This is a genomic window from Variovorax sp. 10N432, from assembly GCF_056394465.1.
Map to the genome: position 1 here is coordinate 1 of NZ_JBFTHX010000043.1, position 47,571 is coordinate 47,571.

General features: G+C 65.2%; 42 protein-coding genes and 2 pseudogenes. 28 read left to right on the top strand and 16 right to left on the bottom strand.

Going from position 1 to position 47,571, the window contains the following annotated elements; all coding sequences use genetic code 11:
* Positions 1–326, top strand: a 326-nt coding sequence (locus AC1DF3_RS31060) for a transposase (protein WP_478141928.1), incomplete at its 5' end; no start/stop codon positions are given.
* A gap of 136 nt (positions 327–462) precedes the next feature.
* Here AC1DF3_RS31060 and AC1DF3_RS31065 read toward each other — a convergent pair.
* Positions 463–933, bottom strand: coding sequence for a hypothetical protein (locus AC1DF3_RS31065; protein ID WP_478141929.1), 471 nt, complete (start codon positions 931–933; stop codon positions 463–465).
* Between the two features lie 193 nt (positions 934–1,126).
* Between AC1DF3_RS31065 and AC1DF3_RS31070 the strand changes: the two genes are divergently transcribed.
* Genes AC1DF3_RS31070 through fdhD form a run of 3 tightly spaced genes read left to right on the top strand, consistent with a single transcriptional unit; the run spans position 1,127 to position 4,709 of the window.
* Positions 1,127–1,573: a hypothetical protein gene (locus tag AC1DF3_RS31070; RefSeq protein WP_478141930.1), complete on the top strand. Its 447-nt coding sequence runs from the start codon at positions 1,127–1,129 to the stop codon at positions 1,571–1,573.
* A complete protein-coding gene (locus AC1DF3_RS31075; RefSeq protein WP_478141931.1) occupies positions 1,570–3,882 on the top strand; it encodes an FdhF/YdeP family oxidoreductase in 2,313 nt (770 codons plus the stop codon). Before AC1DF3_RS31070 ends, AC1DF3_RS31075 begins: the two co-directional genes overlap by 4 nt.
* A gap of 41 nt (positions 3,883–3,923) precedes the next feature.
* Positions 3,924–4,709, top strand: a complete 786-nt coding sequence (fdhD, locus tag AC1DF3_RS31080; RefSeq protein WP_478141965.1) for a formate dehydrogenase accessory sulfurtransferase FdhD — start codon at positions 3,924–3,926, stop codon at positions 4,707–4,709.
* A gap of 604 nt (positions 4,710–5,313) precedes the next feature.
* On the opposite strand, the gene AC1DF3_RS31085 is transcribed toward fdhD, so the two are convergent.
* From AC1DF3_RS31085 to AC1DF3_RS31095, 3 genes are all read right to left on the bottom strand, one after another.
* Positions 5,314–6,135 (bottom strand): alpha/beta fold hydrolase, encoded by an 822-nt coding sequence (locus AC1DF3_RS31085; protein ID WP_478141932.1) that lies wholly within the window; start codon positions 6,133–6,135, stop codon positions 5,314–5,316.
* A gap of 79 nt (positions 6,136–6,214) precedes the next feature.
* The gene (locus AC1DF3_RS31090) at positions 6,215–8,314 is read right to left on the bottom strand and encodes an ATP-binding protein (RefSeq protein ID WP_478141933.1); all 2,100 of its coding nucleotides are present in this window, start codon (positions 8,312–8,314) and stop codon (positions 6,215–6,217) included.
* 4 nt (positions 8,315–8,318) lie between these two features.
* Positions 8,319–8,678: a response regulator transcription factor gene (locus tag AC1DF3_RS31095; RefSeq protein WP_478141934.1), complete on the bottom strand. Its 360-nt coding sequence runs from the start codon at positions 8,676–8,678 to the stop codon at positions 8,319–8,321.
* Between the two features lie 160 nt (positions 8,679–8,838).
* On the opposite strand from AC1DF3_RS31095, the gene AC1DF3_RS31100 reads away from it, so the two are divergent.
* Positions 8,839–9,573, top strand: coding sequence for a response regulator (locus tag AC1DF3_RS31100; RefSeq protein ID WP_478141935.1), 735 nt, complete (start codon positions 8,839–8,841; stop codon positions 9,571–9,573).
* A gap of 38 nt (positions 9,574–9,611) precedes the next feature.
* Here the strand turns inward: AC1DF3_RS31100 and AC1DF3_RS31105 are convergent, their stop codons facing one another.
* The 6 genes and pseudogenes from AC1DF3_RS31105 to AC1DF3_RS31130 all read right to left on the bottom strand — a co-directional run.
* Positions 9,612–10,133 carry a Dps family protein gene (locus AC1DF3_RS31105; RefSeq protein ID WP_478141936.1) on the bottom strand — a complete coding sequence of 174 codons (522 nt, stop codon included), beginning with the start codon at positions 10,131–10,133 and terminating at the stop codon, positions 9,612–9,614.
* A 49-nt stretch (positions 10,134–10,182) separates the two neighbouring features.
* Positions 10,183–10,644, bottom strand: a complete 462-nt coding sequence (locus tag AC1DF3_RS31110; RefSeq protein WP_478141937.1) for a hypothetical protein — start codon at positions 10,642–10,644, stop codon at positions 10,183–10,185.
* A gap of 243 nt (positions 10,645–10,887) precedes the next feature.
* On the bottom strand, positions 10,888–11,196 hold the full coding sequence (locus AC1DF3_RS31115) for a UBP-type zinc finger domain-containing protein (RefSeq protein ID WP_478141938.1): 309 nt from the start codon (positions 11,194–11,196) through the stop codon (positions 10,888–10,890).
* Positions 11,197–11,206: 10 nt separating this feature from the next.
* A complete protein-coding gene (locus AC1DF3_RS31120) occupies positions 11,207–12,463 on the bottom strand; it encodes an NAD(P)/FAD-dependent oxidoreductase (protein ID WP_478141939.1) in 1,257 nt (418 codons plus the stop codon).
* A 20-nt stretch (positions 12,464–12,483) separates the two neighbouring features.
* Entirely contained in the window at positions 12,484–13,623 is a 1,140-nt protein-coding gene (locus AC1DF3_RS31125) for an FAD binding domain-containing protein (RefSeq protein WP_478141940.1), read from the bottom strand.
* Between the two features lie 176 nt (positions 13,624–13,799).
* Positions 13,800–14,417 (bottom strand): annotated as a pseudogene (locus AC1DF3_RS31130) (Bug family tripartite tricarboxylate transporter substrate binding protein); the annotation flags it as partial.
* Between the two features lie 340 nt (positions 14,418–14,757).
* Between AC1DF3_RS31130 and AC1DF3_RS31135 the strand changes: the two are divergent.
* Together AC1DF3_RS31135 and AC1DF3_RS31140 are read left to right on the top strand one after the other, a co-directional pair.
* Positions 14,758–16,446, top strand: a complete 1,689-nt coding sequence (locus AC1DF3_RS31135; RefSeq protein ID WP_478141966.1) for a flavin monoamine oxidase family protein — start codon at positions 14,758–14,760, stop codon at positions 16,444–16,446.
* Positions 16,443–17,255, top strand: coding sequence for a carbon-nitrogen hydrolase family protein (locus tag AC1DF3_RS31140; protein WP_478141941.1), 813 nt, complete (start codon positions 16,443–16,445; stop codon positions 17,253–17,255). Before AC1DF3_RS31135 ends, AC1DF3_RS31140 begins: the two co-directional genes overlap by 4 nt.
* Before the next feature lie 34 nt (positions 17,256–17,289).
* On the opposite strand, the gene AC1DF3_RS31145 is transcribed toward AC1DF3_RS31140, so the two are convergent.
* Genes AC1DF3_RS31145 through gabT form a run of 3 tightly spaced genes read right to left on the bottom strand, consistent with a single transcriptional unit; the run spans position 17,290 to position 20,451 of the window.
* Entirely contained in the window at positions 17,290–18,210 is a 921-nt protein-coding gene (locus AC1DF3_RS31145) for a helix-turn-helix domain-containing protein (RefSeq protein ID WP_478141942.1), read from the bottom strand.
* A 25-nt stretch (positions 18,211–18,235) separates the two neighbouring features.
* The gene (locus AC1DF3_RS31150; protein WP_478141943.1) at positions 18,236–19,165 is read right to left on the bottom strand and encodes a 2-hydroxyacid dehydrogenase; all 930 of its coding nucleotides are present in this window, start codon (positions 19,163–19,165) and stop codon (positions 18,236–18,238) included.
* Between the two features lie 5 nt (positions 19,166–19,170).
* Complete coding sequence (gene gabT, locus AC1DF3_RS31155; RefSeq protein WP_478141944.1) at positions 19,171–20,451, bottom strand: 4-aminobutyrate--2-oxoglutarate transaminase; 1,281 nt, start codon at positions 20,449–20,451, stop codon at positions 19,171–19,173.
* Between the two features lie 173 nt (positions 20,452–20,624).
* Here gabT and AC1DF3_RS31160 point away from each other — a divergent pair, with 173 nt between their 5' ends.
* From AC1DF3_RS31160 to AC1DF3_RS31220, 13 genes are all read left to right on the top strand, one after another.
* Positions 20,625–21,359 carry a helix-turn-helix domain-containing protein gene (locus tag AC1DF3_RS31160; protein ID WP_478141945.1) on the top strand — a complete coding sequence of 245 codons (735 nt, stop codon included), beginning with the start codon at positions 20,625–20,627 and terminating at the stop codon, positions 21,357–21,359.
* Positions 21,360–21,564: 205 nt separating this feature from the next.
* A complete protein-coding gene (locus tag AC1DF3_RS31165) occupies positions 21,565–22,125 on the top strand; it encodes a RidA family protein (RefSeq protein WP_478141946.1) in 561 nt (186 codons plus the stop codon).
* Positions 22,122–23,567 (top strand): amidase, encoded by a 1,446-nt coding sequence (locus tag AC1DF3_RS31170; protein ID WP_478141947.1) that lies wholly within the window; start codon positions 22,122–22,124, stop codon positions 23,565–23,567. The genes AC1DF3_RS31165 and AC1DF3_RS31170 overlap by 4 nt, the downstream gene beginning before the upstream one ends.
* 54 nt (positions 23,568–23,621) lie before the next feature.
* Entirely contained in the window at positions 23,622–25,253 is a 1,632-nt protein-coding gene (locus tag AC1DF3_RS31175) for an ABC transporter substrate-binding protein (protein WP_478141948.1), read from the top strand.
* Between the two features lie 40 nt (positions 25,254–25,293).
* Complete coding sequence (locus tag AC1DF3_RS31180; protein WP_478141949.1) at positions 25,294–26,235, top strand: ABC transporter permease; 942 nt, start codon at positions 25,294–25,296, stop codon at positions 26,233–26,235.
* A gap of 25 nt (positions 26,236–26,260) precedes the next feature.
* Positions 26,261–27,151: an ABC transporter permease gene (locus tag AC1DF3_RS31185; protein ID WP_478141950.1), complete on the top strand. Its 891-nt coding sequence runs from the start codon at positions 26,261–26,263 to the stop codon at positions 27,149–27,151.
* A gap of 4 nt (positions 27,152–27,155) precedes the next feature.
* Positions 27,156–28,862, top strand: a complete 1,707-nt coding sequence (locus AC1DF3_RS31190) for an ABC transporter ATP-binding protein (protein WP_478141951.1) — start codon at positions 27,156–27,158, stop codon at positions 28,860–28,862.
* Positions 28,859–29,629 (top strand): class II aldolase/adducin family protein, encoded by a 771-nt coding sequence (locus AC1DF3_RS31195; RefSeq protein WP_478141952.1) that lies wholly within the window; start codon positions 28,859–28,861, stop codon positions 29,627–29,629. Before AC1DF3_RS31190 ends, AC1DF3_RS31195 begins: the two co-directional genes overlap by 4 nt.
* Positions 29,630–29,800: 171 nt before the next feature.
* Positions 29,801–30,574, top strand: coding sequence for a helix-turn-helix transcriptional regulator (locus AC1DF3_RS31200; protein ID WP_478141953.1), 774 nt, complete (start codon positions 29,801–29,803; stop codon positions 30,572–30,574).
* A gap of 103 nt (positions 30,575–30,677) precedes the next feature.
* Entirely contained in the window at positions 30,678–31,691 is a 1,014-nt protein-coding gene (locus AC1DF3_RS31205) for a Bug family tripartite tricarboxylate transporter substrate binding protein (RefSeq protein WP_478141954.1), read from the top strand.
* Positions 31,684–32,628: a PhzF family phenazine biosynthesis protein gene (locus AC1DF3_RS31210; RefSeq protein ID WP_478141955.1), complete on the top strand. Its 945-nt coding sequence runs from the start codon at positions 31,684–31,686 to the stop codon at positions 32,626–32,628. Before AC1DF3_RS31205 ends, AC1DF3_RS31210 begins: the two co-directional genes overlap by 8 nt.
* A gap of 16 nt (positions 32,629–32,644) precedes the next feature.
* Complete coding sequence (locus tag AC1DF3_RS31215) at positions 32,645–34,756, top strand: ATP-binding protein (RefSeq protein WP_478141956.1); 2,112 nt, start codon at positions 32,645–32,647, stop codon at positions 34,754–34,756.
* Positions 34,757–35,165: 409 nt separating this feature from the next.
* Positions 35,166–35,393 carry a DUF1275 family protein gene (locus AC1DF3_RS31220; protein ID WP_478141967.1) on the top strand — a complete coding sequence of 76 codons (228 nt, stop codon included), beginning with the start codon at positions 35,166–35,168 and terminating at the stop codon, positions 35,391–35,393.
* Positions 35,394–35,565: 172 nt separating this feature from the next.
* On the opposite strand, the pseudogene AC1DF3_RS31225 reads toward AC1DF3_RS31220, so the two are convergent.
* Positions 35,566–36,701 (bottom strand): annotated as a pseudogene (locus AC1DF3_RS31225) (IS110 family RNA-guided transposase).
* Between AC1DF3_RS31225 and AC1DF3_RS31230 the strand changes: the two are divergent.
* Together AC1DF3_RS31230 and AC1DF3_RS31235 are read left to right on the top strand one after the other, a co-directional pair.
* Positions 36,691–37,305 carry a YoaK family protein gene (locus AC1DF3_RS31230; protein WP_478141957.1) on the top strand — a complete coding sequence of 205 codons (615 nt, stop codon included), beginning with the start codon at positions 36,691–36,693 and terminating at the stop codon, positions 37,303–37,305. The pseudogene AC1DF3_RS31225 and the gene AC1DF3_RS31230 sit on opposite strands and share 11 nt — an antisense overlap.
* Positions 37,306–37,427: 122 nt before the next feature.
* The gene (locus AC1DF3_RS31235) at positions 37,428–38,774 is read left to right on the top strand and encodes an Nramp family divalent metal transporter (RefSeq protein WP_478141968.1); all 1,347 of its coding nucleotides are present in this window, start codon (positions 37,428–37,430) and stop codon (positions 38,772–38,774) included.
* A 775-nt stretch (positions 38,775–39,549) separates the two neighbouring features.
* On the opposite strand, the gene AC1DF3_RS31240 is transcribed toward AC1DF3_RS31235, so the two are convergent.
* Positions 39,550–40,533, bottom strand: coding sequence for an IS5 family transposase (locus tag AC1DF3_RS31240; protein WP_478141958.1), 984 nt, complete (start codon positions 40,531–40,533; stop codon positions 39,550–39,552).
* A gap of 58 nt (positions 40,534–40,591) precedes the next feature.
* Here AC1DF3_RS31240 and AC1DF3_RS31245 point away from each other — a divergent pair, with 58 nt between their 5' ends.
* Positions 40,592–40,921: a hypothetical protein gene (locus tag AC1DF3_RS31245; RefSeq protein ID WP_478141959.1), complete on the top strand. Its 330-nt coding sequence runs from the start codon at positions 40,592–40,594 to the stop codon at positions 40,919–40,921.
* A gap of 101 nt (positions 40,922–41,022) precedes the next feature.
* On the opposite strand, the gene AC1DF3_RS31250 is transcribed toward AC1DF3_RS31245, so the two are convergent.
* Positions 41,023–41,961: a LysR family transcriptional regulator gene (locus AC1DF3_RS31250; protein WP_478141960.1), complete on the bottom strand. Its 939-nt coding sequence runs from the start codon at positions 41,959–41,961 to the stop codon at positions 41,023–41,025.
* Positions 41,962–42,074: 113 nt separating this feature from the next.
* Between AC1DF3_RS31250 and AC1DF3_RS31255 the strand changes: the two genes are divergently transcribed.
* The 5 genes from AC1DF3_RS31255 to AC1DF3_RS31275 all read left to right on the top strand — a co-directional run bounded on the left by AC1DF3_RS31255 (position 42,075) and on the right by AC1DF3_RS31275 (position 47,494).
* A complete protein-coding gene (locus AC1DF3_RS31255; RefSeq protein ID WP_478141969.1) occupies positions 42,075–43,511 on the top strand; it encodes an NAD-dependent succinate-semialdehyde dehydrogenase in 1,437 nt (478 codons plus the stop codon).
* 36 nt (positions 43,512–43,547) lie between these two features.
* Positions 43,548–44,537: a Bug family tripartite tricarboxylate transporter substrate binding protein gene (locus tag AC1DF3_RS31260; RefSeq protein WP_478141961.1), complete on the top strand. Its 990-nt coding sequence runs from the start codon at positions 43,548–43,550 to the stop codon at positions 44,535–44,537.
* Between the two features lie 13 nt (positions 44,538–44,550).
* Positions 44,551–45,549: an NAD(P)H-quinone oxidoreductase gene (locus AC1DF3_RS31265; RefSeq protein WP_478141962.1), complete on the top strand. Its 999-nt coding sequence runs from the start codon at positions 44,551–44,553 to the stop codon at positions 45,547–45,549.
* 826 nt (positions 45,550–46,375) lie between these two features.
* Positions 46,376–46,945: a hypothetical protein gene (locus tag AC1DF3_RS31270; RefSeq protein WP_478141963.1), complete on the top strand. Its 570-nt coding sequence runs from the start codon at positions 46,376–46,378 to the stop codon at positions 46,943–46,945.
* Between the two features lie 237 nt (positions 46,946–47,182).
* Positions 47,183–47,494: a carboxymuconolactone decarboxylase family protein gene (locus AC1DF3_RS31275; protein ID WP_478141964.1), complete on the top strand. Its 312-nt coding sequence runs from the start codon at positions 47,183–47,185 to the stop codon at positions 47,492–47,494.
* Positions 47,495–47,571: the final 77 nt, after the last annotated feature.

A 47,571-nucleotide genomic window follows, 5' to 3' on the forward strand; every position in this document is an offset into this window, starting at 1 on the left:
ATCGTCAACACCGAATCGTCAACACCGATCAAGGTAGCCAGTTCAGCAGCTGCGATTTTGTCGCCGAGGTGAAGCGCATAGGCGCGCGCCAGAGCATGGACGGCAAGGGCTGTTGGCGGGACAACGTCTTCGTCGAGCGGCTGTGGAAGAGCGTGAAATACGAGGACGTGTACCTGAAGGCCTACGACAGTGTCAGTGCCGCAAGGTTGAACTTGGCCGCTTACTTCGATTTCTACAACGCGCGGCGGCCCCATCAATCGCACGACGGATGCACTCCAGACATGGTCTACTTCGCCACGCTACCCGCAATGAAGGAGGCTGCCTGATGGGTCGAACCATGAGTACATGGCTCAACCAGGGCGCCTCCGGCGGCCTGGCAGGGGCCTGAAGATTGAAAGAATCAAACCGCAGCCAATCCACTTAACTCAGGTCGATGCGTGTTCAGACGACCGGAGCCGGCTCTCAGAACGGGTTGACGAGCATCTGTTCTTCACGCATCACGGCGGAGAACGCCAGGCTTCCGGTGCTGTCGTGTGCCCCATTGTCCGTGAACTTGGCAAAGTAGGCTCGAGCAGGGTCGATCGAATTCCTGCAGACCGCAACGAGGTGAACCCTCAGCTCGGGATCGTCGAGTGCAAATGGAAAGGGCTGGCTGCACTTGCGGTCCAGGAACAGTTCGCTGCGCCCCGACCTGATGTACCTTTCTGCGCCTCGGAGTTGGTCGAGCGATCCAAGAACTGACTGGCGCAACCATCGCCCCCAGTTGACCTTGATGTCGCCCGTGCTCGGGAACTTGATGTCCTTTTCAGAAAAGAGAATGACGTCTTTGCCGAACACGACGATGAGGTCGACTACCTCATGCTTTATGGTCCTCCCGCCCTTGACCATCCTTCGATGAACGGACGGGTAGGACCACAAGCCGAAGAACGCCATATCAGCGAGCTTCGTGAGCTCGCGCTCGCCTGGGGTGCTTGCCGCGTCGGTTCATGGGACTGATATGTTGCAGATGAAATGTTCGCACAGAAGGTTGATGCGAAGCAGAAATGCAGGGGGTGGACGATCAAGGCCAGCAAGACTTTTCAACCCTTCTACCTTTGCAGTGACCTCCGTGATTCACGTTCAAACCATGGATTCGATCCCCGCTCGCGAAACTGTTTCACCGTTCGCGACGTTGCTGTCACCGGCGCTGATCCTGATTCTGGCCGGCGGTGCTGGCGCCGTGGTGGCGGCGCTCTACTACAGCCAGCCGATGCTCGGCATCCTGGGGCCCGACATCGGGTCCTCGGCTCGGGCTGTCGGGCTGATGCCCACGCTCACGCAGATGGGCTACGTCCTGGGCATCATCTATCTCGCGCCGCTTGGCGACCGCTTCGACGGGCGCCGAATCGTCCTGCCCAATGCGGTGCTCTTCACGAGCATGTTCATCGGCATGGCGGTCGGCTCGGCACTGGGTGCCCTCTTGCTCGCGCGATGGGGGTGGATCGCGGTCACCGCGCTGTCCATGATCGCGGCCTCGGCCGCGCTGGCGCTGCGCTGCTGGCCGCAAACGAAGCCGGGGAGCCTGGCGTCATGAACGATTCGGGAATCCGCAAATACGAACACCCGGCCGGCGGCTGGGACGCGCTGGGTGCCGTCGCCAAGGCCATCCACGGCCAGATGAACACGATCTCGGGCACCCGCATCATGCTCCGGAACAACCAGCCCGACGGCTTCGATTGCCCGGGCTGCGCCTGGCCCGACCCGAAGCACACCTCGGCCTTCGAGTTCTGCGAGAACGGCGCCAAGGCGGTCACCTGGGAGGCGACGCGCAAGCGGGCGACGCCCGAGGTGTTCGAGCGCCACACCGTCACCGAACTGCTGGCCTGGAACGACCACGACATCGAGGATCTCGGTCGGCTCACGCACCCGATGGCCTACGACGCGGCCAGCGACCGCTACGTCGCGATCGGCTGGGACGAAGCGAACGCGCGGATCGCCGCCGTGCTGAAGGCACTGCCGGACCCCGGCATGGCGGAGTTCTACACCTCGGGCCGGGCGTCGAACGAGGCGGCGTTCCTCTACCAGCTCTTCGTGCGCGCCTACGGCACCAACAACTTTCCGGACTGCTCGAACATGTGCCATGAGGCGACCAGCGTCGGGCTGCCACTTTCGATCGGCATCGGCAAGGGCACGGTGTCGCTGGAAGACTTCGACCATGCCGACCTGATCATCTCGATGGGTCACAACCCGGGCACCAACCACCCGCGGATGATGACGACGCTGCATGCCGCGGCCGGGCGCGGGGCGCCGATCGTGGTCTTCAATCCGCTGCGCGAGCGAGCGCTGGAGCGCTTCGCGGCACCGCAGGATCCGATCGAGATGGCCAGCTTCGGTTCGACCGACATCGCCAGCGACTACCTCCAGGTGAAGGTGGGCGGCGATGCAGCGGCGCTCAAGGGCGTGATGAAGGGCGTGCTCGAGATCGATGCTGAGGATCTCGCCGCAGGCGGGCCCGGCGTGCTCGACCGCGCCTTCATCGCCGAGCACACGCAGGGCTTCGAGGCGCTGGTCGAGGACCTTCAGACGACCGCCTGGCATGAGGTGGAGCAGGCTTCGGGCCTGGACCGCGAGGCGCTGCGAAACGTGGCCCGCCTCTACTGCAATGCCAAGGCGGCGATCATCGTCTTCGGCATGGGGATCACGCAGCACCGCCTGGGCACCGACAACGTCCAGCAGATCTCCAACCTGCTGATGCTCCGGGGCAACTACGGCCGGCCCGGTGCCGGCATCTGCCCGGTACGGGGCCACTCCAACGTGCAGGGCAATCGCACCGTGGGCATCGACGAGAAGGCCCCGCTGGCGCTGCGCCAGGGCATCGAACGGGTCTACGGCTTCACGCCACCCGCCGAGCGCGGGCACGACGCCGCCGAGGCGATCGAGGCCATCGCGCAAGGACGATCGAAGTTCCTGATGTGCCTGGGCGGGAACCTCGCGGTGGCGATGGCCGACCCGACGCGGACCTTCGCGGCGATGCGCGGCCTGGAGCTGGGGGTGCACGTCGCCACCAAGCCCAATCGCTCGCACCTGCTGGTGGGCAGGCAGAGCATCCTGCTGCCTTGCCTCGGGCGCACCGAGCTCGACCTGCAGGCCGGCGGCGTGCAGTCGATCACGGTCGAGGATTCGATGTCGATGGTCCATGCGTCGACCGGCCGGCTGCCGCCGCCGTCGGACCAGGTGCGCTCCGAACCGGCGATCGTCGCCGGCATCGCGAAGGCGGTGCTCGCGGGCCGGCATGGCATCGACTGGGATGGCATGGTCACCGACTATGGCCGCATTCGCGACGGCATCGAGAGCGTGCTGGCCGGCTTCGAGGAGTACAACCTGCGGATCCGGCAGCCGGGCGGCTTCCGGCTGCCGATCGGGCCGGCCGAACGCCGCTGGCACACCGCGTCGGGCAAGGCGCAGTTCATTGTGATGCCCGGCGTCCGGGAAGATCCCCGCGCCGCGGGCGCCGGGGTGCTCACCCTGACCACGCTGCGCAGCCACGACCAGTACAACACGACGATCTATGGCTTCGACGACCGCTACCGCGGAATCTTCGGACGCCGGGACGTGGTCTTTCTGCATGCCGACGATCTGGCGGCGCAAGGCATCGCCGCCGGCGATCGCGTCGACCTCGAGGCGGTGCCCTTCGATGGCGAGGCAGCGGCGCCGGGGGCGGTGCTCAGGAACCTGACGGCGGTGGCGTACGACATCCCGAGGGGCTCGGCTGGCGCCTACTATCCCGAGGCCAACGTGCTGGTGGACCTGTCGCACCGCGACCCGCGGAGCGGAACGCCTTCCTACAAGTCGGTGCCGGTGCGGCTGCGGCCAGCGCGCCCGACGCCGGGATCGGTGTCATGAACGCGATCCCGCTTCCCCTGTCGCGTCACACCGTGCATGTGATGGGCCACGACGCCTGCCAGGACACGCTGGCCGCGGAGGTGCCGGTGTCGCTGGTCTTCAACGGCATCGCGCACGCGGTGATGATGGCCACGCCGCAGGACCTCGAGGCCTTCGCACTCGGCTTCGCGTTGAGCGAGGGCATCCTCGACGATGTCCGTGATTGCTTCGACATCGAAGTGCAGCAGGTGCCCGCATGCCGGGCCGGGCTGCCCGCCGAGGTCGACGCGATGCAGGTCGAGCTGACCGTTTCCGCGCGCAGCTTCGATCGGCTCAAGCGTCGCCGTCGCCACATGGCGGGGCAGACGGGCTGCGGTGTCTGCGGGGTCGAGAGCTTCGCGGGCCTCGATCTCGATCTCGCGCCGCGGGCGGCGCCGGGCTGGATCGACAGGGTGGATGCGCCGAGGGTGCTGCGTGCGCTCGATGCGCTGCCGGCGCGTCAGTTGCTGAATGCGCAGGCGGGCGCGATCCATGCGGCCGGCTGGGCGACCCTCGACGGCAGCCTGCTCGACGTGATGGAAGACGTGGGCCGGCACAACGCACTTGACAAACTGCTTGGCACGCTCGCCACGAGCGGGCGACTCATGCAGCCGGGCTTCGTCGTCATGACAAGCCGCGGCAGCCACGAGCTGGTGCGCAAATGCGCGCGCCTGGGCATCGCGGCGCTTTGCACCGTGTCGGCGCCGACCGCGATGGGCGTGCGGATGGCACATCTCGCTGGTGTTCGCCTGTGGGGCTTGTGCCGTGCGCCGCGTGCCGTGCTGTACGCCGCAGGCGTTCGGGCTTGAATAGGCAGACGTAGAGGAAAATCGGTCCGCCCTACAGAATCGTATCCTAGCAGAGGTCGAGCCCGACGCGATCAACACCGCCAGCCCCGACCTTCAGGGGGGGCACCCTTCGATGATTGACTGCGAGATGGCATGAAAGTGCGCCCTCGAATGCTACCTTGGCATCTTCGGGTGTAGGGACGGGCTAATCCGCTCAACCCGTTGTTGCCGCGCTGCTCCTTGTCTCAACGCCACCTGCCGCTGACAGCGCCTGACTGGACCGAACGCGTCGACGTGTCGAGCGAGGTGCTGTATGCGCCGTCCCAACCGCGTTTGTCCCGCACCGATGGCGTTGTCTGATCCACAGACCGACACGCCGAGAATGTCGCATTCGTCAGTCCGACGGTCGCCATCGATGGACACGCGAAGAGGATCATGGAGACAAGCACCCGAGCCTGGCAACCCGACGGTGGAGGACGGCGGCGAGTCCATGCATGCAAGCCCGTGCTGAGGGGCATCGCGATCTCGACGCCGCCTTGCAAGGTCGGCGGATGTCATCCCAGCCAGGGCCTCCACGATCGCCCCACGTGGAGCCCTCCGGGCCAGTGGTGTTGCGCCTGGGTGTTCAGCCCTGGATGAACGCCAGCAGGTCCGCGCTCACCTCGTTCTTGTGCGTCGTGCACATGCCGTGCGGCGCGCCGTTGTAAATCTTCAGCGTGGCGCCTTTCACCAGCTTGGCCGACAGCAGCGCCGAATCCGCGATCGGCACGATCTGGTCGTCGTCGCCGTGCAGGATCAGCGTCGGCACGTCGAACTTCTTCAGATCCTCGGTCAGGTCGGTCTCCGAGAAAGCCTTGACGCAGAAGTACGAGGCCGGCATGCCGGCGGCCATGCCCTGCAGCCAGAATGATTCGCGCACCCCTTCGGACACCTTCGCGCCGGGCCGGTTGTAGCCGTAGAAGGGCATGCTCAGGTCCTTCCAGAACTGCGAACGGTCGGCCAGCACGCCGGCGCGGATGCCGTCGAAGGCTTCGAGCGGGGTGCCGCCCGGATTGGCCTCGGTCTTGACCATCAGCGGCGGCACGGCGCCAATCAGCACCGCCTTGGCGACCCGTCCGGTGCCATGGCGTCCGATGTAGCGGGCAACCTCGCCGCCGCCGGTCGAGTGGCCGACATGGATCGCGTCCTTCAGGTCGAGCTGCTGCACCAGTGCCGCAAGGTCGTCGGCATAGGTGTCCATGTCGTTGCCCTGCCAGGGCTGGCTGGATCGACCGTGGCCGCGGCGATCGTGCGCGATGCAGCGAAAGCCCTGCGAGGCGAGCGCGAACATCTGGTCTTCGAAGGCGTCCGAGGACAGGGGCCAGCCATGGCTGAAGACGACCGGCTGGCCGCTGCCCCAGTCCTTGTAGAAGATCTCGGTGCCGTCGGTCGTGGTGATGCTGCTCATGAGAGTTCCTGTGGGTGAGTGGAGCCTCGACTGTCGGCCTCCCGCATTGCGCCAGCGTTGCAGTCCGCCGGGCCGTGTTTCACCTGCAACCGAGCGTCCGCGCCAGCGTCTCGGCCAGTTCCTGCAGGCCGAGCGGCTTGCGCAGGAGGGCGACCACGCCGGCGTCGCGCGCACGTTGCTCCAGGGCCGCGCCGACGTTGCCGCTGACCAGGATGACCGGCAATCCGGGGCGCAGTGCGAGCAGCCGCCGGGCCAGCTCGCTGCCCGGCAGGCCCGGCAGCATCTCGTCGGTGAGCACGGCATCGAATCGCTGCGGGTAGGCCACGAAGGCCTCGAGTGCGCGTTCGCTCGTGTCGAACCCGACCGGCTCGTAGCCGAGTTCGGCCAGCAGTTCCTCGGCCAGTTCGACCAGGGCGCGCTCGTCGTCGACCACCATCACGACCTGGCCGTCGCCGCGCGGCCAGGTCGGGTCCGGCCGCAGCGCCGGTGCTGCGGATTCGCCCGACACCGGCAGCCAGACCGTGACCTGCGTGCCTCGGCCGGGCTCGGTCGCGATGTCGATCGCGCCGCCCAGATCGGCCACGATGCCGTGCACCATCGAGAGCCCCAGCCCGGTGCCTTCGCCGACCTTCTTGGTCGTGAAGAAAGGATCGAAGGCGCGCTGGAGAACATCGGCCGACATGCCGTGCCCGGTGTCCGAAACCGTCAGCCGAACGCAGGGTCCGGCCGGGCGTTCGCCGTGCAGCGCAGGTCGGGCCGCCTCGGATTGCATTCGTTCGAGCCGTACCTCGATCCGGCCGGCATCGCCGATCGCCTGGGCGGCGTTGGTGCAGAGGTTCATGACCACCTGGTGCAACTGGGTGCCGTCCCCCAGCACGGCGGCGGTGCCGGCCTCCAGCCGCGCATCGATGCCGATCGCCTCCGGCAGGGTGGGACGCAGCATCGCGAGGGACTCCTCGACCACGGCCTGGATCGGGACCGGGACGCGCTCGGCGACTCCGCTGCGGCTGAAGTCCAGGATGCGGCGCACCAGCACGCGAGCCCGTGCGCCGCCCTGCATCACGCGGTCGATGTAGCGCCGCATGTCGCTGCCAGGTGCGGCATGCTGCTGGGCCATCTCGCCAAAGCCCAGGATCGCTCCGAGGATGTTGTTGAAGTCGTGCGCAATGCCGCCGGCCAGGGTGCCGAGCGACTCCAGCCGCTGGGCCTTCTGCAGCCGGGCCTGGAGCGCCGCCTTCTCGGCTTCGCCGGCCTCAAGGCGCCGCAACTGGCGCAGCAGGCCGGCGATGGTCAGCACCACCAGCGCCGTGAGCAGCAGTGTGCGGATGATGCCGCTGCGCATCTCGTCGTGCCAGGGACGCAGGGCGTGGTCCTCGTCGCGCGTCAGGGTCAGCGTGAGCGGCCGCTTGCCGACGCCCACTGCCGCCACCAGCTTGGCCCGGCCGTCGACCGGACTGACGGACCGATCGATCAACGGCGCCCCCTTGAAGGCCGTCAGCTCGGGGTAGCGCCGGTTGGCGTCCAGGCCGGCAGCCTCGGGCTGACGTACCACCAGCGTGCCATCGTCGAGCGTCAGGATCAGCGCGCCGCCTTCTCCCAGATCGATTGCCGAATAGGCGGCCTGCAACTCTTGCAGCGTGACGCTGGCGGTGACCACGCCGTCGAATGTGCCGCCGCGGGTGTTCAGCCGGCGCGACACCACCAGCGCCGGCTGCCGATCGGTCCGAGTGACCACTGGTTCGTTGATGAAGAGACCGCCCGCCGAGCGCTCGCGCTGGCTTTGGAAATAGGGGCGATCGGAGACATCGGCCAGCGCCTCCCCGGTGATCCGCGAGCGGTGGCGCTGCATGCCCTGGGCGTCGACCAGGGTCAGCACACTGACCTGCGACACCCCGACCACGCGCGACGCCAGCGCCGTGGCGACGGCGTCCGCGGGCAGGCCGCGGCCGGTGGTCTCCCACCATTCGCCGGTGTCGCGCAGCAGGACGTCGACGGCCTGCAGGGTCCTGGCGCCTTGCTCGGCCAGGGCCTTGGCCAAGTTGCCGAGTTCGCGCTCGTTGGCGATCGTGATCTGCTGGTGCAGCCGCCAGCCATCGTAGATCGCCGAGCTGGTGAAGGCGGCGATCAGGACCACGCCCGCAGCAATGATCCGCTGCCTCAGGCGCTCACCCGACGTCATGCGGCTAGAGGGCGGCCGCAACGGCGCCGACCAATTCTTCGCGGGTGCAGGGCTTGGCGAGCAGGCGGTCGACGCCCAGGGCCTGGGCGATGTCCGAATCGCGTCCCAAGCTGCGGCCCAGCCGGGTCGAGATACCGATCACGCACGCATGCGGATGGGCCGCATGCACGGCCTGCACCGTCTCGGCGGTCCCGGGGCCCGGCGCGCGTGGGTGCGGCAGATCGAGGATGACCAGGTCGACCTTGTCGTCGGGGGCGGGGTCGTGCCTCGGCAGCGAGCGGACCTCGTGTCCCTCGCTGGCCAGCCACTCGGAGATCAGCATGCGCATAGCGCTATCTTCCTCGATAACAATGATCTTCGACATCGATTCCGTCCTTGTCCTTTGACGGGGCGGCATGGCGCCCCTCTGGCTGCTATTGGCACCGATGCGGGTGCCTGCGTGATGTCAGAATCGGGGCGAACGATTTCACTTGTAATCCGGCGGTAGGCTCTCGTAGGATCGTTTGCACTACGCTCGAAGCGTCATGAACATTGCATCCCCCCACATCCTTGTCGTCGATGATGATCCGGCACTGCGCGAGCTGATGTCGGCTTACCTCTCGGAGAACGAATTCCAGGTGACTGCGGTGGCAAGCGGCGCCGAGATGAACGCGGTTCTCCAGGACCACGTGATCGACCTGGTTATGCTCGACCTGCGCCTGGGCCGCGAGGACGGAATGCAGCTGGCGCGCGGCCTGCGCGACACCAGCGAGGTGCCGGTCATCATCGTGACCGGCAAGCAGGACGAGGCCGATCGGGTGATGGGCCTGGAGATCGCCGCCGACGACTACGTCACCAAGCCTTTCAGCAACCGTGAGATGTTGGCGCGTATCCGAGCGGTGTTGCGGCGCTATCAGGCAAGGACCGATGCCGCCCCGACAGGCCGCAGCACCAAGCGCCGGGCCTTTCGCTTCGCGGGCTGGGAGCTCAACCTGCTGGCACGCCGGCTGACCTCGCCCGAGGGGCAGCGCGTCGAGCTCAGCAACGGCGAGTTCAACTTGCTATTGGCGCTGTGCGAGCAGCCCCAGCGCGTCCTGTCGCGCGACCAGCTGCTGGAGCTGTCGCGGCTGCATGGGGCGGAGGTCTACGACCGCTCGATCGACGTCCAGATCCTGCGGCTGCGGCGCAAGATCGAGGTCGATGCCTCGGCGCCGAAGATGATCCGCACCGAGCGCGGCGCCGGCTACGTGTTCGAACCGCAGGTGCAGGTGCTGCACTGAGCCGAGCCCTCGGCGAGGGCCCGTATCCCGCTTCCGGCTCAGGACTCGCGGCTGGTCTCGAACAGGAACCAGGCGCGCCGCTCGGCCTCGTCGATCCAGTTCTCCAGCAGGCTCGCCGTGGCGACGTCGCCGTGCGCGTCGCACATAGCATGGGCGGCGCGCATGTAGTCGGCCAGGCGCAGGTTGTCCTCGCGCAGCTCGGCCAGCATGTCGCTTGGAGTGACGAAGGGCGCATCGTTGTCCGACAGGCGCTGGTGGCGGGAGATGTCGCCGATCGAGCGCAGCGTGCTGCCGCCTAGCTTGCGGGCGCGCTCGGCCAGCGGGTCGGTTAGGGCGAAGATCTGGTCCGACTGCTCGTCGAGCATCAGGTGGTAGTCGCGAAAGTGCGGGCCGGACATGTGCCAATGGAAGTTCTTCGTCTTCAGGTACAGCGCGAAGCTGTCCGCCAGCAGGGCCGCGAGGCCGGCGCCGATGTCGCGCCGGGCCTCGGCGCCGAGGGCCGTCGGGGTGCGCAAGGGCGCCTGGCGGCGGGCGAGGGTGGATTCGAGCGTGGTGGTCATAGAGGTGGCCTCAGTGAGTTGCTTGAGGTTGCGGGAAGATTGCGTCGACTCAGTGCGCCGAGGCGACGCCGGCGCGAGCGCCTGGCTGCGCACGCATGGCGGAGAGCTCGAACGAGCCGCTGTCTTCTCCGTAGAGTGCATCCAACTGACCGCTCTTCTCGGCTGCGGCGAGTTCCGACTTGACCAGCGCGCGGGGCTCGGTCAGCGACTGGTGGCGCGACAAATAGAACGATCCGCTGTCGGAGCCGTCAAGCACCGCGAGGGTGCGGTCGGTGCGGGCCTGGGCCACCTCGGCCCTCACCCCGGTGCGCGGTTCGCTGGAATGGAACCGGGCCGACAGGTAGGCCGAACCGCTGTCTTCGCCGTCGAAGGCGGCGATCTGGCCACTGGCCTGGGCGGCACCGAGCTGGGCCTTCACCTGCGCGCGAGATAGGCTCTGGGCGGAGGCTCCGGTAGCCGACAGGGCGAGGGTTGCGGCCGCGAGGGCCATCATTGCGCTGAGCTTGGTCATGATTGTTCCTTTACACATCTGCGAGTGGAAGGGGCGCGGCCGACAGATGTGCATCGACGACCCCATGGTGAATCCCTCGACCGGACCGCCTTTGCTCTGCCTTGGCCTTGCGTTGCGATGTCCTGTCTCGGTGTCTCTACTGTCGGAGTCTGGCGTTGCCTGCCGATTGCGTGGCGTGCTGCATGGATTCGTTTGCAATGGCCGCTGTTTCAGACGCAATGGATGCAACCAAGGCCCATCGCATCAGAGGTATCTCGGGATGGGGCCGATCTGCGGCGTGGTGTCAGCGCCCAGGTCGAGGCCGACCCGATCGACGAAGCACCAGCCCCAGCCTTCCGGTGGGTCATAGCCCTCGATGATGGGATGCGCGGTGGCATGGAAATGCGCGCGCGCATGGCGGTTGGGCGACTCGTCGCAGCAGCCCACGTGGCCGCAGGTCCGGCACAGCCGGAGATGGACCCAGGTGCTGCCGGTCGCGAGGCATTCCTCGCAGCCCTTGGCGCTGGGTGTCACCTGCCGGATGCCTGCGGTGTGCGTGCATGGCTTGGTCATTTCGATGTCCTCATGAAGTGGAAAGATGCTGGTGGACGAAGGCTACCGCCATCGCGCCTTCGCCGACCGCGGACGCCACCCGCTTGACCGAACCGTGCCGCACGTCGCCGACCGCGAACGATCCCGGGACACTGGTTTCCAGATGGAAAGGCGGGCGATGAAGCTTCCAGTTCCGATAGTGGTCGGGCGTCACAAGCAAGTCGGGGCCGGTCACCAGGTAGCCCGCGGCATCGCGGACGATGGCTGTGTCGTGGGCCCAGTCGGTGTTGGGCGAGCCGCCGATGCAGACGAACACGCGCCGCGTGGGCAGTGCCTGCACTTGCCCCGTCGAGCGGTCGCGCACGGTGATGCCTTCCAGGAAGCGGTCGCCGGCCAGCGCGATCACTTCGCAACAGGTCACGACCCGGATCCCGGGCGAGTCGACGATCTTGCGCAGCAGGTAGTCCGACAAGGTGTCCGCAAGCCTTTCGCCGCGCACCAGCAGCACCACTTCGCGTGCGTACTGCGACAGGTTCATCGCCGCCTGGCCGGCCGAGTTGCCGCCGCCGACCACATAGACCGTCTCGCCTGCACACATCGGTGCCTCGCTCGATCCGGCGCCGTAGAACAGGCCGGCACCCAGCAAGCGCGCCTCGTCCGGAAGACCGAGGCGGCGCCACTCGATGCCCGTGGCGCAGATGTTGGCGCGGGCCGACAGCTGGCTGCCGTCGGCGAGGTCGACGCGGATGCCGTCGTCGACGAATATCGCGTGCGTTCCCTCGCGCAAGCGCAGGATCTCGGCACCGAAGCGCACCGCCTGCTGGCGCGCGCGCTCCGCGAGGTCGGCGCCGCTGATGCCGTGCGGAAAGCCGAGGTAGTTTTCGATCAGAGACGAACTGCCCGCCTGTCCGCCGATGGCCTGGCGCTCGACCAGCACGGTCTTCAGGCCTTCCGATGCGGCATACACCGCGGCGCTCAGACCGGCCGGCCCGGCGCCGTAGATCGATACGTCGTAGCGTGCCAGCCGCGGCCGGCTCACCCATCCGAGCCGCTGGGCGATCTCGGGCACGCTCGCCGACAGCAGGCGCGTGCCGTCGGGGAACTCGCACACGGGCAGGGCCGGATCGTCGAGCCCGCTGATGCCGGGGAGGCTGCGCGCCGACGCCTCATCGAGCTCGACCCAGTCGTAGGCGACCACGCTTCGGCTCAGGAAGTCGCGGATCTCGAAGGCCCGCGGCGAGTTCGGAGCCCCGAGCAGGCGAACCGCGGCCGAAGATGCCGGCGGCATGGGGGACGATGCCGGGCGCGTCATGAGATCCCCATGATCTGGTTGCCGATCGAAACGCCCCATGCGCCCATCGAGGCACCAGCGCTCAACTGCTCCGCTTCCCAGGCCGCGAGCCGGTTGTCGATTCGGCCGTTGCCTGGCGCCAAGGCTTTCGCGAGCGCCAGCGCGTTGGCTGCCGCCTTTGCCGTGCTGCCTGCGGTGTGCGGGCGCGGCATGAAGGCGGCGTCGCCGATCAGCACCGTGCGTCCGAACACCATGCGCGGGACCGCCAGGTCGAGAATGGCTTGAACGAAGGGTGCTTCGGTAGCGAGCACCAGTTCGCGCAGGCTCGGCGCCAGGAGTTGCCGCGCATCTCGGCGCAAGGCGGCGATCGGCGCATCCCTCGGTGCGTCGGGCGGCAAGGAAAACGCGTGTGCCACGCCGTCGCGATCCGTGAGCAGTTCGGCCAGCGGCGCGCCTGCCGGCACCTTGCGGTACCAGACCCAGTTCCAACGCCGGGCGCCTTCGGCCACGGACCCGTCTTCGCCGGGAACGCGGTATTCCAGCAAGAGATGGTCGCGCCCCTCCTGGAACACGAAGGCGCTGCCGAGTCTTGCGGCCGCAGCGCGACCCAGTGCCGCCTCGGGGACCAGGCCGCGCCAGGCCACATAGCCTGCATACGCCGGCTTGATTCCCGGCAGCAGTTGGCTGCGCACGGTGGAGCCCGCGCCGTCGGCGCCGATCAGCAGGTCGCCCCTCTCCATCCGGCCGCTCGCGAACAGCACCGTCACGCGCTCGCCCGATTCCTTGAAGCTCACCAGCCTCTCACCCGCGTGGATGCAGTGGGCCGGCAGCGCCTTTCGCATGGCGCCGTAGAGCATGTTCCACGAGGTCTGGGTCTGCGGCATGAAGGCACGGTGGACCACGCCGTCCTCGGCGTCCAGATAGATGCGGTCGCCCGATCGCACGCCCTGCGCGTCGGTGTGGCCGACGCCGGCGAAGCGGAAGGCGGCCAGCACATCGGGCTGCAGCACGATGCCGCCGCCGCGGCTGTCGAGTGCGTCCGGCGAGCGCTCGAAGACTGCGACATCCCAACCGACGGCGCGCAGGGTGGACGCCGCGAACAGGCCGCTCAGCGAGCCGCCGGCGATGATCGCGCGAGGGCGTTGCGGCGTGGTCATGTGGAAAGCCCGGCAGCGAGGGGTTGGAGGGCGTGCGGTGCGAGGTGGCGAGGCGACATCGGTGCTCCTTGTGTGCCGCGACTGGTGCGACGCTTCGACTGTCGGTGACCGGCGTTTCCGGCCGATTTCACGCGACGGGCGAGCCTTACAGATGCAAGAATCCGGCTCGCCGCGCGCTACTCCTTCATGCCTGCGAAGTCGACGATGCGCTTGTATTCCACGGCGTCCCTGGCCATCAACTGCGGCAGGTTCTCGTCGCCGCGGCCGACCACCACGCCGATGCGCTCGAGCTTCTGCCGGACCGTTGCGTCCTGCAGCGTCTCGCGCAGTGCGCGCTGCAGCCTGGCCAGCGTGTCGGGCGCCAGCCCGCGCGGCGCCATCAGCGCGTACCAGGCCACCAGGTCGTAGCCCTCGAGGGCCGGATGCTCGCCCAGCGCCGGAACGCCGGGCATCAGCGCGATGCGCCGGGCACTCGTCACCGCGATCGGGACGATGCGCCCGCCATCGATGAAGGGCTTGGCCGCGCCCGGTCCGAGGAATGCGAACTCGATCGCACCGCCCGCAAGGTCGCTGCCGATGTTGCCGGCACCGCGGTAGGGAACGTGGGTGATCGAGAGTCCGGCCTGCTTCTTCACGAGCTCGCCGGAGAAATGCAGCATCGATCCGATGCCCGAGGTGCCGTAGCTCAGCTGGCCGGGCTTCTGGCGGGCGACGGAGACGAACTGCGCCAGCGAGGTCACGCCGCTCTGCGTCGATGCGACCAGCACCAGGGGAATGCTGCCGACGTAGCCAACCGGCGACGTGGCCGAGACGCTCGATCACGTTCGCGGCGTGTTCGCCGCGCCCGCGGCCAGCAGTCTTGGCCCGCCCGATCAACATTCGGGGCCCGTTGGAGCCTGTGTCGGAACGGCCCCCAACATAGACTGGATTCAGTCGAGTTCGAGCGATAGAACGGCGTCCATCAGCCAATGCAATGCGTTGGCTGGGATGGACAGCGCTTGATCATCTTCGTACTGATCTTGGCTCGATCGCCAGCAACGCCATTGGTTCGGGCTCCCGAATCGACCTGAGCTGCAGCAGTTGATTTTCTCGGAACTGCCTACTCGCCACCCTTCTGCAAGATTCGCCTTGACCATGCCACTCCGCTCTACGGGCCCTTCAACGAACACCAACCATCGTCCAGTCACGGTCTTCGGCCCCGACTTCCCCTTCGCGTTCGACGAATGGGTCCGACACCCCGCCGGGTTGGGAGTGTTGCCGCCAGAGCATCATGGTGCCGAGGTCGCCATCGTAGGTGCCGGCATGGCTGGGATCGTGGCGGCCTATGAGCTGATGAAGCTCGGGCTCAAGCCGGTCATTTACGAGGCATCGAAGCTGGGCGGCCGCCTCCGCTCGCAGGCATTCGAAGGTGGCCAAGGCGTGATCGCCGAACTCGGCGGGATGCGCTTCCCGGTCTCAGGCACCACCTTCTACCAGTACGTCAAAGAGCTGGGCCTGGAGACGCGGCCGTTCCCGAATCCACTCACGCCAGCATCCGGAAGCACGGTGGTGGATCTCGAGGGGTTGACGCACTACGCGGAGAAGCTGTCAGATCTCCCGCCGATGTTCAGGCAGGTTGCGGATGCCTGGCGCGACGCGCTGCAGGACGGCGCGCAGTTCACCGAGATTCAGGACGCGATCCGCAAGCGGGATGTGCCGACCCTGAAGTCGCTCTGGAACCGACTGGTTCCATTGTGGGACGATCGCACGTTCTACGACTTCGTTGCCACCTCCAAGGCGTTCGCCAGCCTGTCGTTCCAGCACCGCGAGGTGTTCGGCCAGGTCGGATTCGGTACCGGTGGGTGGGACTCCGATTTCCCCAACTCGATGCTGGAGATCCTTCGCGTCGTGATGACGAACTGCGATGAAGACCAAAGACTGATCGTTGGCGGTGTGGAGCAGGTACCGCTTGGCCTCTGGCAACACGCGCCGAGCGAACTCGTCCATTGGCCCGCAGGAACCACGTTGGCCAGCCTGCACGGAGGAGCGCCGCGCGCGGGTGTGGAGGCCATTCGTCGGCGGCAGGACGGTCGCCTGGACGTGATCGATCGCTGGGGGGGGCAGCGGTCCTACGCTGCAGTCCTGGCCACATGCCAGAGCTGGCTCCTCACGACCCAGATCGAATGCGACGAATCCCTGTTCTCGCACAAGATGTGGATGGCGCTCGACCGGACGCGCTACATGCAGTCGAGCAAGACCTTCGTCATGGTCGATCGTCCCTTCTGGAAGGACAAGGATCCCGAAACGGGCCGCGATCTGATGAGCATGACACTCACGGATCGCCTCACGCGCGGAACCTACCTGTTCGACAATGGTCCCGACAAACCCGGCGTCATCTGCCTGTCCTACGCCTGGATGGGCGACGCACTGAAGATGTTGCCGCAGTCTTCGGAAAAGCGCGTCAAGCTCGCGCTGGGTGCCTTGAAAAAAATCTATCCGAAGGTGGACATCGCCAGCCACATCATCGGTGACCCGATCACGATTTCTTGGGAAGCCGACCCGCATTTCCTCGGCGCGTTCAAGGGCGCACTACCCGGCCACTACCGCTACAACCAGCGCATGTTCGCGCACTTCATGCAGGACGATATGCCGGACTCGGAGCGTGGGATTTTCATCGCAGGAGACGACGTCTCCTGGACGCCGGCATGGGTGGAAGGCGCCGTGCAAACCTCGCTCAACGCGGTGTGGGGCATTCTGCGGCACTTCGGCGGGCGTACCCACAGCTGCAACCCTGGCCCTGGTGACGTTTTCGGAGCCATCGGTCCGATGGTGCTGCCGGAATGAACGCGTTGTGTCTTGCGTTGCTCCAATGCGAGTCTGCACCGGGCGATGTCTCGATGAACCTGCAGAGGCTCGACCGGGCATGCCAGGAATCGGCCGCTGCAGGCGCGCATCTGATCGTCACGCCCGAGATGTTTCTGACCGGCTACAACATCGGGCGGTCCGCGGCCGCCGCTTTCGCGGAAGCGCCGGGTGGCGAACGCACGACGGCCGTGGGCGATCTTGCAAGGCGTCACAAGATCGCGATCGTCTTCGGCCACCCTGAGCGCGACGAAAGCGGTGGAGTCGGCAACATGGCAGTCTGCGTGGACGCCGATGGTCGGGTCGTGGGCCGCCATCAGAAGACACATCTGTTCGATGAACTCGATCGCCACATGTTCATCGCAGGCACACGCGGCGGGCGCCCATTCGATCTCCATGGCTGGAAGATCGGGATGCTGATCTGCTACGACGTCGAATTTCCTGAGAACGCACGCAGCCTCGCGCTGCAAGATGCGGACCTGATCGTCGTCCCGACGGCGAACATGAAGGGATACGATTTTGTCTCGCGGCACCTGGTGCCGACCCGCGCTTACGAGAACCAGCTGTTCATCGCCTATGCGAATTTCTGCGGACAGGAAGCCGGAATCGCCTACGACGGACTGAGCCTTGTGGTCGCACCCGATGGTACCCCGCTCGCGCAAGGTGACCGCACCCCATCGCTGGTGCTCGCGCGACTGGAGCGGGCCACCTTGGCCGCCGAGAGAAAGCGCCTTGGACATCTCGGGCTGTGCCGCGAGAAACGGGTCGGCGATCCGGATGTCGAGGACTGACGATCCGCAGCCTGGCGCCATGAGCCGCAGCCGTTCAGCCCTTGGCCGTCGGGCCCGATGCGAGCATCCGCCCGAGGCCTTCATTGCCGACGAGGGGCTGTGCCTGCTTGCGGACATCGGTGGGTGAGCGGCCATCGAGCCGGCGCATGGCATGGCTGAGCGCAGCGCCGCTGTCGAAGCCGACCCGGAACGCAATCTCGCTGATCGGCAGATCGGTTCCGCCCAGCAGCTCGCGCGCCGTCTGCAGTCGCACACGCTGCTGAAACTCCCCGACGGAAAGCCCGGTCGCAGCACGAAACAGCCGAGTGATGTGGCGCCGCGATGCACCGAAGCGCTCGCTCAGGGCGTCGAGGGGAATGTCTTCGTCCGCGTGCCGTGCGAGGTATTCCTTCAGTTCGGCCACCAGTGCCATGCCGTGCTCGGCCCTGGCGACGACCGAAAGCACCCGGCCGGAGATGACTTCCGCGACGCATTGAATGAGCAACGCGACCGCCAGCGAGCGGGCAAGCTTGGCGTGGCCATAGCTGCCGTCGTCGGCCCTGGTGGCAAGCTCCTGAAGCATACGGATGCTTGGCGTGCGCCGCATCAGCACCGCGGTACGTGTACGACGGTGAAATTCGGTCAAAGAGCCCACCTCGCTGTCGAGCCGGCTCAGCATCGAGCCCGTCACATAGAGGGCGACATGGTCGTTGACCCCCGTGCCGGCCTGGGTCATGTGGGCACGGTGGGGCGGTACGACGACGAAGCGGTCATGCGTCAGCCAGGTTCCTTCGCGGCGGTCCTCGTGCTGGAACTCCATCGTGCCGCGGCTCGGCAGGATGAACATCACGCAATCGTGCCAGTGCCAGGGCTGCGCATACGCACCGCTGCTGGCTTGCGCCGCATGCCCGTCGTCGGCGGCGATCTGCCAGCCTTCGACTGTTTCCTGGCAGAGTTGCTCAAAGGATCGCAGCATGGGCGAACGGATGCAGATGTGAGTCCTAGTAGCCGGCCGATCGTTCGACGACCCGCAGCAATGGCGCGCCCGACAGGAGTCGTTCGCAGTTCTCAGCGATCTGGTCCACGACATCCGGCAGCGGCATCACGGCGGCCATGTGGGGTGTGACCAGGATGCCGGGGTGGTCCCAGAGCACGTTGTCGGATGAAAGGGGCTCTTCGTTGAAGACATCCATCACGGCGCCTCCCAGTTGGCCGGAATCCAGGGCTGCAACGAGATCCTCCTCGTTGAGCTGCGGGCCTCGGCCGCACTGAATGAGCCTGGCGCCAGGCTTGAGGCGCGCGAACAGGCTGCGGTCGAGAATGCCCGTTGTTTCGCTCGTCAGCGGCAGCATGCACACCAGGATGTCCAACTCGCGCAGGAACGGGCCGAGGCCCGCGTCGCCTGCATGGACGTGCACCCCGTCGACGGGCTTGCCGGATCGCGACCAGCCCCGCACGTCATAGCCTCTGCGGTACAGGGTTGCGGCGATCTGCTGCCCGATCTGGCCCAGCCCCATGATGCCGACGGTCACCTGGCTCGCGCGTCGGTTCGGAGGACGTTGCCAGGTCTTCTCGCGTTGGCGGCGGGCTGCCAGATCGAACCCCCGGTGGTAGTAGAGGGTGCACCAAAGCACATATTCGTCCATCCGCCTCACCTGGTCGTCATCGAGCACCTTGCAGACGGGCACGTCGGGAAGTGTGGGGTCCGCGAGCAGGTGATCGACGCCGACGCCGATCGAGTGCGCCATGCGCACGGCGGGCAATTGGTGCCAGATGCCATGGGGCTGGTTCCAGCACACAGCCACCTGCGCTGCGCTCGCGGCCGCGTCCGTGGATTTGACGATCGACCAGTCCGGGAGCCGCTTCTCGAGCAACTCCTTGATCAACGCGCTGTTGTGCAGAAAAGGCCCTGCGAGTGCCAGCACGGGCATGGCCGTCAAGCCTCCAGCAGAGAGTCGGTGAGCAACGAAAGCCCTTCCTCGAATACCTCGTTCTCGATGGTCAAGGGAAACAGGAATCGAATCACGTTGCCATGGACGCCGCAGGTGAGCAACAGCAGTCCCTTGGCGAGGGCGAGGTCTTGAACACGCTTGACCAACTGAGGCAACGGCGCTCCGGCCTGGTCTCTGAATTCGATCCCGACCATGGCGCCCAGGCTGCGCACCTCCGAGATCGCAGGCACGCGGCCCCTGAGCGTGTCGAGCCTTTCGACGAGGCGCTTGCCGAGCACGTCGGCCCGATGGGGCAAGTCCTCTTGCGCCATGATGTCCAGGACGGCAAGCGCCGCTGCGACGGCCAGCGGATTGCCGGCGTAGGTTCCACCGAGGCCGCCGGGCGCTGCGGCGTCCATCAGCTCGGCGCGGCCTGTCAACGCGGACAGGGGAAATCCCCCCGCGAGGCTCTTGGCCATGGTCATCAGGTCGAAGTCGACGCCGTGATGCTCCAAGGCAAACATCTTGCCGGTGCGGCCGAAGCCCGTCTGCACCTCGTCGACGATCAGCAGGATGCCGTGGGCGTCGCAGAGCTCCCGGAGCTTGCGCAACAGCGCCGTCGGTGCCATGTAGAAGCCGCCTTCACCCTGCACGGGCTCCAGGATGATCGCCGCCACCCGCTGGGGATCGACGTCGGCGCTGAAGAGCCGCTGGATCGCCAGCAGGCTTTCCTCGACGCTCACGCCGAGCGCGTCGGAGGGATATGGGACATGCCACACGTCGGGGGGCATGGCTCCGAAGCCCGCCTTGTACGGATTGACCTTTCCGGTCAGTGCCATGCCCATCAGCGTGCGTCCATGAAAAGCCCCCGAGAAGGCGATGACGGCACTGCGCCCCGTCGCCGCCTTTGCGACCTTGATGGCGTTCTCCACGGCTTCCGCCCCGGTCGTGAACAACGCCGTCTTCTTCGTGAACGAACCAGGCGTCTTGACATTGAGTTTTTCACACAGCTCGACGTAGCTCTCGTAGGGCGTCACCTGAAAGCAGGTGTGGTGGAAGTCATCCAGCTGCCGCTGCACCGCGGCCAGCACGCGCGGGTGCCGATGACCCGTCGCCAGGACGGCAATGCCGCTGCCGAAATCAATGAGTCGCCGTCCGTTGACGTCCCAGATCTCTGCATTCTGGGCGCGCGCCGTGAACGATTGCGTTTGCACGCCGACGCCACGCGGACAGGCGGCCCGCCGGCGTTGTTCGAGCGCGATGTTCTTGTCGAGAGGCTTCAGCATGAAATGGTCCGGGGGTTGAGGTTGGGGCGCAAGCGCGCCGACTGCGAAGAAGCCGAATCTTTGCGTGCATATGAAAATTAGTCAATCAATTTTCACGCAAGTGAAAACATGAGGTCATTCTCACGGTCTCGGCGCACATCGAGTCCATGGAACCGACGAGGCACCAAGGTACGATGCCCCTGCTTCGCCGCACCGAGCACGCCGATCCCTCCATTCAACGACACATGAGAAAGCCCATCGCCCCAAGTACGCCGACCTCTTCGAGCCGCGCCGCGAAGGACGGCCGCATCGCGCGGTCCGCGGAGGCCGAGGCAGCCTTGCCCCCGACGCGCGAAGGTGCGGGTGCCGATTCGATGCAATGGCTCGGCCGCGAGATCAAGAGCCTGCGCAAAGCCAGGGGGCTGTCCTTGCAGAAGCTCGGCGACGCCTGTGGCAAGTCGGTCGGTTTTCTGAGCCAGGTGGAGCGTGGATTGAGCACGCCCTCCATCAGCGATCTGCAGCAGATCGCCGGCGCACTGGGCGTGCAGATCGGCTGGTTCTTTCCGGATGGCGTTGACGCCGAGCCCTCCGACGGTGGCGTCGTGGTCAGAAAGGCGCGGCGGCGTCGACTCGCGTTCGCGTCCGGGATTTCGGACTATCTCCTGTCGCCCAATCTCGATGGGCCGCTGGAGCTGCTGTGGTCGACCATGGAGCCTGGCGCGGAGAGTGGCCCTGGCTTCTACGACCATGTCGGACATGAAGGCGGCGTGGTCCTGAGTGGATCGCTCGATCTGTGGGTGGGTGAGCAACAATTCCAGCTTGCGGAAGGCGACAGCTTCAGCTTTCCGAGCAGCACGCCCCACCGCTATCGCAACCCTGGCAGCACGGTGACGGAATTGTTGTGGGTCGTGACGCCCCCGTCGTACTGACGCCCCACAACCGCTTGCGACCGCTGTTGCGGATGCTGCGCCGAACAACGCAGTGACTCGATTGGCAGTGCAGTCGTTCGAAGGGCTCTAAGGCCCGACTGAGTCCGCAGCATGTCAGCGGCCCCTGCTGTCGCAAACGGGTTGTTGGGGTGTCGCGTTTCGGTTGGCCCGAAGCGGGGTGCGCTCATAGCATGAAAGCTACTTCATGCTTAGAGAACCCACGGTGCCGCCCCAACTTGTGCAGTGTCCGAGCCATCACCCCACGCCCGAGCAGCGTTTGTGGGCAGCCGGCCATCGTTTGCCGCCCGCTCCACAGCCACGGGGCCACTACGCGCCCTTCCACCTGCGGCGCCTTCCGGACGGCAGCAGCCAGCTCACCGTCAGTGGCCAGACCTGCCGCGTCGAGGGCGTGGCAGTGGCCGGCACCTGTTCACCAGGGGATTCGCTGGAGCCCGCCCGGGCTGCCGCGGAAGTGGCGATGCTGAATGTATTGGCCGTTGTCGCCGCTGTATGCGCAGGCGCACTGCCGGCGCATCTCGACATCTCTCGCCTGCGCGGCTTCGTGCGGACCACCGCGGACTTCACGGCTCACAGCGCGGTGCTCGACGCCGCTTCGGACGTTCTGCGAACCGCCTGGCCCGATGCACCGCGGCCCGCACGGACCGCTGTCGGGGTAGCGAGTCTGCCCGATGGGGCCTTCATCGAAATCGAACTGGATGCCGTGTTGTCCATGGCGTCCAGGCCTGACCCAACGTTGGAATCATGAACGTTCACGAATACGAAAACCTCGACGGTCTGGCGCTGGCCGACCTGCTGCGGCGCGGCGAGGTCAGTCCCCTGGACCTCATGGACTGTGCGATCGGGTTGGCAGAGGCGCGCAATCCGGCGCTCAACGCCATCGTCTATCCGCGCTACGAGGAATCGCGAAGCATTGCGAGCCGCTGGGCGCTGCGCGGCCCCTTCGGCGGCATCCCGTTCCTGCTGAAGGATTCGGGCCTGGCCCATCGGCGTTTCCCGTCCAGCATTGGGTCTCGTCTGCTGAACGACACGACCTACGACTACAACGCCACGGTCGCGGACCGCTTCGAAGCGGCAGGCCTGATCCCCTTCGCGCGTACCACCGTGCCGGAGCTCTGCATGGCCGGCACGACCGAAGCCCTGCGCAACGGTGGAGCGACGCCCAACCCGTGGGACAGCACACGCTCAGCCGGTGGCTCCAGCGGCGGCGCGGCGTCCGCGGTGGCGGCGCGCATCGTGCCCGTGGCGCATGGCAGCGATGGCGGCGGTTCCATCCGCATACCGGCAGCGTGCTGCGGCGTGTTCGGCCTGAAGGCGTCGCGTGGACGTGTCACGGCGGGGCCCAGGCGCGGGGAGGGGTGGGCGGGCATGGCGTCGGACGGCGTGCTCAGCATGAGCGTGCGGGACACGGCGGCAGCGCTCGACATGATCGGGGGCTATGTGCCGGGAGCCCCCTACGCTGCGCCCCCGCAGGCGGGCGCCTACCTGGACGCGGTGCGCGAGTCGGATGTCCGTCCGCTGCGCGTCGGCATCCTGCGCCAGGGCTGGAACGGGATCGGCATTGCGCCGGAATGCAACGCCGCGGTGGACCACACGGCCGCGCTGCTCGGCGCACTGCGTCATGAAGTGTTCGAGGCCCGCCTGCCGGACATCGACTACGACGGCTTCGTCCAGGCGCACGGCAGCATCCTGGCCAGCAACATCGTGGTCTCGGTCGATGCACGCCTGAGGGCGCTTGGCCGCCCGCTGCGGGACGGCGATCTCGAGTCGGTGTTGCTCGATGGCTATCACGTCGGCCGAGGCCTGTCCGCTGCGGCGTATGTGGAGTCGGTGACCTGCCTGCACGCCGTGGGCCGCGCCTTCGCTGCCGCCATGAGCGACGTGGACGTGCTGCTCACGCCCACGCTGGCGCAGCTGCCGGCCAAGCTCGGTCATCTGGCGCTGCACTCCCCCGACGGGCTCGGCTTTCGTGCCTACCGCGAGCGTGCCGCCAGCTATTCCACCTTCCTGCCGGTGGTCAACGGCGCCGGCCTGCCGGCCGTCAGCCTCCCACTCTCGTCGACCGCACAGGGTCTGCCCGTGGCGACCCAGTTGATCGGGCATTTCGGGCGCGAGGACGTGCTGCTCACGCTCTCCGCCCAACTCGAGCGCCTGGCTCCCTGGTCTGGCAGGAAGCCCAGGTTCGCATGAGCGAGCGTGATCCCGTGCAGCTGTATCCCGACTTTTCAACCTGAAGGAACCGGTATGAACAACCTGATGATCAAGCTTGCCAGCATGGCTGCGCCCGCAAGCCTCGTGCCGGCCGTGCTGGCCCCGACACTGCTGGCCGCCGCTTTCGCCGCAGGTGCGCTGACGCCGTTGGCGAGCGCGCACGCCCAGACGACGGCCCGGATCGTCCTCCAGGCGCCATTGCGTGTGCTCGATCCCGTCTTCACCAATGCCTACATCACGCGCAACCACGCGTACATGGTCTACGAAACCCTGTTTGCCCTGGATGCCGCAGGCAAGCCTCAGCCCGCCATGGTGGAGAGCTGGAAGGAATCGCAAGACAAGCTCAGCTACACGCTGACTCTGCGCAAGGGCCTGAAGTTCCACGATGGCTCGCCCGTGACCGGCGAGGACGTCGTGGCCTCGCTCAAGCGCTGGTCCGACCGGGATGCCGTGGGCCAGCGCCTGATGGCGGTCACCGCGAAGATGGAGAGTCCGGATGCCTCCACCGTGGTGATCCAGCTCAAGCAGCCATTCGGACTGCTGTTCGAGGCCTTGGCCAAGCCGAACCTGCCAGCGCCGTTCATCATGCCCAAGCGCATCGCCTCGACCCCGGTCTCGCAGGCCATCACCGAGGTGGTCGGGTCGGGGCCCTACCGCTTTGTCGCTGCCAACTTTCAGCCCGGCGTGAAGGCCTCCTATGTGAAGTTCGCCGACTACGTTCCGCGCGCCGAGCCGTCCAGTGCCTTTGCGGGCGGCAAGGTCGCCATTGCCGACCGCATCGAGCTGATCAACATCCCCGATTCCCAGACAGCGATCAACGCCCTGCGCAACGGCGAGGTGGACTTCGTCGAGGACGTGCCACCGGATCTCATGCCGCAGCTCGAAGGTGCCAAGGGTGTTGCGCTCAAGGCGTACGGCAAGAGCACCAACATGTTCACGATGCGCATGAACTGGCTCCAGCCGCCGTTCAACAACGTGAAGGTGCGCCGCGCCGCGCTGGCTGCGCTCTACCAGACAGACTACCTCGACGCGCAGATCGGCGATGCCAAGCTGTACCAGCTGTGTGGGGCCGTGCTGTCCTGTGCGTCTCCGTATGCGTCAGAGGAGGGGGCCACTCAGACGAAGAAGCCTGATCTTGCACGCGCCAAGGCGCTGCTGAAGGAAAGTGGCTACGACGGCGCCAAGGTCGTGATCCTGCACCCGACGGACCTGGCTACCTTGGGGAGCCTGGCGTCGGTCACAGCGCAGGCCTTGAAGGAGATCGGCATGAATGTGGAGATCCAGTCGATGGACTGGGCCACGCTGCTGTCGCGCTACTCCAAGAAGGATCCCGTTGCGCAAGGGGGCTGGAGCATCTTCCAGACCGGCTTCGCCAGCCTCGATCTGATGAGCCCCCTGACCAATCCGAACCTGGACGGACGCGGAGAGACCGGCTATGTCGGCTGGGCCAAGAGCGACGAGATGGAGAAACTGCGCGGCCAGTTCGCTGAGGAGAGCGACGTCGCCAAGAAGAAGCAGATCGCCGTCGCGATCCAGAAGCTGAACTATGAGCAGGTCCTCTTCGTTCCGCTGGGGAGCTACTCCAAGTTCAAGGCCTACAACCCGGCCAAGCTGGAAGGCATGACCGACGCGCTGATTCCCCTGTTCTGGTCCGCCAAGAAGTAAGAGCGAAGGCCGCGATCAACCTACCAGGGCGAGAAAACGCATGCTCGAACTTGTACTCAAACGCTTGCTGGCCGCCATCCCAGTGATGCTCATCGTGGCCACGGTCGTCTTCCTGCTGTTGCGGCTGGCGCCGGGCGACCCCGCTCGCGTCATCGCCGGTGACATGGCGAGCGAGGAATCGATCGCCCAGATCCGCGCAGAGATGGGGCTCGACCAGTCCATTGCCACGCAGTACCTGCGATGGATGGGCGCGCTCGCCCAGGGGGATCTCGGCCACTCTATCCAGTCGAAGTTGCCGGTGACCGCGCTGATCAAGACGCGGCTGGGGCCCACGTTCGCGTTGGCCGCCTGGGCCATCGGATTGACCATCGCCCTGGCCATTCCGCTCGGGGTTCTTGCCGCCTGGCGTCACCGCAGCGTTGCTGACCGCGGCATCATGGCGGTCGCGGTGCTCGGGTTCTCCGTGCCGGTGTTCGTGGTCGGCTATGTGCTCATCCTGGTGTTCTCGGTCAAGCTGAACTGGTTGCCGGTGCAGGGCTACGCGCCGCTGGCGGACGGCCTGGTCGCGCATGTCTCGCACATGCTTCTGCCCATGTTGACGCTGTCCATGGTCTTCGTGGCACTGATCACGCGAATCACGCGTGCCAGCCTGCTCGACGTGCTCGGTGAGGACTTCGTGCGCACCGCACGCGCCAAGGGCGTGACGGAGCGCTACGTGCTATTCCGCCACGCATTGCGCAATGCGGCCATCCCGATCGTCACCATCGTGGGTGTGGCGCTCACCGCGCTGATCAGCGGTGTGGTGGTGACCGAAACCATCTTCAACATTGCCGGCGTCGGCCGCCTGATCGTCGATGCCGTGCTCGCGCGCGACTATCCCGTCGTGCAAGGCACGATCCTGTTCTTCTCGTTCATCTATGTCCTGGTCAACCTGTTGATCGACATGACCTACGTCATCCTCGATCCGCGGATCCGTTACTGAGCCGCGAACGCCCCGGAGCCACTCCATGTCATCGTCCACCGCCTCCTCCCTCTCGCTGGCCGCGCCACCCTCGCGGCTCCGCCAAGGCGCCAGCGCCATGGTCAAGGATCCCGTCATGCTGAGCTCCCTGGTGCTGCTGCTGGTGCTGGTCGCCATCTCGGTCGGCGCACCGCTGGTGGCCCAGCACGACCCGGCTGCGCTCACGCCGCGCGCGCGGCTCCAGCCATCGTCTTCGGTCTATTGGCTGGGTACGGACTCGCTGGGCCGCGACCTGCTGTCTCGGGTGCTCTACGGCGGGCGTTTGTCGATCACGCTGGCGGCACTCGTCAGCGTGATCTCGGTGCTCGTGGGTTTAGTCATCGGCCTGGCCGCGGGCTACTTCCGCAAGCTGGACGCCCCGGTCATGCGCGTGATGGATGGGGTCATGGCCGTTCCTGGTCTGCTGCTGGCCGTGGCCATGGTCTCGCTCGGCGGTGCCAACATCGTCACGATGGTGATGGCCATCGCGATTCCGGAGATTCCCCGCATCGCTCGCCTGGTGCGCGGGGTGGTGCTGTCCGTGCGCGAGGCGCCCTATGTGGAAGCCTCCCTCGGTTCCGGCACGCCGACACTGAAAGTGCTTTGGCGCCACATCATGCCGAGCACCATCAACCCGCTGGTGGTGCAAGCCACCTTTGTCTGCGCGGCGGCCATCCTGACTGAGGCCGTGCTCGGCTTCCTGGGCCTGGGCTTCCCGCCCGAGATTCCGAGCCTGGGAACCATCATCGCGGAGGGGCGGCCGTTCTTCCAACGTGCCCCCTGGATCGTGCTGTACCCAGGCGTCTTCCTCGCGCTGCTGATTCTCGCCGTCAACATGTTCGGAGACGCATTGCGCGACCGGCTCGATCCCCGCTTCGCAAGCAAGAACAAGGGCTGAAGCCATGAACACGACCACCCGCCCTCCATCCACCACTGCGGCCTTGGCCGGCCCGATCCTCGACATCCGCCATCTGAAGGTACGCCTGCCCGACGGCGGCGACCGCCGCTATGCCGTCGATGATGTCTCACTCACGGTTGCGGCCCGCGAGATCGTCTGCATCGTGGGCGAATCCGGATCCGGCAAGTCGGTGACGTCGAGCGCCATCATGGGGCTGCTGCCCAAGGGAGTCCTGACGCTCGAAAGCGGCCGGATCCTGTTGGCCGGGCGCGACATCACCCATGCGGGCCTCGACACGCTGCAGAAGCTGCGCGGCGACCGCATGGCGATGATCTTCCAGGAGCCGATGACCGCGCTCAACCCGCTGATGCGCGTGGGCGACCAGATCGCCGAGGTCTTTGAGTTCCATGCCAAGACGCTGGACCGAGAAGCCGTGCGTCAGCGCGTTCTGGCTTTGCTGGGCGACGTGCGGCTGCCCAACCCGGAGACGATCCAGCATGCGTACCCGCACCAGCTGTCCGGCGGCCAGCGCCAGCGCGTGATGATCGCCATGGCCCTGGCCATGGAGCCCGGTCTAATCATCGCCGACGAGCCCACCACGGCGCTGGACGTGACCTCGCAGGCCCAGGTGCTGCGCCTGCTCAACGAGTTGCGTGGGCGTCATGACAACGGCGTGCTGTTCATCACGCACGACTTCGACGTCGTTGCCGAGATCGCGGACCGCGTGGTGGTCATGCGGTCGGGGCGCATCGTCGAGCAGGGCACGGCCTCCGACGTGCTGAACGATCCCCAACACCCCTACACACGGCAGTTGCTCGACGCGCGTCCGCGCGGCGACTTCCGTGCCGTTGCGCTAGAGACTGCTGCGGCCCCGGCGCTCGAGGTGCGCGATCTCAGCATGCGCTTCGAAACCAAATCAATCTTCAAATCCAAACGCCGCCGTGTCGATGCGCTCGCCGGGGTCTCATTGCAACTGGAGCGCGGCGAGACACTGGGCATCGTCGGCGAATCGGGTTCGGGCAAGACCACGCTGGGCCGCTGCCTCGCGCGCTTCGCCGTGCCCACGTCGGGCGAAATCCTTATCGAGGGCGCTCCGGTCACCGGATTGACCGGAGCCGATGCGCGCAGCTACTGCAAGCGGGTGCAGATGGTGTTCCAGGACCCGTTCCGCTCGTTCAACCCGCGCCGCAGGATCGGCCTCACGCTGGCAGAGGGGCCGTTGAACTTCGGCGCGAACGCGACCGAGGTGCATGCGCGGACGCTGAAGATGCTGGAGCTAGTCAGCATGGACCCGGGTTCGCTCGACCGCTTCCCGCATGAGTTCTCAGGTGGCCAGCGCCAGCGCCTGTCCATCGCGCGTGCGCTGATGATGGAGCCCGAGATCCTGATTGCCGATGAGGCGGTCTCCGCGCTCGACGTCTCGGTGCAGGCGCAGATCCTGGACCTGCTGGAGTCGATACGTGAACGGCTGGGCGTGAGCATGGTCTTCATCACGCACGACCTGCGCGTGGCAGCGCGCCTGTGCCACCGCATCGCTGTGATGCAGCGCGGCCAGTTGGTCGAGATCGGCGCGGCGCAAGACGTGTTCCTGCGCCCCGCCAGTGACTACGCGCGCGAGTTGGTCGCCGCCATCCCCGGCCAAGCCGGTGCGCAAGGGGCCGCAGGGAAGTCGGTGATACAGGCCGAGGCCCAGAGCCAGTTCAGACCATGACCAAACGCTACAGCTATCCGCAGGTGCGGGACTCCGTCAGCGAAGCGGAATGGACGCAACGGGTGCATCTGGCAGGGTGCTATCGCCTGCTCGCACACTACCGCATGACCGACCTGATCTACACCCATGTCTCGGCGCGGGTGCCGAACACTTCGGGCGAGTTCCTCATCAATCCCTACGGCTTGATGTTCGAGGAAATCAGCGCCTCCAACTTGGTGAAGGTCGACCATGACGGGCGTGCCCTGCTGGACCCCACCGGCCTGGGTTGCAACCCGGCGGGGTTCGTGATCCACAGCTGCATTCACCGCGCCAGAACCGACCTCCACTGCGTGATCCACACGCACACGGCGGCAGGGATCGGTGTGGCGGCCCAGGACCGCGGCTTGCGCATGATCTCCCAGCACGCGATGCGCTTTCATGGCGCACTCTCGTACCACGAGTACGAGGGCGTTGCGCTGGACGCTGACGAGCAGCCTCGCTTGGTGCGCGACCTTGGCCTGTCGAACAAGGCCATGATCCTGCGCAACCACGGCCTGCTGACCGCGGGCGAGACGGTGCGCGAGGCCTTTGATCTGATGTTCTATCTGGAGAGAGCCTGCCAGGCCCAGATCGCGGCGCTGGCCGGCGGCGCTGAGGTACGGGAATGCAGCGATGCGGTGGCGGCCAAGGTCGCCAGACAGTTCTCGGAGCCGGACGGCAGCGAGTTGCATGACTGGCCCGCACTGATGCGCATGCTTGACAGGCTCGGAGAGTCCTACAGCGACTAGTGCTTCGCGCTGAGGCGGCGGCGTCAGGCCAGCTTGATCGGCTGCGGGCCAGAGGGTGTAAGCTCCGGCGCGGGCTTCGGGGGCGCTTGTCCTGTGTCGGGGGCCTCCAAGGAGAGCGACAAGGACCGGGGTGGCCCGAAAATTGCTCGCTCGGCGTCAACCAGGAGCGTCATGGCCATTCCCATCCCCCTCTCGTCGAAGTTGGCCGCCACTGCTGAACAGGGCTACTTTCTGCGGCAAAGCAGCCAGCCGAACTACCATTTCGATTGGCACATGCACGACTGCGCAATGCTGCTCTGGCCGCAGGTCGGAGCGCTCGACAGTCGCTGGATGGCTGAGCCTGAATCCGATCCACAGGCACTTCAACTGGTTCGCAACACGGCCCTGTTGTTGCCCGTTTCCGCTGCGCACAGCACGCGGTCGCCGACGCTTCGCCAACGCCACGGCGAGTTGTACCTCCGGCCCGAACTGCTCGGCAGGCGCAGTCGCTTCGGCGTGTTCCGGCTGGATGCGGCAGCGGTCGCCATACTGGACGCACTCGCCGCACCGACACTGGCGCCGGCCGGGGCAGAGCCTCTGGTTCAGGCGCTCGTGGCCCAGTTGGCGGCACGCCAGCCTTGGCAGTGGTTGAATCCGTCGCCCGCCGATCAAGCTGAGTCGGTGGCTCAGCGCATGCTGAGATGCTATGCCCGCGCGCTTGAATTGGAGAACCCCATGCCCACGGTGGACGCGGTGGCGGCTGACCTTGGTGTTTCCGTGCGCCGTCTGCAACGCGCATGCGCCGCTGAACTCGGCCGCAGTCCAGTGGCGGTACGCCGGCTTCTGTTGGCCGCCAAGGCCCGCGAACTGATCGCTCAAGGAATGGCACCCTCCACCATCAGCCCACACCTGGGCTTCACTCACAGCGGGCATCTGAATCGCCTGCTGCGCGGCATCCCTGCCTGACGCCGTGGTCATCTTGGCAGGCCGTCTGTCGTGAATGGGTTGCTGCCCTGTCGCTTTTGGGTTCGCACGAACGAGCGGCGATCCTTAGCATGCAGCGATCGTCATGTCACGTGGAACTTCCGTGTCAACTTCATCGCCACCTTTCGCACGCAAGTATGCGCGGGCCGTTGCTGCCGCAGCCCTGGCAGCCGCCAGTTTTGCTCCATTCGCGGCCATTGCGCAGAGCTGGCCCAGTCGGGCCGTCACCATCGTGGTTCCATTTCCCGCCGGAGGCGGAACGGATGTCGCCATTCGCAGCATCCAGCCTCATCTGCAAAAGGAACTGGGTCAACCCGTCGTCATCGACAACCGGGCCGGGGCTGGTGGAACCATCGGATCGGCCTACGTTGCCAAGGCCGCACCCGATGGGTACACGGCCGTGCTGGCCACCACCAGTACCCACGCAGTCAGTGTGAGCGTCTACCCGAATCTGCCTTACAACCCCGAGCGTGATTTCGTCTACGCTGGATTTGTCGCCACGTCTCCGTATGTCTTGGCGGTCCAGCCTTCCCTGCGGGTGACGGATGTCAAGGGACTGATCGCCGCCCTGAAGCAGGAACCTCAGCGCTACAGCTTCGCTTCGGTGGGCGCGGGCACCGTGTCTCATCTCCTGGGCGAGAAGTTCAAGGCCTATGCAGGCGTGCCGCTAGTGCATGTTCCCTACCGAGGCGCGGCTCCCGCCTACACCGACATGATGGGCGGCCAGGTGCAGTTGGTGTTCGACAACCCGGCGGGCCTGGTCCCCTCCATTCGCAGCGGCAAGCTGGTCGCCGTGGCGACGACCGCGCCCAATGCCCTGCTGCCCGGCGTGCCGACCTTCGCGCAGCAGGGCATCTCGAACTTCACCCAGTCGCTCTGGTACGGCGTGGCCTTCCCCAAGGGCACTCCCACGTCGGTGGTGCAGCGCTTCAATCAGGCACTGAACAAGGTTCTGGCGGATCGCGCCGTGTCGGCCGATTTCGCCGCCAAGGGCATCAATGTCCGACCCGGGACCCCCGCCGACCTGCAGGCCGCGGTGGCGGCCGACATTCCCTACTGGGGCAGCATCGCCAAGGCCGTAGGAGCAAAGATTGATTGAGCGCAGCCTCTCCTTTCCACCCGAAGTGCCGCCATCAGCGGGACAGTTGCGGCAGGTCGACGTGTTCATCGGCGGCGATGGCGGCGGCAACCCGGTGCCACTGGTCGTCGATGCTTCGACGCTGTCCTCGCAAGACATGTTGCGGATTGCTCACGCCACTGGACACGAGTCGGCCTTCGTCCTCAAGCCCTCGCATGCGGATGCCGACTGGCGCTTTCGCTTCTTCGTGCCGCAGCACGAGATGGAAATGTGCGGCCACGCGACCGTCGGCACCCTGTGGGCCATGCGTCAATGGGGCTTGTGGACATCGCGAGTGGCGCGGATTGAGACCCTGAGCGGGTTGGTCGAAGCCGAATGGGACGATGTGGAGCAACGGGTGTGGGTGTCCCAGCCATCCGTGCAGGCAGCCGTGTTGCAGGCGGAGAGTGCACGCCGGGTTGGCGTTGTCTTGGGGCTGCACGGCGACAGCATTCCAGCGATGACCAATGCCAGCACCAGCAGGGTCAAGACCCTGGTGCCCATGCCCGACGTGGCTTCGTTGCAAGCGCTTCGGCCCGATTTTGCAGCCATGGAAGCGCTGTGCGTTTCCATCGACTCCACGGGACTGTATCCCTATGCGTTGGACAAGGCGACTGCGGCGGGCCAGCCTGTCGTCGTCGCGCGTCAATTTCCCAGGGCTTCCGGATATCCGGAGGATGCCGCAACGGGCATCGCCGCGGCAGCCCTCTGGGGCTACTTGGCTGCGGAGGGACGCATCCCGATCGGCACGGCTGCCGCGCCGATCACCTGCACCGTGCGCCAGGGTGAATCGATGGGACGACCATCTGCCATCGCCGTGCGCGCGCGCTTCAACGGCGCCGGGGCGGTCGCCGGCTGTTGGCTGAGCGGAGAAGTCGGCTGGAGTCGCCTGAGACAGGAGCGCGCCGCAAACCGATAGCCGAACCTGTCCCCGAATGACATCGAGCGAGCGTCTACGCCACCGAATCGTCGCAGCGGGCATTGTGCTGGTGGCGGTCTTCGCTGGCTCAGCGATCTACGATGGCTGGCGACTGCACCAGCAAATCATGTTCGCGACCGAGCGCGAGCTCGGCAACCTGGCCAAGGCCCTCGCCGAGCAGGGCGCGCGCAACTTGCAAGCCGTGGACCTGCTGCTGCGCGATACCGGCGAATGGTGGGAGGCCGTGGGCCAGGCGTTGCCGCCAGACGCGCTCCCGGCCGCGCTCGCAGCACGGGTCTCAGGGGTGTCTCAGGTCAGCGTACTGACGCTGGTCGATCACGAGGGCATGCAGCGGCACCGCTCGCGCGTCACCGGCGAGCCGCTCGCCGATGTATCAGACCGGCCGTATTTCCAGAGCCAGCGTGAGGGTTCCGCAGAGGGGCTTTACATCAACGAACCGGTGGTTACTCGCACTGACAGGCGCCCTGCCTTGGTGGTTTCTCGGCGGCTCGCCAGGCCCGACGGCAGCTTCGATGGTGTAGTCACCGCCAGCGTGACCTTGCAGGAACTGCAGGCCGCCTACTCGGCGATCGAAATGGGAGAGGGCAGTGCTCTGTTGCTCACACTCGATGACGGCACGCTGGTCGTGCGCCAACCGGAAGACCCCGGCATTCCGGTTGGACAGCGCTTTCCGGAGCTTACGAGCTTCAAGGGCGCGCCGCTGATTGACCGCTCCGCGAGCCCGGTCGACGGCCGCGCCAAGCTGGTTGCCGCCGTGGGCGTGGGCAAGCGGCCGCTGACGCTGACCATCACGCGCGACGAGGACAACGCGCTGCAGCCCTGGTATGACGAGATGCAAAGCGCAATCATCCGAACGATGCTGCTCGCAACCTTGGTAGTGCTCGCGATTGCCGGGTTGCTGCGCCAACTGCGGCGCTTGGAAGCCGGCGAGGCCGAGAAGGCGGTGCTGCAGGCACGCCTGCAGAAGGCCCAGCGACTAGAGTCGCTGGGAACGTTGGCCGGCGGCATTGCGCACGACTTCAACAACATCCTGGGCGCGATCCTCGGTTTCGGCGAAATGGCGCAGCAGCACGCTGTGCCGGGCAGCGACATGGGCCGCTACATTGACCGCGTGATGCAGGCCGGCGCGCGCGCGCGTGTGCTGGTGCGCCGCATTCTTGAATTCAGCAGGAGCGGCGTGGCCGAGCGGGTGCCAGTGAATGTCCAGGCGGTGGTGGACGAGGCACTGTCAATGCTGCGTCCCACGTTACCCGATGCAATCCGGATCTACGCCCGGCTGGGCGCTGGCACGACTGCCGTTCTGGGCGACGGTACCCAACTGCACCAGGTGGTGATCAACCTGTGCACCAACGCTGCTCAGGCGCTCGGCGACGCCGGCACCGTCGAGGTCGAGCTCGAACGGATCACCTCGCCAACGTCCAAGCCGCTGCTGCTCGGTGAACTGGCGCCAGGCGACTACGTTCGCTTGTCGGTGTCCGACGCCGGCGCGGGCATGTCTCCAGAGGTACTGCAGCGCGCCTTTGATCCCTTCTTCACCACCAAAAGGCTGGGCGAGGGCACGGGGCTGGGGCTGTCGATGGTGCATGGGATCGTCAACGACCTGGGGGGCGCCATCGACATTGCGACCGTGGCCGAGCCCCGGCCCGGGCACGGGACGTGCGTGACGGTTTGGCTGCCGGTGTGCTGCGAGTCCGAGGCGCCGCCGACGCGCCCCGAACCGGCCTGGCAGCGGGGCAATGGACAAGTCGTAATGGTGGTGGACGACGAGCGCCCGCTGGTCGAGTTGGCCGAGGAGCTTCTGGCCGAGTTGGGCTACGAGCCGGTCGGCTTCGATTCAAGCCAGCGCGCACTCGAGGCCTTCTTGGCCGACCCGCAGCGCTTCGAGGCCGTACTCACCGACGAGACGCTTCCAGGTCTGGCCGGCAGCGAGCTCACGCTGAAACTGCTCGCAGTGCGTCCGGATCTGCCAGTGATCCTGGTCAGCGGCAACGTTGGGGCGGCGCTCGAGCAGCGTGCGCGCGACGCGGGTGTTGTCGCGCTGCTGCGCAAGCCGCTCGGCCTGCAGGAGTTGGCTGAGAGTCTCGCCCGAACGCTCAGCCGCAGCTAGAGCGGCTACTTGCAGACTGCAATGCTCCATCTGATTTAGCGGAGCGTTGCGCTGCATCGCGCCACACCGCCGCGGCAGGGCCTGGACACATTTGTAAACGACGGACCGGGCCGGCAAAGACGCTGGACGCCAATAGCACGCGATCCGAGTGAATCTGTCAACCATTGGCTCCGCAACCTCTTGCTCGGGACGCAGTGACATCGCTCAAGCCCGGCAGGCGGACATCACCATCAAGTGATCCATAGACGGCCGTCTTCATCTACGCCTCAAAAGCGACCGAGTCTTGCAGGTGAATTCGGATGACGTCGTTTTGAAACAGTTCCGACATGCGCCTTCAAGACGATGTGCTCATATGACTACGGAATCAAGCGGCCCCGATCCCACAAGCGCATTGCAAGCAGGCTTGCTGATGGCGTTCATGGGTGGCTTCCTCGACGCCTATTCCTATGTGGGATGGGACGGCGTATTCGCCGGAGCGCAAAGCGTAAACATCGTCCTGACGGCAATCGCTTCTATGAGGGCTGGAATGTCAAGGCCTTCATGGCGGTCGATCGTCAAGACTGAGCGATCGAAGGTCGGGAATCGGTGGAAGTCCGAGTCCGTGCCCGGACGAGCTTCTATCCGTGCGGGTCCATGAACCCGACACCTCATGCTGAATGCGCGTCAGACGCGCTGGCGGGTTCCCGCTTTGCGAGGCGCCCCATCTGCAGCACCGGTCACGACAGAGACGTGACCCTGCGATTGCACGGGCGCTTCGACCTTCGATCATGAAGTTCATCTGGCTCAACAAGTGATTTGGCGCCAGGGCATCAGGTTTGGACGACCTTCATTTGCGCACCGGCCGGTATCTCGCCGTCTTGCAGGAAGTGCCACAGGGCAATGGCCAGACGCCTTGCCAGGGCCACGATACCCACCCGTCGCATGCGTGCGCCTTCGCCCGCGAAGCGCTTGTTGAACCAGCGGGCGATCGCACTGCCTGGCTGCAAGCGCAACCAGCCCCACGCCAGTTCCACCAGCAGAGTTCGGGCCCTTCGGTTGCCAGCCTTGCTGATGCCCTGTTCGACCTGGCTGTCGCCACTGGCATACGGTGTGGGTGCCAGGCCCAGGCAGCCGGCGAGTTCCCGCCGGTTGGCGAACCGACGCCAGCCAAATATCTCGTGCACGAGCACCCAGGCTCCCTGCTCCCGATCCCGCGCAGGCTCATCAACTGCGCGACCATCGGCTTTTCTCGCTGTTGAAGCGCGTTGCGGCGTGCAGCCTCGATCTGGCGAACTTGCTCCTTGACGAGCTGCAGCCGCGCGAGTTCGCGCTCGATTTCTGCGCACAGCTTTCTGCCCAACTGTTCACCGTGCTGTGCCCACCAAGTGGACCAGTCGCGGCCGCCGATGTGCACGCGTGGGCGCAGGTTGTGCAGCACCAGCAGCGAACCGATTCGATTGGTGTGCGAGGTGCGCTCGTGGATCAGCCGTTCGAGTTCGCGATGTTCACGGCGTTCGTCCTCGTCGCTCTTGCTGGGCTCGCGCAGCACCGACCACACTCGCTCCCCGCGGTGGTGGCGCACCAGCATCGTCTGCAGCTTGTCGGCATCGAGCCGATCGGTCTTGGCGCGTCGGGCTCGCCGGTTGACCTCAATACTCGCGGCATCAACCACGATGTTGTCTACACCCAGTTCGCTAAGCCAGCGATGCAGCCACCAGCCGTCGCGGCCGGCTTCGTAGCACGTGTGCACATGAGCATCCGAGGGCGTCTTGAAACGCTTGCCGGCTCGCACGATGCAGTCGGTCACGGCAACCTGGTCGCCCGCAGCGATGCTGAATCGACTCACCGTATTGCGACCGTCGCCGACACTTAGCTTCCACTGCTTGTCGCCGAGCTCAAAGCTCATGTACAGATCATCGGGCTTGGCCGTCTCCTGGCGCCGTAGCGCTGTCCAAGTGGTAGTCATCTCCATGCTCCTTAAAAGAGAACTGGAGCCGCTGTTTTACGCTTTCCTCCAGCCCTTCATAGCATCTGTAGCTGAAGGAAACTGGATTGCGGCAACGCGCCATCTTCCGTCCATCCTGGCCTTTTGCATGGCGGTCGTGACAGCGGACCTGCTCAAACCCCCGGTGCTCGCGGTGCACACCAGCCCCCATATGGTGATCCTCGGGTTGGAGGCAACGATCCTGCTTTCAATCGGGCTTTTCTCATCGTCGATCCCATTCTCGCTCGGCACCGCAAGCATGGCCTTCGCGGCCGGCTTGCAACTGACATACTTCGGAAGTCTGGGTGCGTGGGCCTATAACTCCACCATGACGACTGGAAACTTGCGCAATCTGCTCGAAGCTGTGACGCGAGCGGTGTTCAAGCGTGACCCGGTCGCAAAGGTGCACGCGGCCGTCCTGAGCAAGGCGATCGGATCGTTCGCTGTCGGGGCAGGAATTGGTGGCCTTGCTACGCATCATTTCCACGCTCGCGCGATCTGCATGGCGTTGCCGGTGCTGTTCCTTGCCAACCACATGCTCTCAAATTCGAGCCACCGCGTCTCGCAGGCCGAACCCTCCAAATAGACCTCTCACGCCTGAGCGAGGGCCTTCGTTTCAACTGAAATCTAGCGTCTCGTTCCGGAACATGGCTGCAACGTTCAGCCGCGAGCATCGAACCCTTGAACGCAACCCGCTCCAAGGACCATATGCATCCATCGCCAGCCGTACAAACCAACGCGCCCATCCTGAGCAATGCGAATGCGCCGGGCTTGTCGGAGGCGTTTCGACCGGCAAGCGTCGCGGGGGGCGCGGTCAGCTTTTGGCGAAGGCTGGCCGCGTTCGTAGGCCCGGGCTACCTCGTCGCTGTCGGCTACATGGATCCAGGCAACTGGGCTACAGACATCGCCGGCGGGTCGGCGTTCGGATACACGTTGCTATCGGTGATTCTTTTGTCGAGCTTGATGGCGATGTTGCTGCAATCGTTGTCTGCGAAGCTGGGAATCGTTGCGGGGCTGGATCTTGCACAAGCTTGCCGTTCCCGATACAGCGCCCCGACCCGCGTCTTTCTGTGGATCCTTTGCGAGATTGCCATCGCCGCATGCGATCTTGCCGAAGTCATTGGAACAGCCATTGCGCTGCAACTGCTGTTCGGTATTCCCCTTGCTATCGGTGTCTGTCTCACTGCGTTCGACGTACTTTTGATCCTCATGCTGCATCAGCGCGGCTTGCGGCAACTAGAGGCCTTCGTGGTCGCCTTGATGGTGGTCATCGCAGGGTGTTTTGCGATCGAGCTACTGTTGTCAAGACCCGACCTCCCGGCGGTGGTGAAGGGATTTGTGCCGACGACAAAGATTGTCACGAACCCGGCGATGCTCTACGTGGCGATCGGTATCCTGGGTGCTACCGTGATGCCGCACAACCTCTATCTGCATTCAGCGCTGGTACAGACTCGGCGCTTCCAACGAACCGCCGACAGCATTCGCGAAGCAATTCGCTTCGCGATGCTTGACAGTACCGTTGCGCTGATTTTCGCAATGTTCATCAACGCAGCGATCCTCATACTTGCTGCCTCCGCGTTTCATGCCAAGGGTCGAGTCGACGTCGCAGACATCCAACAAGCCTACGACCTGCTGTCGCCAATGCTTGGTGGCGCGTTCGCCAGCGTACTCTTCGCCACCGCGTTGTTGGCATCCGGCCAGAATTCGACCGTGACCGCGACATTGGCTGGTCAAATCGTGATGGAGGGATTCATCGACGTCAAGATGGCGCCGTGGGCCCGGCGTCTTGCCACCCGTTTGCTCGCGATCGTTCCGGCCGTCATCGTTGCATCGCTGTATGGTGAAGCGGGAACTACCAAGCTGCTCATCTTCAGCCAGATCATCCTGAGCCTGCAGCTCCCATTCGCCGTCGTTCCGCTCGTAGCATTTACGAACGATGCCAAGCTCATGGGCCAATTCGCAAACAGGGGGTGGGTGAAGCTGGCCGCGTGGGCCGTTGCGGCTGTCATCATCGTGCTCAACCTGAAGCTTTTGATGTCATTGGTGATGGACTGATTGCGGGTCTCTTCTTGGATGAGGCCCGCCATCGCTGAACCGGGTTCCATGTCCGTAGCCAAGCATTTGATCGTCGCGAACGCTGTCCTGTTGGAAGCATCGCTGGTGAATGTTGACGCCCGGAGTCGGCGCGCTAGGCAATCTTGGGAATCGCCTTTTGACCCCCACGCAACGCGCCGTCGAAATGGCTCCTTCCTCCGGCGCACAGCCATTTGACCGTCTCGCGTGGGCCACTGCGGATGGGATGGCACGGTCGAGACTATGTGAACCTCGCGGAGGCCGGAGGGCCCTGTTTTTGGGGCTCCAGCGCTTCACTCGCCTTCGATCGTTGATCCCGGCTCGATCTGAGTGGCCAGAGTCCGGTCGGACCAACTGCACAGTGAGTGTCGAACTCCACCAATTATTTTGCGCGCCCGCGGTCATCGGGGGGCGAATGATTGGCATGAGATGCTGCGCAACTAATGTGAGCAATCAGTTGAGATGAAGTGGAATCGCTCTCTGAGTTGCATACGTAATTTGAGAGCTTGTCCTGACATGAACGCGAAGGAACGCGCTTCGAGAATCAAGACGTGATGAGCGAACGGCGCCATCACTGATTCAACTCAATCTACCATCTAGGGATAGTCTGCAGAACACGTTCTGCGATCACGGCTGAATGAATAGGGTGGTGCCACCGCAACCAGATGGCTCGATCGAGCAAGGTCAGCAACGTTTTGCTGCGTGGGGCAGCTGCCGCGGCCGCCTTGCAAGCCCGTTTCGGGCCTTGCGGACGCACTCATCCCCTCACCTCCATCAACTTTCGCCGCGCCATCCACAGGTTGGACAGCGCGAACAGCGTGACGATCTGCGCCGTGTTCTTCGCCAAGCCGCGATAGCGCACCTTCGTGAACCCGAACTGCTGCTTGATCACCCGGAATGGGTGCTCGACCTTGGCTCGGATGCTGGCCTTCATCTTCTCGACACGCTCGGCTACGAACTCCGGCTCGATGAACGGATTGAGCAGCCTGCGCTTGCCCGGGCGCATCGCCACATGCCAGGTTGGCCCTGCAGCTTCCGCTCGCTTATGCACCCCCTGATAGCCCGAGTCGCCGAAGGCCGCGTGCTCCTCGCCGTGCAGCAGCGCTCCGGCGACGTTGATGTCGCTCACATTGGCCGACGTCCCAACCACCGTGTGCACCAGCCCCGACGTGGCATCCACGCCGATGTGGGCCTTCATGCCGAAGTACCACTGGTTACCCTTCTTGGCCTGATGCATCTCGGGGTCACGCTCGCCTTCAGCGTTCTTGGTCGAACTGGGCGCACCGATCAGCGTGGCATCCACAGCGGTGCCGGTGCGCAGCAACAGGCCTTTGGCTTGAAGGATGTCGTTGACCACGCGCAGCATGTCGACGGCCAGGTCGTGGGCCTCCAGCAGATGACGAAAGCGCAGGATGGTGGTCTCGTCGGGTAGGCGGCTCACACCGTCAGCCAGGCCCGCGAACTCTCGGTACAACGGCACATCGTGCAGAGCCTCTTCCATCGCCGGGTCGCTCAGCCCGAACCACTGCTGCAAATAATGAATGCGCAGCATCGTCTCGATCGCAAAAGGCGGCCGGCCGGTCTTGGCTCGCGGGCTGTGCGGTTCGACGATCTGCACCAGCGCGCTCCAGGGCACCACACGATCCATCTCGTCGAGAAACTCGCGCTTGCGCGTCTTCTTCGTCGACAGGTTCAGGCCCAAGCCGAGCTGATTCGGGGGAGTTACGCGTTTGGAAATCATGGCATCAAATCATGCAAGGCTCGGGCCAGTTTTGCAGACCATCCCTAGAGGTCTCTCAATGAAAGCTTTCTACACTCTTACAGGTCTCGCACTCGCAGTTGTGATTGGCGCGGCACATGCTCAACCCAGCGGCGATGCATCGTCCACTCGTTCGCCGATTCTTGACAGCAAGTCTCAACTTCGTGCTGAAGAGAAGAAGGACGCGAGAGCGGCTGGCAAGGTCAAGCCCGTCGGCGGTGACGAACTCAAGACGGCTGAGAACGACTACATCGGCAACGACAAGTCTGGATTCTCTGCCCAGAAGCGTCTCGTTGCGCGCGAAGCACGCCACCCCGATCGCACGCCGGCGCCACAAGGTGGCACGCCGGATCTGCCCGGCGCGAAGTAGGCGGCTCGCCGTCGTCACGAACAGCGCAGGTGCGCTCTTGCGGCGCTGCTTGCCGCTGGTCGGGATTGGCAAAGAGATTGGCTCGCTTGACCGTGCGGGATTCACGCATCCACGGTCTTGCTGTCCATGGCCCTCTGCCAACTGGCCGGCCGGCCGACGAAGTCGGTCAAGGCGGTCGCGAAGGCCTTCAGGCGGGCACTCGGACGCGGCAGCGCGCGCACGAGATGGATGCCCGTCACCTCGGCCGGGGGCAGGCCCTGTGGGTGCAAAGGCACCAACGCCCCGCGGCCGATGTCATGTCCGACGACCCAGTCCGGCAGGCGGACGATGCCGATCCCGTCGACGGCAGCTTGCCTTTGGGCGTCGTAGTCGTCCGATTCGAACGCACAGCTTCCGTGCTGCAACAGGTCCTCTCCCAAAAGTTCCCGCCAACCGAGTTGGCTCTGGCTTCGGCGCTTGTCGATTAACCGGTGGTTCTCCAAGGAGTCCAGCGATTGAAGCGGGCCCTGGCGTCGCAGGTAGTCGGGCGCCGCGCAGACGACATAGGTCTGATCGGCGAGCGGGGTGCTGAAGAGGGCGCTGTCGGGCAGGTTGCCGAAGCGAATGGCCAGGTCAAGCCTTTCCGTGGTCGGGTCAGCGAGCCGCTCCGTCAGGTCCAGTTCCACGCTCAGGCCCGGATGGGTCTGAAACAGCCTGGCAAGGCAGGGAACCACGTAGCGCCGTCCGAAGGTGGGCAGGCAACTCACGCGAAGAACACCCTCGACTGCGGCCTCGACCGAACTGACCTCGCTGCGCGCATCGGCCAGATCGCTGAGGATCTGGACCGCGCGGCGAAAGAGCAACTCGCCCGCGTCAGTGGGGCGCATGGCGCGGGTGGAGCGGGTAAACAGCGATGCCTTCAGTTCTTCTTCCAGCGCGTCGATCTGCCGAGCCACCGAAGACACCGCCACGCCCCTGCGCCGCGCCACGGCGGAAAAGGAGCCGGCACGCACCGTGTCGACGAAGACTTCCAGATTTTCCATGGTGCGGGCCTGGCTCATATTTGCGCTCCTTGCAAAGATGTTTCGCGGGCCAAGGGATTGTTAACTGGCATCCGCGTGTCTACGATTCCCCTGACCTCATCAATTTAAGCATACAGGGCAAAGGAGACCACGTGTCTGAGCAGTACGACGATTTGTATCTCTTCATCGACGGCGAGTGGATCGACGGCACGGGCCGCGATCGATCGGCGGTGCTCAACCCGGCCACAGGCGAGGTCATCGGCCACGTGCCCCATGCGCGCCAGGACGATCTGGACCGCGCCCTGCAGGCGGCGGATCGTGGCTTCGCGCTCTGGCGCCGCACCCCTGCGTACGACCGGGCCAAAGTGCTGCGCCGTACGGCTGCCCTGCTGCGCGAACGCGCCGACGCCATCGCCAGACAACTGACCCTGGAGCAGGGCAAGGCCTTGCACGAAGCACAGTACGAGTTGGCGAGCTCCGCGGACTACTTCGAGTGGTTCGCGGAAGAGGGTCGGCGTGTCTACGGCCGCACCGTGCCTTCGAGGCGTCCGGAGGTGTACCAGCGCGTTCACAAGGAGCCGATCGGCCCCGTGGCGGCGTTCGCACCCTGGAACTTTCCGGCCATCACGCCAAGCCGCAAGATAGCGGCCGCGCTGGCGGCAGGGTGCTCGGTCGTCATCAAGCCCGGGGAGGAATGTCCTTCGACCGCCTTGGCCATCGCACGCGCACTCGACGACGCCGGCCTTCCCAAGGGCGTGTTGAACGTGGTATTCGGCGTGCCCGAGCTGATTTCACGCCACCTCATCGAATCGCCCGTGATCCGCAAGGTCTCGTTCACCGGTTCGGTGCCGGTCGGGCGTTTGCTTGCGGCCCAGGCCGGCCAGGCCCTCAAGCCCATCACGCTGGAACTGGGAGGGCATGCGCCGGTGCTGGTGTTTGCCGACGCAGACCTGGACGGGGCGGCCAGGCTGCTGGCAGCGAACAAGTTCCGCGGCACGGGGCAGATCTGCCTGTCGCCGACGCGAATCCTTGTGCAGCGCCCGGTGTACGAGTCCTTCCTGGCCAAGTTCGTCGCCGAGACGAAAGCCCTGAAAGTCGGCGATGGCCTCGATCCCGAAACGCAAGTGGGTCCGGTATCGAATGAAAGGCGTGTCGAGGCCATCGCGGCGCTTGTGGCTGACGCCCGCGCCTGTGGTGCCACGGTGCGCGCCGGTGGCCAACGCATCGATCGTCCGGGGCTGTTCTGGCAGCCGACCATCCTCACGGATGTGCCGGCGCATGCGAAGGTGATGCACGAAGAGCCCTTCGGTCCGCTGGCCGTGGTGTGCCCGTTCGACACCATCGAAGAAGCCCTCGCAGAAGCGAATCGCTTGCCCTACGGGCTGGCGGCCTATGCCTTCACCGAGTCGGCGCGCACCGCGCTGCGTGTAGGCAACGATCTGGAGGCCGGAATGATCGGCATCAATCACGCGCAGATGATCGTCTGCGAGTTGCCATTCGGCGGCATCAAGGACAGTGGCCACGGTTCGGAAGGCGGAGCCGAAGGCATCCAGAGCTACCTCAACACGAAGTTCATCAGCCAGGTCTGATTCCATAGCCGCAGGAAAAGAATTGGAGACACAACCATGAAGCTCACGAAACGAGGCGCCCGGATCGGCGCTGCGCTGGTCATTTCAGTCGGGACGCTCTGCGGCCACGTATTCGCTCAGGACAGCTACCCCAGCCGCCCAATCACGTTGGTCGTCCCGTTCCCGGCGGGTGGCGTGACCGACGTGGTGGCGCGCGAACTTGCGCACCGTATCGGTACGACCCTCGGGCAGCCGGTCGTGGTGGACAACCGCGCAGGGGCTGGGGGCAACATCGGCACGCAGGCTGTCGCACGGGCGGCTCCAGACGGCTACACCCTGGGCGTGTTGACGGTCAGCGCCCTGTCGATTGGCCCTCACCTGAGCCGCAAACTGCCATTCGACCCCGCGCGCGACTTCACACCGATCACCAACTTGGTCAACACGCCAGGCGCTGTGATCGCCGGACCGGGGGCACCGTTCGATACCTTTCCAGAGTTCGTCAAGTATGCCAAGTCCAACCCGGGCAAGGTCACCTACGCGAGCGTGGGCCCGGGTTCAATCCCACACCTGACTGCCGAGATACTGGCCAAAGCGACCAAAGTCGACATGGTTCACGTCCCTTACAAGGGTGCCGCACCCGCCATGCAGGACCTGCTCGCCAACCACATCCACCTGTCTTTCGAAACCTCACTGGCCACCACCATGACCTACCATGCGAACAAGCGCATCAAGGTATTGGCGATCACCGGTCCGAGCCGTGTATCGGTGCTGCCCGAGGTGCCTACCGTGGCCGAATCAGGGTATCCCGGCTTTGGCGTGCAGGGCTGGTTTGGTTTCTTCGGCCCGCGCGGCCTGCCGCCGGCCATCGTGGAAAAGCTCAACAAGGCGGCCGCGCAGGCCTTCGCCGACCCCGCGCTGCGCCAACGTCTAGAGCAACTCGGAATGCAGCCCGACACGGGAAGCGCCCAACAATTTCGGCAGTTTCTTGCGCAGCAAGACAAGACTTGGGCAGAGGCAGTCAAAGGCCTAAACATCGTTCTGGAATGAAAGAGAAAAAATAATGCAAGCTATCGTTTTTGACGACTTCGGCGGGCCTGAAGTGCTCGTGACCCGTGAGGTCGATCGTCCGGAGGTCCGGCCCCACGACCTTCTGGTGGCGAATGCCTCGATCGGCGTCAATCGCGCCGACATGTCGCATCGCAGGGGGGCCTACGGGCGCGCCAACTTCGGCGATTCGGACATCATGGGCCTGGAAATCGCCGGAACTGTGGTTGAGATGGGATCGCAAGTGCAGGGCTATTCCATTGGAGACCGTGTGATGGGCATCGTAGGCGGCGGCGCCTACGCCGAACTCTCGCGCATCGATCACCGCATGGCCATGCGCGTCCCGGAAGGCCTCGATTTGGTTGGCGCCGGTGCAGTGGCCGAGGTCTTCGTCACCGCGCACGAGGCACTGTTTCATCTGGCCCGCCTACAACCCGGCGAATCGGTTCTGATCCATGCGGCGGCGGGCGGGGTCGGCTCGGCCGCCGTGCAGCTTGCGCACGCCGCCGGCGCGCGCGTGTTCGCCACAGCGGGCGGTGACAAGCGCGACGCGGTCCAGAGTTTTGGGGCGGATGAAGTCATCGACTACCGCACCGAGGACTTCCAGGCTGTCATCGACCAGAAGACTGACGGCAAGGGCGTCAACGTGGTCATCGACTTTATCGGCGCACCATATTTGGAGCGCAACGTTCGTTCGCTGGCCGTGGGCGGTCGCATGGTGGTTGTAGGCCTTCTCGGCGGAATCGAAGGGGCCTCGTTCCCGTTGGATGCAGTGCTGTACCGCCACCTGCAGATCTTCGGTACGGTGATGAAGTCGCGACCTCCGGAAGTAAAGCAGGCAATGACGCAGCGCTTTGCGCAGCGTTGGCTCGATGCGCTGGCAACCGGCGCGATTCGGCCAGTCATCGACAGCACGTTCCCCCTCGCGGATGCCGCTCAAGCCCATCGACGCATGGAATCGGGTGAAAGCGTCGGCAAAATCCTCTTGCTTCCCGGGGCCGCACCTAGCCTTTGAACTGTCCCACAACTGGGCCAATCCCGGCGCGGCAGTGAGGACCTTCGCCGAGCAGCTCACATCCGAGAGCCTCGTGATCAGGGGCGCCGCGCAGCCCGAGAAGGTGTGCGAAACAGTCCGGTGACCTCGGCGAGCTCCAAGCGGCTCGACGTGCGTGTTCATGTCAAGGGTGGAGCCTGACTCTCGAAATCCATCGTCGGGCGCCGACCCATCGACAGGCCGCTGCCCGATTCGAAAGCGCTCTTCCACATCGCGGCACATGTCATTTGCATATGCCACTTGCCAAGAGCGGCGGTTCGCGGACCGCATATCTCGCATGTATCGAGACGGCGCTGTTTTGCCTGGAGCAGGGCTTCATCCAACCGCCAATTCGCTGCGCTTTGGGCCGCGCTGTTGCCGGGGCGCCGGGGGACGTGGCACCCATGGCCGTCCGGTGCAGCTCCAAGATCAAGCTTCTGCCAGGGGAGCCCCAGCGTTGTGACATTGGGGGGCTGGGGCGCTGCCGGCCACGCTGGCGCTCTCGACGTCAATGACCGTGTGCTGGTGACTGATGAGAGCTCGGCTTCCTTACGAGTTTGTGCTTGCGCGAACGTCGGCTGCCAAATCGCCCAACTTTCAGCCCGCGCCCGCCTTGAGACATGCGAACGTGTCAGTGAGTGTTTCGAACAAGGCATCGGAACGACTACAGCTGAAATCTGCGCTGAGAGCGATGGAATCCAGCAGAAACACGGGCGCGAGACATTAGATCCCGGCAACAACGCCGCGCAAGTGGCCAACCCCGCGAGGCACTCCGCCTCAATCTTCTGTCTCTTCTCAAGGAGTTCTTATGACCGACATCATCCGCACCGACCTCGTCCTCTCCCAATCGGCCTTCAGCCACATCATCGATGTACCCATCGAGCAGGTCGACATCGGCAAATGGCTCTTCAGCCTGCCTGAAGCCGAGTACCAACGCTGCGCCCCCCCGGACCACATCTCCTGCGGCACGACGAGCACCGACGATGGGCGACCGATGTCCATCAATGTCGAGCAGATCGGCACGGGTCTGGTTATCCAGCACTACGTGGGCGAGGTGGTCGGGAAGCAACGTTGCCTTATGGTCTCCACCTCCGATGTCTTCACTCCGGCGGGCCGCACTCGGGTGCAGGTCATCTGGGAACTCAGCGCCAAGGGCTTGAGCGACGGACGCACCGAGTACACCAATTCCGTGGTGTCGCACCCCACGGAGGACTTCTTGAACTTCATCGCGAGCCGTGGGGTGAGCTTCGAGCAGGCGTCGCACGATCGCCAAGTTGCCTCCGGTGACCACAACAGCCGGGAAACGCCGTTGTTCGCGGAAAGCATTGCCCGTGCAGCTTTGGCCAACGCCAAAGTCAGCACGGCGATTGCGGCCTGAACCAAGGAGTTGGCGGCGGCACCCGATGTGCCGCTGCCTCAGGCGATAGTGTTGGGCTGAGTCTCCCCGCTTCAGCTCATGCGCGATGCATGTTCTCGAAAGATGGCAGACGCTATGGCTTTCGGAATGGCAATTGCGTGATCGGGATCTCGAGCCACCCGGAGCCGAGTTCTTCGTTGGCCTATCGCGTCTCGGACATTCGGCACACCACCTACTCACCATCAATGTTGGACGCATATGAGCAACGATAGGCCTATCCAGTCGCCGCGCGAGGCTGCGCGAGCCTTCACGCCGGAACTTGCCGCGCTTGTTGAGGACCCCCTTTTCTCCAAAGTGTGGGCTGATGATCGCCTCACTCCCCGAGAACGGAGCCTCATCACACTTGCCGCCCYGATTGTTCTACATCGGCCGGACGAGATACCCGCGCACCTGCGGCGCGGAATCGAGAATGGGCTGAAGAAATCACAAATATCAGCGCTCATCACACATCTGTGTTGGCGCCGGCCGAAAATTGACCCACCTGTGAGGGTTGTGCCGGTTCAAATTTGACCCGGGTGTTCAGCCTACCCTGCTGCTTTTTTAAGCGGTGGGGGAATGAGGATTGATCACCATGGCCATGATTGGCA

Bases quoted from the DNA above. Each gene is read 5' to 3' on its own strand.
- AC1DF3_RS31065 (WP_478141929.1), bottom strand. From the start codon at position 933: ATGGCGTTCTTCGGCTTGTGGTCCTACCCGTCCGTTCATCGAAGGATG.
- AC1DF3_RS31070 (WP_478141930.1), top strand. From the start codon at position 1,127: ATGGATTCGATCCCCGCTCGCGAAACTGTTTCACCGTTCGCGACGTTG.
- AC1DF3_RS31075 (WP_478141931.1), top strand. From the start codon at position 1,570: ATGAACGATTCGGGAATCCGCAAATACGAACACCCGGCCGGCGGCTGG.
- fdhD (WP_478141965.1), top strand. From the start codon at position 3,924: ATGGGCCACGACGCCTGCCAGGACACGCTGGCCGCGGAGGTGCCGGTG.
- AC1DF3_RS31085 (WP_478141932.1), bottom strand. From the start codon at position 6,135: ATGAGCAGCATCACCACGACCGACGGCACCGAGATCTTCTACAAGGAC.
- AC1DF3_RS31090 (WP_478141933.1), bottom strand. From the start codon at position 8,314: ATGACGTCGGGTGAGCGCCTGAGGCAGCGGATCATTGCTGCGGGCGTG.
- AC1DF3_RS31095 (WP_478141934.1), bottom strand. From the start codon at position 8,678: ATGTCGAAGATCATTGTTATCGAGGAAGATAGCGCTATGCGCATGCTG.
- AC1DF3_RS31100 (WP_478141935.1), top strand. From the start codon at position 8,839: ATGAACATTGCATCCCCCCACATCCTTGTCGTCGATGATGATCCGGCA.
- AC1DF3_RS31105 (WP_478141936.1), bottom strand. From the start codon at position 10,133: ATGACCACCACGCTCGAATCCACCCTCGCCCGCCGCCAGGCGCCCTTG.
- AC1DF3_RS31110 (WP_478141937.1), bottom strand. From the start codon at position 10,644: ATGACCAAGCTCAGCGCAATGATGGCCCTCGCGGCCGCAACCCTCGCC.
- AC1DF3_RS31115 (WP_478141938.1), bottom strand. From the start codon at position 11,196: ATGACCAAGCCATGCACGCACACCGCAGGCATCCGGCAGGTGACACCC.
- AC1DF3_RS31120 (WP_478141939.1), bottom strand. From the start codon at position 12,463: ATGCCGCCGGCATCTTCGGCCGCGGTTCGCCTGCTCGGGGCTCCGAAC.
- AC1DF3_RS31125 (WP_478141940.1), bottom strand. From the start codon at position 13,623: ATGACCACGCCGCAACGCCCTCGCGCGATCATCGCCGGCGGCTCGCTG.
- AC1DF3_RS31135 (WP_478141966.1), top strand. From the start codon at position 14,758: ATGCCACTCCGCTCTACGGGCCCTTCAACGAACACCAACCATCGTCCA.
- AC1DF3_RS31140 (WP_478141941.1), top strand. From the start codon at position 16,443: ATGAACGCGTTGTGTCTTGCGTTGCTCCAATGCGAGTCTGCACCGGGC.
- AC1DF3_RS31145 (WP_478141942.1), bottom strand. From the start codon at position 18,210: ATGCTGCGATCCTTTGAGCAACTCTGCCAGGAAACAGTCGAAGGCTGG.
- AC1DF3_RS31150 (WP_478141943.1), bottom strand. From the start codon at position 19,165: ATGCCCGTGCTGGCACTCGCAGGGCCTTTTCTGCACAACAGCGCGTTG.
- gabT (WP_478141944.1), bottom strand. From the start codon at position 20,451: ATGCTGAAGCCTCTCGACAAGAACATCGCGCTCGAACAACGCCGGCGG.
- AC1DF3_RS31160 (WP_478141945.1), top strand. From the start codon at position 20,625: ATGCCCCTGCTTCGCCGCACCGAGCACGCCGATCCCTCCATTCAACGA.
- AC1DF3_RS31165 (WP_478141946.1), top strand. From the start codon at position 21,565: ATGCTTAGAGAACCCACGGTGCCGCCCCAACTTGTGCAGTGTCCGAGC.
- AC1DF3_RS31170 (WP_478141947.1), top strand. From the start codon at position 22,122: ATGAACGTTCACGAATACGAAAACCTCGACGGTCTGGCGCTGGCCGAC.
- AC1DF3_RS31175 (WP_478141948.1), top strand. From the start codon at position 23,622: ATGAACAACCTGATGATCAAGCTTGCCAGCATGGCTGCGCCCGCAAGC.
- AC1DF3_RS31180 (WP_478141949.1), top strand. From the start codon at position 25,294: ATGCTCGAACTTGTACTCAAACGCTTGCTGGCCGCCATCCCAGTGATG.
- AC1DF3_RS31185 (WP_478141950.1), top strand. From the start codon at position 26,261: ATGTCATCGTCCACCGCCTCCTCCCTCTCGCTGGCCGCGCCACCCTCG.
- AC1DF3_RS31190 (WP_478141951.1), top strand. From the start codon at position 27,156: ATGAACACGACCACCCGCCCTCCATCCACCACTGCGGCCTTGGCCGGC.
- AC1DF3_RS31195 (WP_478141952.1), top strand. From the start codon at position 28,859: ATGACCAAACGCTACAGCTATCCGCAGGTGCGGGACTCCGTCAGCGAA.
- AC1DF3_RS31200 (WP_478141953.1), top strand. From the start codon at position 29,801: ATGGCCATTCCCATCCCCCTCTCGTCGAAGTTGGCCGCCACTGCTGAA.
- AC1DF3_RS31205 (WP_478141954.1), top strand. From the start codon at position 30,678: ATGTCACGTGGAACTTCCGTGTCAACTTCATCGCCACCTTTCGCACGC.
- AC1DF3_RS31215 (WP_478141956.1), top strand. From the start codon at position 32,645: ATGACATCGAGCGAGCGTCTACGCCACCGAATCGTCGCAGCGGGCATT.
- AC1DF3_RS31220 (WP_478141967.1), top strand. From the start codon at position 35,166: ATGGCGTTCATGGGTGGCTTCCTCGACGCCTATTCCTATGTGGGATGG.
- AC1DF3_RS31235 (WP_478141968.1), top strand. From the start codon at position 37,428: ATGCATCCATCGCCAGCCGTACAAACCAACGCGCCCATCCTGAGCAAT.
- AC1DF3_RS31240 (WP_478141958.1), bottom strand. From the start codon at position 40,533: ATGATTTCCAAACGCGTAACTCCCCCGAATCAGCTCGGCTTGGGCCTG.
- AC1DF3_RS31245 (WP_478141959.1), top strand. From the start codon at position 40,592: ATGAAAGCTTTCTACACTCTTACAGGTCTCGCACTCGCAGTTGTGATT.
- AC1DF3_RS31250 (WP_478141960.1), bottom strand. From the start codon at position 41,961: ATGAGCCAGGCCCGCACCATGGAAAATCTGGAAGTCTTCGTCGACACG.
- AC1DF3_RS31260 (WP_478141961.1), top strand. From the start codon at position 43,548: ATGAAGCTCACGAAACGAGGCGCCCGGATCGGCGCTGCGCTGGTCATT.
- AC1DF3_RS31265 (WP_478141962.1), top strand. From the start codon at position 44,551: ATGCAAGCTATCGTTTTTGACGACTTCGGCGGGCCTGAAGTGCTCGTG.
- AC1DF3_RS31270 (WP_478141963.1), top strand. From the start codon at position 46,376: ATGACCGACATCATCCGCACCGACCTCGTCCTCTCCCAATCGGCCTTC.